This is a genomic window from Candidatus Atelocyanobacterium thalassa isolate ALOHA (assembly GCF_000025125.1).
Classification (GTDB): Bacteria; Cyanobacteriota; Cyanobacteriia; order Cyanobacteriales; family Microcystaceae; genus Atelocyanobacterium; species Atelocyanobacterium thalassae.
Genome location: NC_013771.1, coordinates 1,038,086 through 1,095,756 on the forward strand (window position 1 = coordinate 1,038,086; position 57,671 = coordinate 1,095,756).

The 57,671-nt window shown below is 31.4% G+C and carries 48 protein-coding genes, 1 tRNA gene and 1 pseudogene (2 of these 50 running past the window's edge); 22 read left to right on the forward strand and 28 right to left on the reverse strand.

Going from position 1 to position 57,671, the window contains the following annotated elements; all coding sequences use genetic code 11:
- From UCYN_RS04260 to UCYN_RS04295, 8 genes are all read right to left on the reverse strand, one after another.
- A protein-coding gene (locus UCYN_RS04260) for an adenosine deaminase (RefSeq protein ID WP_012954276.1) crosses the window boundary here: on the reverse strand, window positions 1–35 show its start. The gene continues 997 nt to the left of window position 1, outside the view; the window shows 35 of its 1,032 coding nt (coding positions 1–35); it begins with the start codon at window positions 33–35; its stop codon lies beyond the left edge, outside the window.
- A gap of 276 nt (window positions 36–311) precedes the next feature.
- A complete protein-coding gene (locus UCYN_RS04265) occupies window positions 312–2,789 on the reverse strand; it encodes an ATP-dependent Clp protease ATP-binding subunit (RefSeq protein ID WP_012954277.1) in 2,478 nt (825 codons plus the stop codon).
- A 230-nt stretch (window positions 2,790–3,019) separates the two neighbouring features.
- Window positions 3,020–3,937 carry a homoserine kinase gene (gene thrB / locus UCYN_RS04270; RefSeq protein WP_012954278.1) on the reverse strand — a complete coding sequence of 306 codons (918 nt, stop codon included), beginning with the start codon at window positions 3,935–3,937 and terminating at the stop codon, window positions 3,020–3,022.
- A gap of 130 nt (window positions 3,938–4,067) precedes the next feature.
- A protein-coding gene (prfB, locus tag UCYN_RS04275; RefSeq protein WP_148207769.1) for a peptide chain release factor 2 occupies window positions 4,068–5,178 on the reverse strand; the annotation gives its coding sequence in 2 pieces (ribosomal slippage) (window positions 4,068–5,105 and window positions 5,107–5,178; 1,110 coding nt in all).
- A gap of 379 nt (window positions 5,179–5,557) precedes the next feature.
- Window positions 5,558–6,961 carry an alanine/glycine:cation symporter family protein gene (locus tag UCYN_RS04280; protein ID WP_012954281.1) on the reverse strand — a complete coding sequence of 468 codons (1,404 nt, stop codon included), beginning with the start codon at window positions 6,959–6,961 and terminating at the stop codon, window positions 5,558–5,560.
- Between the two features lie 118 nt (window positions 6,962–7,079).
- Window positions 7,080–7,700 (reverse strand): CPP1-like family protein, encoded by a 621-nt coding sequence (locus UCYN_RS04285; RefSeq protein WP_012954282.1) that lies wholly within the window; start codon window positions 7,698–7,700, stop codon window positions 7,080–7,082.
- Between the two features lie 226 nt (window positions 7,701–7,926).
- The gene (locus UCYN_RS04290) at window positions 7,927–8,199 is read right to left on the reverse strand and encodes a TatA/E family twin arginine-targeting protein translocase (RefSeq protein WP_012954283.1); all 273 of its coding nucleotides are present in this window, start codon (window positions 8,197–8,199) and stop codon (window positions 7,927–7,929) included.
- Between the two features lie 507 nt (window positions 8,200–8,706).
- Window positions 8,707–10,482 carry an aspartate kinase gene (locus tag UCYN_RS04295; protein WP_012954284.1) on the reverse strand — a complete coding sequence of 592 codons (1,776 nt, stop codon included), beginning with the start codon at window positions 10,480–10,482 and terminating at the stop codon, window positions 8,707–8,709.
- A gap of 443 nt (window positions 10,483–10,925) precedes the next feature.
- Here UCYN_RS04295 and shc point away from each other — a divergent pair, with 443 nt between their 5' ends.
- Window positions 10,926–12,851 (forward strand): squalene--hopene cyclase, encoded by a 1,926-nt coding sequence (shc, locus tag UCYN_RS04300; RefSeq protein ID WP_012954285.1) that lies wholly within the window; start codon window positions 10,926–10,928, stop codon window positions 12,849–12,851.
- Between the two features lie 101 nt (window positions 12,852–12,952).
- Here the strand turns inward: shc and UCYN_RS04305 are convergent, their stop codons facing one another.
- From UCYN_RS04305 to UCYN_RS04315, 3 genes are all read right to left on the reverse strand, one after another.
- Window positions 12,953–13,402, reverse strand: coding sequence for an SRPBCC family protein (locus UCYN_RS04305; RefSeq protein ID WP_041487871.1), 450 nt, complete (start codon window positions 13,400–13,402; stop codon window positions 12,953–12,955).
- Between the two features lie 307 nt (window positions 13,403–13,709).
- Window positions 13,710–14,900, reverse strand: a complete 1,191-nt coding sequence (locus UCYN_RS04310; RefSeq protein ID WP_012954287.1) for an SGNH/GDSL hydrolase family protein — start codon at window positions 14,898–14,900, stop codon at window positions 13,710–13,712.
- Between the two features lie 29 nt (window positions 14,901–14,929).
- Window positions 14,930–16,120: an ABC transporter ATP-binding protein gene (locus tag UCYN_RS04315; RefSeq protein WP_012954288.1), complete on the reverse strand. Its 1,191-nt coding sequence runs from the start codon at window positions 16,118–16,120 to the stop codon at window positions 14,930–14,932.
- Window positions 16,121–16,871: 751 nt separating this feature from the next.
- Between UCYN_RS04315 and UCYN_RS04320 the strand changes: the two genes are divergently transcribed.
- Window positions 16,872–17,747 carry an energy-coupling factor transporter transmembrane component T family protein gene (locus UCYN_RS04320; RefSeq protein ID WP_012954289.1) on the forward strand — a complete coding sequence of 292 codons (876 nt, stop codon included), beginning with the start codon at window positions 16,872–16,874 and terminating at the stop codon, window positions 17,745–17,747.
- A gap of 17 nt (window positions 17,748–17,764) precedes the next feature.
- Here UCYN_RS04320 and UCYN_RS04325 read toward each other — a convergent pair whose 3' ends face one another.
- Entirely contained in the window at window positions 17,765–18,670 is a 906-nt protein-coding gene (locus tag UCYN_RS04325) for an undecaprenyl-diphosphate phosphatase (RefSeq protein ID WP_012954290.1), read from the reverse strand.
- Between the two features lie 496 nt (window positions 18,671–19,166).
- On the opposite strand from UCYN_RS04325, the gene gltX reads away from it, so the two are divergent.
- Window positions 19,167–20,618, forward strand: coding sequence for a glutamate--tRNA ligase (gene gltX, locus UCYN_RS04330; RefSeq protein ID WP_012954291.1), 1,452 nt, complete (start codon window positions 19,167–19,169; stop codon window positions 20,616–20,618).
- A 134-nt stretch (window positions 20,619–20,752) separates the two neighbouring features.
- On the opposite strand, the gene UCYN_RS04335 is transcribed toward gltX, so the two are convergent.
- On the reverse strand, window positions 20,753–21,415 hold the full coding sequence (locus UCYN_RS04335) for an ABC transporter ATP-binding protein (RefSeq protein ID WP_012954292.1): 663 nt from the start codon (window positions 21,413–21,415) through the stop codon (window positions 20,753–20,755).
- 461 nt (window positions 21,416–21,876) lie between these two features.
- Here UCYN_RS04335 and UCYN_RS04340 point away from each other — a divergent pair, with 461 nt between their 5' ends.
- Both UCYN_RS04340 and UCYN_RS04345 read left to right on the forward strand, forming a co-directional pair.
- The gene (locus UCYN_RS04340; protein WP_012954293.1) at window positions 21,877–23,469 is read left to right on the forward strand and encodes an NAD(P)H-quinone oxidoreductase subunit 4; all 1,593 of its coding nucleotides are present in this window, start codon (window positions 21,877–21,879) and stop codon (window positions 23,467–23,469) included.
- Window positions 23,470–23,790: 321 nt separating this feature from the next.
- Entirely contained in the window at window positions 23,791–24,267 is a 477-nt protein-coding gene (locus tag UCYN_RS04345) for a CRR6 family NdhI maturation factor (protein ID WP_012954294.1), read from the forward strand.
- Window positions 24,268–24,277: 10 nt separating this feature from the next.
- Here the strand turns inward: UCYN_RS04345 and folK are convergent, their stop codons facing one another.
- The 3 genes from folK to UCYN_RS04360 form a co-directional block, all read right to left on the reverse strand.
- Window positions 24,278–24,748, reverse strand: a complete 471-nt coding sequence (gene folK / locus UCYN_RS04350; RefSeq protein ID WP_012954295.1) for a 2-amino-4-hydroxy-6-hydroxymethyldihydropteridine diphosphokinase — start codon at window positions 24,746–24,748, stop codon at window positions 24,278–24,280.
- 23 nt (window positions 24,749–24,771) lie between these two features.
- Complete coding sequence (locus UCYN_RS04355; RefSeq protein ID WP_012954296.1) at window positions 24,772–27,429, reverse strand: efflux RND transporter permease subunit; 2,658 nt, start codon at window positions 27,427–27,429, stop codon at window positions 24,772–24,774.
- Between the two features lie 149 nt (window positions 27,430–27,578).
- Window positions 27,579–27,917 (reverse strand): hypothetical protein, encoded by a 339-nt coding sequence (locus tag UCYN_RS04360; protein ID WP_041487765.1) that lies wholly within the window; start codon window positions 27,915–27,917, stop codon window positions 27,579–27,581.
- A gap of 215 nt (window positions 27,918–28,132) precedes the next feature.
- Here UCYN_RS04360 and UCYN_RS04365 point away from each other — a divergent pair.
- Window positions 28,133–28,203, forward strand: a tRNA-Cys gene (locus UCYN_RS04365).
- A 112-nt stretch (window positions 28,204–28,315) separates the two neighbouring features.
- Here UCYN_RS04365 and UCYN_RS04370 read toward each other — a convergent pair.
- Together UCYN_RS04370 and rpaB are read right to left on the reverse strand one after the other, a co-directional pair.
- On the reverse strand, window positions 28,316–29,059 hold the full coding sequence (locus tag UCYN_RS04370) for a phosphoadenylyl-sulfate reductase (protein WP_236608152.1): 744 nt from the start codon (window positions 29,057–29,059) through the stop codon (window positions 28,316–28,318).
- 793 nt (window positions 29,060–29,852) lie between these two features.
- A complete protein-coding gene (gene rpaB, locus UCYN_RS04375) occupies window positions 29,853–30,584 on the reverse strand; it encodes a response regulator transcription factor RpaB (RefSeq protein ID WP_012954299.1) in 732 nt (243 codons plus the stop codon).
- A gap of 262 nt (window positions 30,585–30,846) precedes the next feature.
- On the opposite strand from rpaB, the gene radA reads away from it, so the two are divergent.
- The 6 genes from radA to UCYN_RS04405 all read left to right on the forward strand — a co-directional run bounded on the left by radA (window position 30,847) and on the right by UCYN_RS04405 (window position 37,556).
- Window positions 30,847–32,301: a DNA repair protein RadA gene (radA, locus tag UCYN_RS04380; protein WP_012954300.1), complete on the forward strand. Its 1,455-nt coding sequence runs from the start codon at window positions 30,847–30,849 to the stop codon at window positions 32,299–32,301.
- A 493-nt stretch (window positions 32,302–32,794) separates the two neighbouring features.
- Window positions 32,795–33,292, forward strand: coding sequence for an LptA/OstA family protein (locus UCYN_RS04385; RefSeq protein ID WP_012954301.1), 498 nt, complete (start codon window positions 32,795–32,797; stop codon window positions 33,290–33,292).
- 16 nt (window positions 33,293–33,308) lie between these two features.
- Window positions 33,309–34,037: an LPS export ABC transporter ATP-binding protein gene (gene lptB / locus UCYN_RS04390; RefSeq protein ID WP_012954302.1), complete on the forward strand. Its 729-nt coding sequence runs from the start codon at window positions 33,309–33,311 to the stop codon at window positions 34,035–34,037.
- A 52-nt stretch (window positions 34,038–34,089) separates the two neighbouring features.
- Window positions 34,090–35,238, forward strand: a complete 1,149-nt coding sequence (locus UCYN_RS04395; RefSeq protein WP_012954303.1) for an LptF/LptG family permease — start codon at window positions 34,090–34,092, stop codon at window positions 35,236–35,238.
- A gap of 5 nt (window positions 35,239–35,243) precedes the next feature.
- Window positions 35,244–36,041: a type 1 glutamine amidotransferase gene (locus UCYN_RS04400; protein WP_012954304.1), complete on the forward strand. Its 798-nt coding sequence runs from the start codon at window positions 35,244–35,246 to the stop codon at window positions 36,039–36,041.
- Window positions 36,042–36,263: 222 nt separating this feature from the next.
- Window positions 36,264–37,556 carry a glutamyl-tRNA reductase gene (locus UCYN_RS04405; protein ID WP_012954305.1) on the forward strand — a complete coding sequence of 431 codons (1,293 nt, stop codon included), beginning with the start codon at window positions 36,264–36,266 and terminating at the stop codon, window positions 37,554–37,556.
- A 193-nt stretch (window positions 37,557–37,749) separates the two neighbouring features.
- On the opposite strand, the pseudogene UCYN_RS04410 reads toward UCYN_RS04405, so the two are convergent.
- Window positions 37,750–38,737: pseudogene (locus UCYN_RS04410) on the reverse strand (GntR family transcriptional regulator).
- 139 nt (window positions 38,738–38,876) lie between these two features.
- The gene (gene hemJ / locus UCYN_RS04415; protein WP_012954307.1) at window positions 38,877–39,428 is read right to left on the reverse strand and encodes a protoporphyrinogen oxidase HemJ; all 552 of its coding nucleotides are present in this window, start codon (window positions 39,426–39,428) and stop codon (window positions 38,877–38,879) included.
- 337 nt (window positions 39,429–39,765) lie between these two features.
- Here hemJ and UCYN_RS04420 point away from each other — a divergent pair, with 337 nt between their 5' ends.
- The 5 genes from UCYN_RS04420 to UCYN_RS04440 all read left to right on the forward strand — a co-directional run bounded on the left by UCYN_RS04420 (window position 39,766) and on the right by UCYN_RS04440 (window position 44,384).
- Window positions 39,766–40,416 (forward strand): lysophospholipid acyltransferase family protein, encoded by a 651-nt coding sequence (locus UCYN_RS04420; RefSeq protein ID WP_012954308.1) that lies wholly within the window; start codon window positions 39,766–39,768, stop codon window positions 40,414–40,416.
- A 333-nt stretch (window positions 40,417–40,749) separates the two neighbouring features.
- The gene (locus UCYN_RS04425) at window positions 40,750–42,336 is read left to right on the forward strand and encodes a S8 family serine peptidase (RefSeq protein ID WP_012954309.1); all 1,587 of its coding nucleotides are present in this window, start codon (window positions 40,750–40,752) and stop codon (window positions 42,334–42,336) included.
- A gap of 110 nt (window positions 42,337–42,446) precedes the next feature.
- Entirely contained in the window at window positions 42,447–43,094 is a 648-nt protein-coding gene (gene trmB, locus UCYN_RS04430) for a tRNA (guanosine(46)-N7)-methyltransferase TrmB (RefSeq protein ID WP_041487768.1), read from the forward strand.
- Between the two features lie 182 nt (window positions 43,095–43,276).
- Window positions 43,277–43,594: a hypothetical protein gene (locus UCYN_RS04435; protein WP_012954311.1), complete on the forward strand. Its 318-nt coding sequence runs from the start codon at window positions 43,277–43,279 to the stop codon at window positions 43,592–43,594.
- 244 nt (window positions 43,595–43,838) lie between these two features.
- Window positions 43,839–44,384 carry a L,D-transpeptidase gene (locus tag UCYN_RS04440; RefSeq protein ID WP_012954312.1) on the forward strand — a complete coding sequence of 182 codons (546 nt, stop codon included), beginning with the start codon at window positions 43,839–43,841 and terminating at the stop codon, window positions 44,382–44,384.
- 405 nt (window positions 44,385–44,789) lie between these two features.
- Here the strand turns inward: UCYN_RS04440 and UCYN_RS04450 are convergent, their stop codons facing one another.
- From UCYN_RS04450 to UCYN_RS04460, 3 genes are read right to left on the reverse strand one after another with little or no spacing between them, the layout of a single operon-like run.
- Window positions 44,790–45,722, reverse strand: a complete 933-nt coding sequence (locus UCYN_RS04450) for an NAD-dependent epimerase/dehydratase family protein (RefSeq protein WP_012954314.1) — start codon at window positions 45,720–45,722, stop codon at window positions 44,790–44,792.
- Between the two features lie 28 nt (window positions 45,723–45,750).
- Complete coding sequence (locus UCYN_RS04455; protein WP_012954315.1) at window positions 45,751–46,485, reverse strand: ABC transporter ATP-binding protein; 735 nt, start codon at window positions 46,483–46,485, stop codon at window positions 45,751–45,753.
- A gap of 8 nt (window positions 46,486–46,493) precedes the next feature.
- On the reverse strand, window positions 46,494–47,348 hold the full coding sequence (locus UCYN_RS04460) for an ABC transporter permease (protein ID WP_012954316.1): 855 nt from the start codon (window positions 47,346–47,348) through the stop codon (window positions 46,494–46,496).
- A gap of 167 nt (window positions 47,349–47,515) precedes the next feature.
- On the opposite strand from UCYN_RS04460, the gene petP reads away from it, so the two are divergent.
- Window positions 47,516–47,710: a cytochrome b6f subunit PetP gene (gene petP, locus UCYN_RS04465; protein WP_012954317.1), complete on the forward strand. Its 195-nt coding sequence runs from the start codon at window positions 47,516–47,518 to the stop codon at window positions 47,708–47,710.
- Between the two features lie 21 nt (window positions 47,711–47,731).
- Window positions 47,732–48,817 carry a Get3/ArsA fold putative tail anchor-mediating ATPase NosAFP gene (locus UCYN_RS04470; RefSeq protein ID WP_012954318.1) on the forward strand — a complete coding sequence of 362 codons (1,086 nt, stop codon included), beginning with the start codon at window positions 47,732–47,734 and terminating at the stop codon, window positions 48,815–48,817.
- An 85-nt stretch (window positions 48,818–48,902) separates the two neighbouring features.
- On the opposite strand, the gene UCYN_RS04475 is transcribed toward UCYN_RS04470, so the two are convergent.
- Together UCYN_RS04475 and UCYN_RS04480 are read right to left on the reverse strand one after the other, a co-directional pair.
- Window positions 48,903–49,553: a hypothetical protein gene (locus tag UCYN_RS04475; protein WP_012954319.1), complete on the reverse strand. Its 651-nt coding sequence runs from the start codon at window positions 49,551–49,553 to the stop codon at window positions 48,903–48,905.
- A 112-nt stretch (window positions 49,554–49,665) separates the two neighbouring features.
- Complete coding sequence (locus tag UCYN_RS04480; protein ID WP_012954320.1) at window positions 49,666–51,288, reverse strand: peptide chain release factor 3; 1,623 nt, start codon at window positions 51,286–51,288, stop codon at window positions 49,666–49,668.
- A gap of 691 nt (window positions 51,289–51,979) precedes the next feature.
- Between UCYN_RS04480 and UCYN_RS06130 the strand changes: the two genes are divergently transcribed.
- Window positions 51,980–52,135 (forward strand): helix-turn-helix domain-containing protein, encoded by a 156-nt coding sequence (locus tag UCYN_RS06130; protein ID WP_012954321.1) that lies wholly within the window; start codon window positions 51,980–51,982, stop codon window positions 52,133–52,135.
- Window positions 52,136–52,177: 42 nt separating this feature from the next.
- On the opposite strand, the gene UCYN_RS04485 is transcribed toward UCYN_RS06130, so the two are convergent.
- From UCYN_RS04485 to chlP, 3 genes are all read right to left on the reverse strand, one after another.
- Complete coding sequence (locus UCYN_RS04485) at window positions 52,178–53,128, reverse strand: tyrosine-type recombinase/integrase (RefSeq protein WP_012954322.1); 951 nt, start codon at window positions 53,126–53,128, stop codon at window positions 52,178–52,180.
- A gap of 130 nt (window positions 53,129–53,258) precedes the next feature.
- Window positions 53,259–53,708 (reverse strand): double zinc ribbon domain-containing protein, encoded by a 450-nt coding sequence (locus UCYN_RS04490; RefSeq protein ID WP_012954323.1) that lies wholly within the window; start codon window positions 53,706–53,708, stop codon window positions 53,259–53,261.
- A 324-nt stretch (window positions 53,709–54,032) separates the two neighbouring features.
- Window positions 54,033–55,253, reverse strand: coding sequence for a geranylgeranyl reductase (gene chlP / locus UCYN_RS04495; protein ID WP_012954324.1), 1,221 nt, complete (start codon window positions 55,251–55,253; stop codon window positions 54,033–54,035).
- A gap of 154 nt (window positions 55,254–55,407) precedes the next feature.
- Between chlP and obgE the strand changes: the two genes are divergently transcribed.
- Entirely contained in the window at window positions 55,408–56,433 is a 1,026-nt protein-coding gene (obgE, locus tag UCYN_RS04500; protein WP_012954325.1) for a GTPase ObgE, read from the forward strand.
- A 249-nt stretch (window positions 56,434–56,682) separates the two neighbouring features.
- Window positions 56,683–57,671: the start of a translocation/assembly module TamB domain-containing protein gene (locus UCYN_RS04505; protein WP_012954326.1), read on the forward strand. 4,960 nt of this gene lie beyond the right edge of the window; only the first 989 of its 5,949 coding nucleotides appear in the window; the start codon lies at window positions 56,683–56,685; its stop codon lies off the right edge, out of view.

The following is a 57,671-nucleotide window of genomic DNA, read 5'->3' on the forward strand; positions in this document are numbered from 1 at the left end:
CCTAAATGGCGATGTAAATCTGCATATAGTGCCATAAAAATCTCCAAAGAATATATATTATGTTTTCCTTAAAACTATTAAGATAAAGAATATTTCAGAATAATTCCACTAAAGAATAATCTTTGATCTTAATAATGGTTTAAATAATAGAAAGTTCTATTTAGAATAGTCCTGTAGTTATCAAAATTTAACTAAAGTATATAAGATTTTCAATAATTAATTTAATTGATAGCTAATAGAAATAATTAATCTTAACAGAAAGCGGTAGAAGTAAATACTTCTACCGCTTTAAAAATGTCCAATTTTTGATTTTAAGAATCAGATGTTGAAGTTGAAATTGAATGAGGTTGTTTATCCTCTGCGACAATAATTTTAACCTGTCCTTGTTCATCAATATCTACTTCTGCAATATCTCCCTCCCTAACCTTACCTGAAAGAATTTCTTCGGCCAAGATGTCTTCAAGGAGACGCATAATAGCACGACGTAGTGGTCTTGCCCCATAAGAAGGATTGTAACCTTCTTCAACTAAGCGTTCTTTGAATTTATCAGTAACCTGAAGTGTAATTTCTTTTTCTGTCAACCGAGCAAATACTTCCTTCAAAAGAATTTCAGAAATTTCTTTAACTTCTTCTTTGTTTAGTTGACGGAAAACAATAATTTCGTCAAGTCTATTCAGAAACTCAGGACGGAAATATTCTTTTAGCTCTTCATTAACTAAAGAACGAATCCTGTTATACTGTGCATCTGCTTGATTATTTTCAAATTCAAAACCTAGTCCGCCGCCACCTTTCTCAATTACTTTAGACCCTATATTAGAAGTCATGATTAATAAAGTATTTTTGAAGTCTACTGTACGTCCTTTTGCATCAGTTAAACGACCATCTTCCAATATTTGTAATAACATATTGAAAATGTCTGGATGCGCTTTTTCAATTTCATCGAACAGAATTACAGTGTAAGGACGGCGGCGCACTGCTTCTGTTAATTGACCTCCTTCATTGTAACCAACATATCCAGGTGGAGATCCAATTAACTTAGATACAGTATGACGCTCCATATATTCAGACATGTCTAGACGGACCATTGCATCTTCCGAGCCGAAGAAATAAGCTGCTAACGCTTTAGTAAGCTCCGTTTTCCCTACACCTGTAGGGCCAGAAAAGATAAAACTAGCAATAGGACGATTAGGGTTTTTAAGTCCTACTCTCGCACGACGTATAGCTCTTGAAACAGCCTTCACAGCATCTTCTTGACCAATAAGTCTTTGATGCAAGGTTGTTTCCATGTTTAAAAGTTTTTCAGACTCGGTTTCTGTAAGTTTGTTTACAGGCACTCCTGTCCAGGAAGCAACAATATGAGCTATTTCTTCTGAATCTACAAAAGGTTCATCGTTTTCTCCTTCTCCTTTTTTAGTGGAAGAAATTGAACGAATCTTCGATTTGATCTCCATTTCTTGATCTCGTAGCTGTCCTGCATGATTAAAATCTTGCGAGCGAACCGCATCGTCTTTCTGTTTTAAAATTGTGCGTAATTCTTTGTCTAATTCTTTAGCCTCAGGAGGAAGCTGAGAGTTTATTAAGCGTACTCTAGAACCTGCTTCATCTATGAGATCAATAGCTTTATCCGGAAGAAAACGATCAGAAATATAACGATCTGATAGTTTAGCAGCGGCTTCTAGAGCCTCATCTAAGATTTTAAGCTTATGATGTTGTTCATAACGTTCTCTTAAGCCATAGAGAATTTGAACAGTTTCTTCTACAGTTGGCTCTCCAACCATCACTGGCTGAAAACGTCTTTCTAAAGCAGCATCTTTTTCAATATGTTTACGATATTCGTCAAGAGTAGTCGCTCCGATACATTGGAGTTCTCCTCTTGCCAAAGCTGGTTTTAAGATATTAGCCGCATCAATTGCCCCTTCGGCAGCACCAGCGCCAATAAGAGTATGAACTTCATCAATAACTAAGATTATATTCTCTGTTTGACGAATCTCTTCCATGATTTTTTTAAGACGTTCTTCAAACTCTCCACGATACTTGGTTCCTGCTACTAATAAACCTATATCAAGAGTTACAACTTTCTTATCTTCAAGGATGTCAGGAATATCTTGGTCAGCAATACGTTGAGCAAGTCCCTCGGCAATTGCTGTTTTACCGACACCTGGTTCTCCTATAAGAACTGGATTGTTTTTAGTACGACGCCCAAGAATTTGAATTACTCGCTCAATTTCTTTTTGTCTACCTACAACTGGATCAAGTTGCCCATCTGTAGCTAACTGAGTCAAATTAGAACCGAATTCATCAAGAGTAGGAGTTTTAGTTCTACCTGGTGCTACACCTCCTGCAGCAACTTCTGCAGTCTCTCCCAGTTGACGAATAACTTGGGTTCTTACTTTAGAGAGATCTACACCGAGATTTTCAAGGACTCGTGCTGCGACTCCCTCTCCTTCTCTGATTAATCCTAATAAAAGATGCTCTGTTCCAATGTAGTTGTGTCCCAATTGCCTGGCTTCCTCTAAGGAAAGTTCCAGAACTCTTTTTGCTCTTGGGGTAAAAGGAATTTCAACAGCGACGAAACCTGAACCACGTCCAATAATTTTCTCAACTTCAATACGAGCATCTTTAAGATTAACTCCCATAGATTTAAGAACTTTGGCTGCGACTCCAGTTCCTTCGCCGATTAACCCTAGAAGAATTTGTTCTGTCCCGACAAAGTTATGCCCAAGACGACGAGCCTCTTCCTGGGCAAGCATAATTACCTTAATAGCTTTCTCTGTAAAGCGTTCAAACATATTATTTGTCCATCATCTGCTGCTTTCCCTTGTAAGCTAATCTTAACACAGCTTCTTATCTCTACTACCTATATGAGAACCTAGAGTATCATTATTGTATAAAGTTTTTATTTTCTCCTCATGCTATTAGCCCTTGTATGATTACAGTGTAGGGTTTAATCATATTTTGCCTAAATCTTATATTTTAAGTTTATTTATTTAAAATATTAAAAATATCTAAATTTATTCTTTTAAAGATAATGAATCTTGACTCCATAATTATCTATAGAAAGTATTTGCGTTTCTGAATTAACTTCTTCTTTCAACCATGCTTCTTTTATCACATATTTAATATTATCAGCATTTTTAAAATTGCTTAGAATCAATAGAGTAGGACCAGCACCACTAATTACCACGCCATATGCTCCTGCTTTAATAGCGGCTTGCCTCACATTCTCATAACCTTTAATAAAATGCTGACGATAAGGTTGATGAAGCTTATCATGTAATGCCTCGGACAACCATTTTGCATTACCCGTTTCTAGGGACTTAATCAATAATCCAATATGAGAAATGTTAAAAACTGCATCACTCATAAGTACTGTTTTTGGTGTAACAGATCTAGCTTTTTCCGTTAATAATTCAAAGTTAGGGATAGCAACAATAGGTACAATCGAAGAATGCCAGTTTAATGGACATATTTCCCAGTCAGTATTTTTTTTAACAGCAAGTTGGCATTTTCCAAATAAAGCAGGTACAACATTGTCAGGATGACCTTCTATTTGTATAGCTAAATTCATTAAATCAATTTTTGACAAAGGCTGACCGGCCAATTCATTAGCCCCGATCAAACCGCCTACAATTGCTGTAGCTGAGCTTCCTAAGCCTTTGGATAATGGTATTCCTAATTTGATTTTAATTGAGATTATTGGTAATGGTTCTCCAATATGACGGTATAGATAGGTAAACGCCTTGTATACTAAATTATTGTGATCACATTTAACCTTATCAGCTTCTTTTCCTATTACATAAATATCTAATTGAGATTTACTTTTTTCTTCTTTGGTAAAGTAAAATTGATTATACATAGTCAAGGCAGAGCCTATACAATCAAATCCTGGACCTATATTTGCCGTCGTTGCAGGAACAATAACACTGATAGTAGACATAGTAAACTTATTGAATAAAAGCCTCTCTACATACAATACTAAATATTTTATATAAAGATTACAAAATATAAAAAATAACTAATACATAATTCTTATCTAGAATTAAAGTTTTTTCAAAAGATTACTTTATTTATTGAGGCTTATTTGTATTATGTAAATAAGCCTCAATGAATAAACCCAAGTCGCCATCCATCACGTCATTAATATTTGTAGTTTCTACATTTGTTCTTAAATCCTTGACCATTTGATATGGATGAAATACATAACTACGAATTTGATTTCCCCAAGCAGCTTCAACTATATCACCTCTAATTTCAGCAATTTTTTTAGCTCTTTGTTCTTGAGCAATAATTAGTAATTTTGCTTTTAATAAAATAAGAGCTTTTTCTTTATTTTGTAGCTGTGAACGTTCTTGAGTACATCGAACTGAGATACCTGTTGGTAAATGAACAATACGGACAGCCGTCTCGACTTTATTAACGTTTTGTCCGCCTTTACCGCCAGAACGTGTAGTTGTAATTTCTAAATCTTTATCAGGAATCTCTACTTTAATATCATTTCCTTCTAATTTAGGCATTACTTCAATTCCAGTAAAACTTGTTTGGCGTTTTCCATTAGCGTTAAAAGGAGAAATCCTTACTAATCTGTGTGTTCCTTTTTCTCCTTTCAAATATCCAAAAGCATAACAACCTTCAAATTCTAATGTGGCAGATTTAATCCCAGCTTCATCTCCTTCAGAAATCTCAACTAAATTAACTTTATAACCTTGACTTTCTCCCCATCTTCTATACATTCTTAGTAACATTTCTGACCAATCTTGAGCATCTGTTCCACCAACTCCTGTATTAATATTTAGAATGGCCCCTTTTATATCGTATGTTCCTGATAAAAGCTGTTGTAAATCCCAGTTATCTAAATTTTTCTTTAACTGTGTAATATTGTTTTGGGCTTCTTCTAGTAAAGATTTATCATTATCTAGGATTAGTAAATCCATGATAATTTTAGTATCTTCTAGCTTGTTATACCATTGATGATACTGATCTAATTGTGACTTGAAATTACTAAGTTCTTGTGAAATTTTTTGTGCTGTTTCAGGATTATCCCAAAAATTAGGCTGTATTGTAGTATTCTCTAAATCTTTAATACTAGCCTGCAGTGCTGGCAAGTCAAAGATATTCCTGGGTTTTGCCCAGGCGTGTATCCAAAAGCTCAATATCTTTTTTTAATCCTGTAATTTCCATATACTCAACTTTTTTAAAATCTAATTTGTAATACATATTTGTTATATGACCAATACATTAACATCTAAATATGTGTTCTAGTAAATTTCAATATTTTCAACTTACCTAGTTTAAATATAGTTTTTACCATAATACCAATGGTCTATATTGTCCTCTAACAGTAATAAAATTTTGATATAGTCAATAATACATAAACACTTTAATGCAACTACTCAATTAATTTATTGTATAAAAATTAAAAAGTAAATTAGTTTTGTTTAAGAAATATTCATATAAATATTTGCAAATCTCAAGACGTTTTTGTATTTAGATCAATAATAGAATTTATGCTTTAATAAAACATAAAAACTATCTACATAGTTGGTTTTTATGTTTTACCTTAGATAGTAATTGTTTTTTGCCAATATTTTTTCAATTCTTTTGCTACTTTATTCGATAGAAGAATACATCCTAAGATATTGGGTATAGCTAATGTTAAGAGCATCATATCACTAAAATCTAATACAGCTCCTAAATTCACTACTGAGCCAATAAAAATACAGAATAGGAAAACTATTTTAAAAATAATAGAATTCGATTTACCAAATATATAGACCCAGCATTGTTCACCGTAATAACACCAAGTAATCATTGTTGAAAATCCAAACATACACATAATACTTGCTAATACTACAGGAGACCATTGAATAACTTGGGCAAAAGCTGTCATAACCAATATGGAACCATTGATGCCATTTCCGACTGTAGTCCAATAAACTTGAGTTGTAGCAATAACCAAAGCTGTTAAATTACAAATAACTACTGTATCGAGAAAAGGTTCAAGAATTGAAACAATACCTTCTTGTATCGGCTCTTTTGTTTTTGCAACAGCATGAGCAATTGCAGCAGATCCTAAGCCAGCACCATTTGAAAAAACACTACGTCGAATCCCTTGAATTATAATGCCTACCAAGCCTCCTTCTATTCCTCTTGGAGAAAAAGCCTCTGTAAAAATAGTAGTAAATGCATGAGGTATCGCAGTAAAGTTAGTTTTTAGAATCCATAAACATCCTAGTATGTATATAACTGACATCAAGGGAACTAATCTACTAGTGATAACTCCTATACGACTAACACCGCCTATGATGACCAAACCTACTAGAAAAGCAAGAACTAAACCAACTGCCCAATCATAAGATTGTAAAGCAGGAAAGACAACAGCTAAAGCCATAAATGATTGATTGACTTGGAACATGTTTCCTCCTCCTATCGCTGCACCTATGCCAGCAAAACAATAAGCTACAGCTAATATTTTACCTAGCTTTTCTTTACCTATTTCTTTCAATCCTTTAGATAGATAATACATTGGGCCTCCAACAGTAGTTCCATCTAGACCTATGGTCCGATATTGAGACCCTAAAGTACATTCTACAAATTTGCTAGACATCCCAAATATTCCAGCTAGTGTCATCCAAAATACTGTACCTGTACCTCCTAGCTGAATAGCGATGGCTACACCTGAGATATTACCTAGTCCGATACTAGCTGATAAAGCTGTTGTTAAAGCTTGAAAAGAAGATATCTCTCCCTGAATTTCGTTTTCAGGATCAATTTTGTCAGGATAGTCTAGGTCTTCTACTAGTTGGGATTTTGATTTTTGGTTTTTATAGAAACTAATATTTTTTTTAGAAGATGTAGGTTTTTTATGATGACTTTTATGTTGACTATAAACTATTTTTAAAGCGTGTTTAAAGCCAACAATATTAATAAATCCCATTCTTAGGGTAAAAAAAATACCTCCCATTAATATCCAAAATATTATTACGGGAAAATGGGCAATCTCAAAAAAGAGTATTTGTTTAATAAAAGTAACTAGGTTCGAAAAAAAATAATCAATATTATAAAGGAAATGATTCACAGATCTAATGTAAAAAGCTACTACTTAGCCAAAAAATAAAAAATACAACAATACTAACAAAAGATTGACTAAATTCTTCTGTAATGTTGGAATCGTAAAATAGTTGAATAATGCTTCCTCCAGCAATCATTCCTAAGCTCAACATAATTAAAGTGATTAGTAAAGCACGATTAAGTTTATTTTCTTTTTTATTTAGAAAATAAATATTAACAAAAACTCCTAACGCTAGGAAAAGTGGAGTTAGAGAAGATTGAGGACGCAAAAATCCTACTAAAAGTGATAGAGCAAGAAATATTCCTGTCTTCAATAAGATATCATTAAAAGACGGAATATCAATAAATTGTTGAACCCAATCAAATATACTATTGAAATTAGAGGCTGAAAAATAAGAGCTAACTTTTTTTTCATGCTCAGCAAATCGAATATTATCAGGTACATTTACTTTACCTTCTTGACGTAGCTTTAGCCGTTCCATAACAATAGCATCATAAGCAGATTCAATACTTTCTATAGTTTCAAAATTATCACTATGCTTGTGGCTTAAGTGATCTTTTGCTTTTTGAATCTCTTCAAAAGGAGCTGTTTCGGAAACACCTAACTTTTCGTAGGGAGTTTTTTCACTCATCTAATATCTTCTTCCATATCTTGATTACTCATATTACCTAAATAAATAGGTTTCCTATTTTACTTTTTTAGTAAATCAAACCTGTTCAAGAATTTTTAATCGTTAAATCGATCAATATAGAAACAGTTTTTCTTTTGAAGGTTTCGAGTTGAAAATTTTATAAGTATCTCTAAAATAATTTTTTGAGTTAGAGTAAATATCATAAAATTTAAATAATATTTACATATTAAGAGTTGTGAATACTTGATTTATCAGTATTTGACTTGGGAGAGTTATCTACCTTATCATCTTCAAGTTCAGCATTCATACTAAGAGAATCTTGAAGATGTTGAGTTTCACGTTTAAATTCATCTTCAAATTCTTTTGAAGCGTCTTGAAATCCCTTGACAGCCTTGCCTAAACTCTTCCCTATTTCAGGTAACTTTTTAGGGCCAAATACTAATAGGCTGATGATTAAAATTACCGCCATTTCTGGCAATCCGATACCAAATATATTCATAAAATACTCCTTAAAATCAAAATTTACTTTCTATTCTATACGTACATTCAACCAAAATTGATACTTAGAAAATAAAAAATTCAGGTTTTCTCAAAAAGAAATAACTTTTCTACTAATGTACATATATCTATTGATTTACTGTCCTAACAAGTACTAAACATTATTATTTTCACAAAAAGCTTGATTTGCTTTGTTTTTAGAATATTTCACAAGATTAGTCTCCTTACTAATCTTATATTTTAAATAAAATTTTCTTTATTTACTCTATAAAAGATATTAATAATCATTATAGTTAATACATCTACAGTAATAATCAATGTAGGTCTACATAGAAATATAACAAGATATCTGAGCTAATTACAAGAAATTTCATTGTAGTCTTTATATTGCCATGTTTATTTAATTTTTTATAATTTCGTAATTCATTCTTTTTGTTTACTTAATAGTAGATATAATGGTTTAAACAGATAAATCATGAATATTTTTAATAAACCAATATATAAAAGTTTATTTATCTAGTTCAAAAGCATGATGAACTGCACTTAACGCTTCTATCGCTTTGTCTTTTGGAACTACACAACTAATTTTTATTTCTGAAGTTGCAATCATTTTAATATTTATATTTTCTGCTGCTAAGGCTTCAAAAAATTGAGCTGCTATTCCATGTTTTTCAGCCATCCCTGCACCAACAATACTCACTTTCGCAATATTTTCGTCTATTAAAATTTCATCAAAACCATCCGATAATTCTTTGAGCACTAAGTAAGCAAGCTTAGAATTTTCTTGAGCCACAGTAAATGCCATGTCGCGTGTAGGTTCTCCAGAAAAAATACGACAACGTTGAGATTGAATAATAGTATCCACGCTGATATTATTTCTTGCCAACACTCCAAAGATATTAGCTGCCATTCCAGGTTTATCTTTTACACGCCGAATTGCAATTTGGACTAACTGTGTATCTAAAGCGACTCCTCTAACAGGTGGTATAGGTAAAAAATCAGGTAATACATCGATTTTAGGAGAAAATTCTATTTCAAATTCTTTTTGTAAGGCTTGTACCGCACGGAAGCTATCATGTTGCCCAATAACACAACTAATCTTAATTTCTGAAGTTGCAATCATTTCAATATTGATATTTTCTTTAGCAAGAGTTTTAAACATTTTTGCAGCAATACCAGGACGACCAATCATTCCTGCTCCAGTAATAGCAATTTTAGCTACTCGTTTTTCTATAATAACTTCAACTTCTTGATAATGATTAGAATTAGTACGAAAAGTTGATGCGATCGCATCAACTACTGATTCTGCTTTTTGTAAAGAATTTTCCACTACAGTGAATGCTATATCGTTACTATTTTTTTCATGAATTGATTGAATAATAAGATCTACATTTACTTTCTGAGAAGCAATTTCTCTCAATAAGTGAGCTGCGATACCAGGGCGATCCGGAACTTTTAGAAGTGCAACTTTTGCTTGATTTTCATCTAACTCTATCCCATCTACTGCTTTTGTGATTTCCAGATCAACTAATGATCTAGATTGTGAGGTTGTTGATGTGACTAATGTTCCAGGATTATCGCTCCAACTAGAGCGTACGATCAGAGGAAGTCCAAAGTTTCGAGCAATTTCTACAGCCCTCGGATGTAAAACCTGTGCTCCTAAACTTGCTAATTCAAGCATTTCATCGGAAGTAATTTCTCTAATAAGCTGAGCACTCTTGACTAGACGAGGATCAGTTGTAAGTATACCTGGAACATCAGTATAAATTTCACAATAACTGGCTTTTAAAGAAGCAGCTAAAGCTACAGCTGAAGTATCAGAACCACCGCGTCCAAGGGTTGTTATTTCTAAACTATCAACACAGCTAACTCCTTGAAATCCTGCTACAACTACAATTTCATTTTGACGTATATGACGCTGAATTCTATCAGTTCTAATAGATAAAATTCTTGCATGACTATGTTCTGCTTCTGTAACAATTCCTACTTGAGAACCAGTTAAAGAAATAGCCCTTTTTCCTAGCTTTTGTAACGCCATAGTTACTAAAGCAATGGTTACTTGTTCTCCTGTAGATAACAACATATCCATTTCTCTTCGTGAAGGATTGGAAGTTATTTCTTGCGATAGCCCTACTAAAGTATCAGTGGTTTTGCCCATTGCAGAAACTACTACAACTATCTTTTTATCATTATTAGAAATCTTGCAGATACGTTGAGCAACGCTTTTAATGCGCTCCACTGACCCTACAGAAGTTCCTCCATATTTCTGAACAATTAGAGTCATAATTCAAATAAAAACAATATATTAATTGTTAAATCTAACAAAATCTCATAAACAACAAGGTTTATCAACTATATTTCCTAATAATCTAAGAAATATAAATAACCAGAAAATTAAAAATAATAATAAATAAAGATAATTATTAAAAAATACTTTAATAATTGTTGTCTAATATTTACAATTTTCTACGAACTTATTTAATTGCATTATTATCTAATATTGACATACAAAGCTAAAAAACTTAAATTATTTTTTTGTTTACTATAAGTAATTAAGTAATAAAATCTAAGTAGATTCATATAACATTAAGAACTTAAATAACAATATCAATAAATTTTAAATAATTTTTGAAAGCTCGCTGTACATTCTGCGAAAATTGTTACAATTTTCAAGTTAATTGTTTAGTTAATTCAAGAATACAAAATAAATCGTTTTAATTATTATTTATGGAAACGCAAAATCAAATTAATCAAGAATCTAATTCATCACTTGATAACGCTATTAACATTAGTCAAGACTATATACTTTCTTTACAGCATCCTGAAGGTTATTGGGTAGGGGAATTAGAATCTAATGTAACTCTTACAGCAGAGACTGTCTTGCTTTATAAGATCTGGGGGATCTCTGAAAGTCTTCCAAATTGTAAAATTAAAGCCTATTTATGTAATCAACAAAATAAATATGGTGGTTGGGAACTTTTTTATGGTGATGGTGGAGAGATTAGCACATCTATTGAAGCATATATGGCCCTGAGGCTTTTGGGAATGTCCAAAGAAGATTCTATTTTAGTAAATGCCAAAAAGTTTATCCTCAGTAAAGGAGGTATTTCTAAAGCTAGAATCTTTACTAAGTTTCATTTAGCATTAATCGGCTGTTATTCGTGGAAAGGCCTACCATCTATTCCGCCATGGATTATGGCCTTAAATAATAACTTACCTTTTACAATTTATGAAATGGCAAGTTGGGCACGGGAAAGTACCGTACCATTAATAATTGTTTTTGATAAACAACCAACTTTCCTTATTGATTCATCTTTTAATCTTAATGAGCTATATGTAGAAGAAATAGGAAAAATTCAATATGGACTCTCTTATAAAAATGATTGGACTGATATTTTTCTATGGTTAGACAAAATATTTCAAGTATTAGGAAAATTCAATCTAGTTCCTTTTAGAGAAAGAGGCTTACGTGAGGCAGAAAAATGGATGTTAAATCATCAACAAGAAAGCGGAGATTGGGGAGGAATTATGCCTCCTATGCTAAACTCTCTAATCGCATTTCGAACTTTAGGATATGATTTAGAAGATCCCTCTGTTAGAAGAGGTCTTGAAGCTATTCAACGTTTTTCTATAGAAAAAGATGAAGATTATTATGTTCAAGCTTGTGTTTCCCCTGTATGGGATACAGCTTGGATGATTAGAGCCTTAACTGAATCAGGACTGTCTAGAAATCATCTTTCTCTTCAACTAGCCGGAGATTGGCTGCTAAGCAAACAATGTTTGGACTATGGAGACTGGGCTGTTAAAAATAAGCTTGGAAAGCCCGGAGGATGGGCTTTTGAATTCACTAATCGTTTTTATCCTGATATTGATGATTCAGCAGCCGTAGTAATGGCTCTTGAAGGAATTAATTTGGTAAACGAACAACAAAAAGAAGCAGCTATCAGCCGTTGTCTTCAGTGGATAGAAACAATGCAGTCTAAAACTGGAGGATGGGCAGCTTTCGACATAGATAATAACCAGTCTTGGTTGAATGAAGTTCCTTATGGAGATCTCAAAGCAATGATTGATCCAAATAGTGCTGATATAACTGCAAGAGTATTAGAAATGTTAGGTTCATGTAATTTGAAAATTTCTGATAAACGTATTACAAAAGCCCTCAATTATTTGTATAGTGAACAAGAAAAAGATGGAAGTTGGTTTGGCAGATGGGGTGTTAATTATATCTATGGAACTAGTGGAGTATTGTCTGCATTAGCAGTTCTTAATTCTGATGAAAATCATTCACAGTTAAGTAAAGGAGTAAATTGGCTATTAAGCTGCCAAAATGAAGATGGTGGATGGGGAGAAACTTGTTTCAGTTATGATAATCCTAATTTAAAAGGAAAAGGTATAAGTACTGCTTCTCAGACTGCTTGGTCTTTAATTGGTCTATTAGATGCTGGGAAAGCTTTAAATAGTTTTGCTACTAATCATATTGATCGAGGTATAGAATATTTGTTAAATACCCAGACTAATTCAGGAACATGGGAAGAAGAAGAATTTACTGGAACTGGATTTCCTTCTCATTTCTATATACGATATCGTTTATACTGCATTTATTTCCCTTTAATCGCTTTAGGACGTTATAAACAGTTCAAGCATTTATTTTAAGTATTGTTTAAGAGACTTTTTAATAATTTTAATTTTGACAAGAGAGCAACTTAATTTATTAATCAAAATATATGAGAGAAGTCTAATAAAACATTACATAGTTATATTCTATTTTTGTTTTTCTTTAATGCATAATTTTTAAATCTTTTTAAATCTTCCAAAATGGTAGATTCAACTATTTGACCTAAAAATAAGTTATCCATTAATTTACCTAACCATCCTGGAATACTATAAGCAATAGTAAGTCTAACAATGCTACTACCTTGTCTATCATAAAATCTAATAGCTCCTCGGTTAGGTAATCCATTTACTGATTCCCATTGTATAATTTGGTTAGGTACTACTTTTAAAATTTTTGATATCCAGGTAAACTGAAATCCCCCACTAACCAACTTCCAACGTGACAAGTTAGGGTCGTCATCCAAAATTTCAACAGAATCAATCCATTTCATCCATTTAGGCATTTCCTTTAAGTCTGACCATAATTCCCATACTTGTTCGATAGGAATTTCTACTTCAATTTGTACGCTATGTTCTAACCAATTAGACATATTTAAATTATTAATTGTTGATGTATTACCCTGTCTTAAATTTATACATAAAAGATTCTTATATTTTAACATTTTTAAAATTTAACCCTTAGTATCTACCAAAAAGACGATATTTTATAGCCTAATATTATAGTTGTCTTATTACTTAATAAATATTTTTACTAATTTTATATTGACAACTAAAGCTTTGATATTAGATCTTTACTCACTTATTTTTAAATAGTTTAGAAAAAGGATTGGTTGTTAATAGCAACAACTTTTTTTTAAAAATTATATGTCCTAAGCCACAAAAATAGTTATTTCTAGGCTATTTTTGTAGTGAACAAATTTTATTACTAATTATTTCTCCAGCAATTTGATGTCCGAAATGATTCCAATGTCCATTCCCTAATTTAGTATTATTAAAACCATGCAAAAAAACTTTATTTTTATCAGCATAAGTCTGTAAAAGTGGGGCCAAGGCTAAAACTTTAAAATCTTTTATTCGTGACAATTTATAAATACGTTGATCAGGATAAAACTGATCATATATTGTGTAATCTTTAAAATATTTCTTTCTAACTAAAAAGTTGGGATAAACTTGAATAGGATTACTTAATGTCACTACCAAATAGTCGCTATTAAGCATATAACTTTCTTGCTGTATTAGCTTAATTGATTCATCTGTTAAATTCCATTCTTTTTGCCATATTGCAGAAGATTTTTTATATAAATCTGATATAAATTCAAGATTATGTAACTTATCCTCATCTTTCATCATTTCACTAGATATAGTCTCAGAATGCTGCTTATTTATAAGAACTCTAGTTTGATTGATTAACTGTAAAACATGAGATTTATTTACTAAAGCAAATAATTTTTTTCTGACAAAACTATTACGCCATTGATAAGTTTTAGTTTTTCTAAACGACATATCAAAATTATACTTATTATCTTTTAAACTCAAAAATGGACTAAATCTATCCTCGGGACTTAAAACCTTTGAATTATTAATAACATCATTATCAGTAAAAACCGTTAACAAAACCAGGTCAGGATGAAACTGACTAGCATAATATTTTAGTGTTGTATACTCTTGTGCAGTACCATAATCACCAACACCAAAATTTACTACCTCAATATTTTTGTTATCTAATTTTTGGCATTTAGATAATTTTTGTTCTACTAGCGACCAAAAAGTTTTATCTTTATCAAGCTGTATAGCTTCAGCAAATGAATCACCAATGACTACAACTCTAAAAGTATCTTTAATTTTCTTTTTTGTATAATTTTTATCTCTTAGTCCGATTTTATTGATTGATATTGATGCACTTCCTTCATGTTTCCATATTCCGAACATATGTTGTATGAGAGAATGTCCTCGATGAGAATCAACTTTATAAAAACTGGGATAAGAAATATTTAATATTTTTAAGCCAATCTCTCCAATAAATAAAGTGAAGGTTAAGCTACTAAAAATCAATATAAGATTATTTATAATTTTACTTCGTTTTGACATGTTTAGTTATTTCCTATTAAGAACCACTTTTATCTCAGCAAGGATTCTTCTGTTTCGGAATCGAATATATGAATCGCTTTTTCATTTATTGATAGCCATAGTGTGTCTCCTGTCTTAATTAAATTATTCCCTATATATTTAATTATGATTTTAATAGGAATATCACTTAATGTTTCAGTAAACAAGTGCATTTCGTTCCCCATATTTTCCACCAGAGTAACTTTTACTTGTAAATTATTTATGCTGGGAACGCTTAAAGTAATATGTTCAGGTCTAAATCCTAATATAGCTAATTTTTTGTTATGTCCTTTTAAATATATTCTCCGTACAGCAGGAATGGATAAACTAAATTTATCGTAAAAAATTGTTGAGCAATCTTCTATTGTTACTGGTAAAAAATTCATTGGTAGAGATCCAATAAAGCTTCCAACAAAACAATTAATAGGATTATTATATAGTTCCAGAGGAGATGCAACCTGTTGAATCTTTCCTTGATTCATAACAGCAATGCGATCACCCATTGTCATTGCTTCAGTTTGATCATGAGTAACATATATGGTTGTAATCTTTAATTGATTTTGTAGTTTAACAATTTGAGAACGAGTCTCTGTTCTTAAAATTACATCTAAGTTCGACATTGGCTCGTCCATTAAAAAAACTTTGGGATTTCTGGCGATTGCTCTTCCTAGAGCTACTCTTTGTCTTTGTCCTCCTGAAAGCTGCTTTGGTAACCTATGCAAAAGATTATCTAACTGTAATAGCTTACTAACTTGTTTTATCTTTTGATTGATATCTACTTCTAGAGCTGAATTATATCTGAATCTTTTAGGTAATAACTGGATTATATTATTTACAATTTTATCTATTTTTTTCTCCACCTTATTGATGCGACGTAATCCGAAAGCGATATTATCGTAAACATTAAGATGAGGATATAAAGCATAATTTTGAAAAACCATAGCTATATCACGCTGTTTAGGAAGAAGAGAGCCCACATTTTTTTCTCCTATTAAAACTTCTCCTGATGTAATAGTCTCTAAACCTGCTATGAGTCTAAGTAAAGTGCTTTTTCCACATCCTGATGGCCCTACTAGAACCATAAACTCCCCATCGTTAACATTTAAATTAATGTTTTGTAAAATTTTAACTTCAAAATCTTTTGATTTGTTTCTTTGACGGAAGAAACTTTTATTAATGTCTTTGAGGATAACCTTAGCCACTGTAATAAATTAGAAATAATAAATACTATATAAATAAAGCAGTCAAAACAAAATATATTAGATTATGTATAAAAATATTTTATGAAGTTAATCAATAAATATAATAATTGTGCATAAAAGACGAAAGCTAATAAATTTTTACATAACTATACGATGCATTGTAATATCACTTTAACAGTAATACTTTAAATATTGATAAATAGCAAGAAAATGATATTTTAATGAAAAAATATTAAATATGGAAGCATAATAAGTCTTTAGTACTATGTATTGACTTCCCATGTAGGATTTTAAATATAGCAAAGTACTTATTTTTTATATTTAGAATATTAGAGGATTATCCTTCAAAGTATATTTGATAATTTAGTTTTGAAAAAGTTTAATTATTTGTTCATTATAAGCCTATAATACGGATTAATATATTATTCTTGATTATTAGAAGTTAAAGGTTTTAACCTATTTCTAGGAAGATTTAATGTAAATTGATTTTATAAAGCTTATTTTTACCAATACCTAAAAAGTTCTTGATTTAATATATTGATTCTTTTTTTTTAATTATATAAGTGTCTTATTTATTGAATAATTTAAATATTATTCTGAATCTTAAGCATTTAAAATTAGAACGTTTCCCACATAAACTTCTTTTATATATTGAATAAAACTTTATAATTTATTTGATAAGATAATTTTTGTCTTATTTTTTAAATCAGAAAATTGATATCACAGATAATAAGTAAAATTTACAGTAATTATGGATCTATTGCGATCATTACCTATTGGACTTTATCTTGAAAAGCCCCTCACATGGCTACATTTACTTGATTCTAGAGTTAAGTTGATTTGGTTAATGTCTTTATTGCTTGCGAATAGATCATCTAGCCCAGAATGGCTGTTAGTTCTTGTAGGTTTTCTTGTAGTCTTGACTGTAGTTGTTAATATTCCTCTAAGAGTTTGGAAACAACAAATGGGATGGCTTTTAATTATTAGTTTTTTAGTATTTTTAATCATAGCTTTATCACCTGATGGATTAGCAATTTCTTCTCAACCTAGACTTCCAATAAATAATATATTAATACCAGGATCAAATTCTTATAATTATGTATTGCTCGATAAAGGAATTTTTCTCGTTACTCGTAGATCTTTAGAATTAGGAATAAGAATAGGTACTCATATTTTTGTAGCAGTTTATAGTGCCAATTTATATTTAGCGACTACTACTCCTGAGGCTATAACTGAAGGATTAGATTATTTATTGTCACCTTTAAGATTCTTTAAAGTTCCAATAACTGAAATTTTATTAATTTTCACTTTATCTTTACGTTTTATTTCCTTAGTCTTGGAAGAAATACAAAATCTTACTCGTTCTATTAAAACTAGAGCTATTAATTGGAAAAAATTAGGAATTAAAAAAAGCTTTCAAGTATGGATAGTAGTAATAGAAAAAATACTAGAAAATTTATTAACTAGAGCTAATGAAATTGCGACTACAATGGAAATTAGAGGTTTCATTAGTCCAAATAAACATAGAGTAAAATGGCATAAACTTTACTTAGTTAAAGGAGATTGGATCGCATTGTTTTTATTATTTCCTTTCTGGTACTTACGTTTTGTTTGGGGAGGAGTATAAGATAAATATTTACGCAATTAAGAGAGAAACATATCTATAAGGATAAATGAACCAAACCCTAAACGGTACCATACAAATATCCAAGTACTTTGTTTTTGCAGATAATTTATTAGCCAAGCAATGGATAAGTAAGAAAAAAAAATAGAAGAGAGTATTGCTGTAAATAGAGGTAGTATCGTTTCCTGAGAAAATCCGGTATTAAAAATCTCAATTAATTCATACAACCCTACTATCGTTATCGCAGGAATACCTAGCAAAAAAGAAAATCGTGCTGCTGTTTCTCGATTCAAATTTAGAAATAATCCTAAAGTAATTGTTGAGCCTGACCGAGAAACTCCAGGAATTATAGCCAAAGATTGAATAGTACCCATCAGAAATGCATCTTGCCATTTTAATTTATCAAAGGTACGCTCATATTTACCAACTTTTTCCGCCAATGCTAGCAATAAAGACATAATAATAGAAGAAGCTGCAACCATTTCACTACTACGTAAAATAGAGTTATCCATATCAGTCATAAAAGTTTTTGTTAAATATCCAATTAAAAGGAAAGGTAATGTACCCATAAAAATACCAAATCCCATGCGAAGATCATGAGATTCTAAATCATGATCCTTAATTGCTATAAATGTACCCATAATAATCTTTTTCAAATCTGACCAAAAATACCATACAACTGAAATAATACTTCCTAACTGAATTACGGCAGAAAAATTTACTCCTGGATCTCCCCAACCTAAATAAGAAGGGATAATTTGTAAGTGAGCTGTGCTACTAATAGGTAAAAATTCTGTCAATCCTTGTATCATGCCCAAAATAATAATTTGAAAATAGTTAAAACTCTCAATTGTTGAAGATGGATTTTCTAATGTTATGTTTTGATTTGTTGATACCTGAGAAAATATTAGAGCGAGAAAAAACATAATTTATTGAACCAAAAATAAAAGATTTAAGCTATTTAAAGTTAGCTTATAGGCTAGCATTTTTAGTATATACTTCCAAGCATTTTATGTTTTGACAAACTGAAAAAATTTAAGCCATAGCAGAATACAGAAATATGCATAGTTAAAACTTAAAAGTAGAAATTTTCAAGATATAAGTTTTAACACTAATAGTATTATGATTTAGTAAGTACTTATGATATGAGTATGTATGAAATGTCAATGAGATAGAATTAATGATTAGGTATTTTGTAGTCAAAAAGCTACAATTCTAATGGTTAGATATCAAAAAGACTGCTATGGGACAATTATTTAATTAATTGTATTAAAGAATTATTACTAAGATTATTTTTAGGTTTTACTTCAGTAAAAGAAAATAGTATTAACATATAAAAGATGAAAATTAATAGTTAAATTTTTTCTGTCTTTAACTCCATTAGAATATATTAGAGCCAATCTTGACTTTGAGGAAATTTTTGTGACAGTAAGAGTTCGTATCGCTCCTAGTCCTACCGGAACTTTACATATTGGTACTGCTAGGACAGCTATTTTTAATTGGTTATTTGCAAGTCGATACAAAGGTAAATTTATTTTACGTATCGAGGATACAGATGAGCAACGTTCTAAGCCTGAATTTGTTGAAGATATAAAATCAGGTTTGGCTTGGTTAGGTTTGATTTGGGATGAAGGACCTTTTTTCCAAACTCAACGATTAAGTTCTTATCATAAAGCTATTCAACAGTTACTTGACCAAGGTCTTGCATACCGATGCTACTGTACTTCGGAAGAGTTGGAGAATATGAAAGAAATACAAAAATCTAACAATCAAGCACCTAAATATGATAATCGTCATCGTTATCTAACAGCGGAACAAAGAGAAGCCTTTGAAGCAGAAGGAAGAAAGGCCGTCATTAGATTCATAATAAATGAAGAACAAGAAATTCGTTGGAATGATTTGATTAGGGGGCATATGATATGGAAAGGTACTGATCTTGGTGGAGATATGGTAATTGCCCGCGTTAAAGAAAGTTCAGATCAGCTGTTTGGACAACCTCTTTATAATCTTGCTGTAGTGGTAGATGATATTGATATGAATATCAGCCATGTAATTCGTGGAGAAGATCACATAGCAAACACAGCCAAACAAATTTTATTGTATGAAGCATTAGGCAAAACAATTCCTTATTTTGCACATACACCTTTAATCTTAAATAAAGAAGGCCGTAAACTTTCAAAAAGAGATGGAGTTACTTCTATTAATGACTTCCAAAAAATGGGATTTTTATCAGAGGCCCTTGTTAATTACATGAGTCTTTTAGGATGGACTTTATCTGATAGCACCCAAGAGATTTTTTCATTAAAGGAAATTGCAGAAAGTTTTGACTTAGAACGTGTTAACAAAGCAGGTGCTAAATTTGATTGGGACAAACTAGATTGGGTTAATAGTCAATACCTTCACAAGATGCCAGTACAACAATTATTAGATTTACTAATACCATATTGGAAAGAAGCTAATTATCCTATTGATATAAATCTTGATCTTCAATGGCTGGAACGTATAACTATTTTAATTCAACCTAGCTTAGTTCGTTTGAATGATGTTATAAGAGAGAGCTCTTTTTTCTTTGGTGAAAATATAAATTATAGCAATGAAGCTCTACTACATATGGAGCAAGATAATGCTATGGATATTATTCAATTAGCTCTAGCGAAAATTGAAAAATATCCTATATTAAATGAAGATGAAATTAAAGAAATAATTAGTGAAATTGTTAAAACACTTAAAGTTAAAAAAGGATTAGTAATGCGCTCTCTTAGGGCAGGATTGTCTGGAAAATTGAATGGTCCAGACTTAATTGAATCTTGGAGTATATTAAACATAAAAGGATGGGATAAAAGTCGTTTGAAGAATTTATTGAGTATGTTATGAGGCTGAAAGACATAAGTATATTTAATATACTTATGTCTTTCAGCATGCTACTAGTATTCTCTAAAGTAAAAATAACTAGGCTACATACACATAGTGAATTAAAAGTTTTTTAGCTTTATTGACTTAGATGATTATTACTTAATTTTCCCTTGCTCTAATTTCAAAATATATTTGGAAAAACTTTTCACAACTTCTAAATCATGACTAACTATGACGATAGCAGTTTGTGTGTATTGTGTAATATTAGTAAGTAATTTTATTATCTGATTAGCTTTAAGACTATCCAGTGAAGAAGTAGGTTCATCTAAAAGTAGTATTTTAGGTTCAATAATTAAACCTCTAGTAATTCCAATTATTTGCCGTTGTCCTAAAGAAAGTTCTGACTCATAACGTTCTAACCATTGATTTGGAATAGATAATCTAGACTTCCATTTTTGAAGTCTTTGATTTATCTCAGCTTTTGAAATATTTTGAAGCTTTAGTGCATAAGATAAAGCTTCATTAACGCTCATTCCCAGTAGCTTAGGTTCTTGCGGTACTAAAACTATTTGCTGCCGCAAATCAATAATAGGAATTTTTTCTAATGGTTGAGAACAAAAAAGAATTTTTCCAGTACTTGGTTCCTGTAAACGATTAATTAAACGTAATAATGTCGTTTTTCCGGATCCAGATGGGCCTATTAATACTAAACGTTCCCCAGTAATAAGGTTAAATGAAATTTCTTTTAAAAGTTGACTTTTTGAAAGAGGATCAGTTAACCCAACATTAGATAATTGTAATAAAAATTGTTTGGACATTTATGACTGTATTTTAAATATCTTAAACTACATATAATTTTTTATATGACACAGATTATGTACTATTCAACCGCCCCAACACTGTCTATGATGTTAGATTTTTATATTAAAACTTTTAGCATACCAGTCATATGAATTTTAATAGTAAGTTCCTATTTTTAACAGCTAATGAATATATTAGACATAAAATAAAAATTTAACATTGACCTCTCGGCTTGATCTAATAATAAGATATCTTAAAACGACATTTATCAAGATTTTCAAAATATTAACTCTAATTAAAAGTAAAAATAACTTTTCCAAAAAACTATGTTATGAAATTTTGATAAAAAACAACACTGATAAAAAGCGCAAACCCATATATGAGAAGCATATAAGTTTTTACTCAATAATATTTGTTTTTAATTCTGTAATATAACTTTATATAATATAAGTGAACAAACGTCACACTTAACAAAGCCATGTTTACCAACAATATTCCCTGGCTAACTGCTCTTATTCTTGTACCGCTAATTGCTGCTTTCGCTATTCCTTTTATCCCAGATAAAGAAGGAAAAACCCTTCGTTCATACTCACTAGGTGTAAGTCTATTAAACTTTGGTTTAACTATTCTTGCTATATCTAGAGATTATGACTTCAGCAGCAGTAATCTTCAACTTTCAGAAAGCTACAACTGGATTCCAACAATGGGTCTTGGATGGTCGCTAGGTATTGATGGTTTATCAATGCCTTTAATCGTTTTATCAGGACTTATAACAACTGTTGCATTACTTGCATCTTGGAATGTAAAGAAAAAACCACAACTTTTCTATTTCTTGATGTTAGTGCTATATAGCGCTCAGATCGGCGTTTTTGCTGCACAAGATGTCTTGTTATTTTTCTTTATGTGGGAACTAGAACTTGTTCCTGTCTACTTATTAATCTCCATTTGGGGTGGTGAAAAAAGATTATATGCAGCCACAAAATTTATTTTGTATACTGCCCTTGCTTCTATAGGAATTTTAGTCTCTGCTCTTCTTCTTGCTTTTTATGGCGATAATATCACCTTTAACATGGCAGAATTAAGTCTGAAAGAAATACCTACTTCTTTGCAAGTTCTAATATATATAGGTTTTCTAATAGCTTATGCTGTTAAACTACCAATATTTCCTTTACACACCTGGTTGCCTGACGCCCATAGTCAAGCTTCTACACCAGTATCTATGATATTAGCTGGTGTTCTTTTAAAAATGGGGGGATATGGACTTATTAGATTCAATATGGAAATGTTGCCAAATGCTCACATTATATTTGCTCCCCTACTATTGATCTTAGGGGTTGTAAATGTTGTCTATGGTGCATTTGCAGCGTTTGGCCAAACGAATCTCAAACGTCGCCTTGCTTGTTCCTCTTTATCTCACATGGGCTTTGTCCTTATTGGCATATCCTCATTTACCGAAGTAGGAATTAATGGAGCAGTATTTCAAATGGTTTCACATGGTTTGATTGCTGCATCCCTATTTTTCTTATGTGGTACTACCTACGAGCGCACCCATACTTTAATGATGGACGAGATGGGTGGACTAGCTCTAAAAATGCCTAAAACTTTTGCATTATTTACAACTTCAGCAATGGCTTCTTTAGCTTTGCCTGGTATGAGTGGATTTGTAGCAGAGCTTACTATCTTCCTAGGAGTTGCTGAAAGTGATGCTTACACTGCGTCATTTAAAGCTATAGCTATATTTCTAACAGCAGTAGGCTTGGTCCTAACTCCTATCTATTTATTGTCAATGCTAAGAGTTGTATTTTATGGACAGAGTAATGAAAAATTGGAGTTGAGTCAATTTAATTTAGACGCTAAACCGCGGGAAATCTTCATATCTGCTTGTTTGATTGCCCCTATTATTATTATGGGTCTATATCCTAAAATAGCTACAGAAACTTTTGATGCAAAAACCGTAGAAGTTAATTCAAAAGTTCGTTCTGCTTTGCCAATGGTCATACAAGAAGCTAATTCATACCATTTTCAGAGTGATAAGGTAAAAGAACTATTACCTGCAGTATTAATCAATTAATAAGCTTAATTAATCAATAAGCTTAATTAATCAATAAGCTTAATTAATCAATAAGCTTAATTAATCAATAAGCTTAATTAATCAATAAGAGCTTCTTTGAAGCTAACACCCAAAAGTAAGTGTTAGCTTTAAAGAAGCTTTTATTAATTAAAAGTTAAAACATGATCTGTATAAAATCAATCAAAATAATTAAACTTATAAGCAAAATTATAGTTTCAATTAGATATATAATTTAAGTTGAGATTTTCTTATGCAGTTAATGTTATTTTTTACTTGATAAGCTATCTCTTATAAATATAACTAAAGCGTTATACAACCATAATGACAAAAATAATTTTAATAAAACACGATGATATAATCAATTTAGATATTAGTGTTATCACTGACTTTGTCGAACCAAAATTAAAAAAAGAAGAAATCATATCATTTGAACAAGATTTAACTTTTGATATTCAGTATCCTCAACCTCCTGACGATCCTAGAGAATTATCTGAAATCTCTGAAATTCGTTTATGGTTTATCCGTATAGATGGAATTTATCCATGGATACCTTTTCTTTTGAATTCTAAAAAAGGAGAATTAGCAAGATATACAGCGATGTTAGTCCCTCATCAATTTAATAGAGTGAATGGAATCCAGTATAATTCTGAAGCACTAGAGATTTTCGTAATGCATAAACTGTTTATAATATCTGATTGGCTAAAAAAACAAAAAATTTACTCTACATTTCGTTTGAAAAATATGGCTCAATTATTAGGTTATGATGTTGACGACAATTTTCTAAAAAAATTCAATTAGAAAAATGACATTACATTATATTTTCATAGGATATTGCTTGTAGATGCTCTTTTACTGTTTTTTTAGTTATTGGATGTTTCCAAGTAGAAGCTATAGTACAGAGAGGTAATAAAACAAATTTACGTTTTATCATTTGAGGGTGCGGTATCTGCAAAGAAGAAGTATTTATAATTAATTCATTACATAATAAAATATCTAAATCTAGGGTTCTTGCATCCCATCTTTTATTTCTTATCCTACCGAACTTTTTTTCAATATTGAATAAAATTTCTAATAATTTTTTAGGATTAATTGATGAATTTATTGTTATGCAACAATTATAATAGCTAGGTTGTTTTGGTCCTATAGGAAACGTTTGATAGAAAGGAGAAGATGAGGCTAAACCTATATCAGGATACCGAGATAAGAAAAATATTACTTTATTTAAGATAGTATATGAATTTCCTAGATTACTTCCTAAGGCAATTGCGTACTGAGCCATATTTATAATATTCGAAATTTTATCTAAAATTCAGTTTTATTCCTTAATTTTGTAAATTTTTCCGAAATATCTTCTAATAAGGTATATAGAACTGGAACTACAATTAAACTTAATGCAGAAGATGTAAATAATCCTCCAAGAATAGCAACTGCCATCGGTTGTCTTAATTCAGCTCCAGCTCCTAAGCCAATTGCAATTGGCAACATCCCCAAAATACTTGAAGCAGTAGTCATTATTATTGGACGTAATCGTACTTCTCCTGTTTTTAAAATAGCGTCATGACGACTCATGCCTTGCTCTCTAAGTTGATTGGTGTAGTCCATCAATAAAATAGCATTTTTATCTAATAATCCTAGTAAAAATATCAACCCGATTAATGAAATCATCCCAAAATCATTTTGAGTAATTAGCAAAGCAAACATCGCTCCAACTATCGATAAAGGTAAAGATAAAAATACTACAAAAGATTCTAAAAAGCGTCCAAAAGTTAAGTATAGGATGACCATCATACATGCAATAGCAAAAAACAAGGTAATAGCAAATTCTTTAAAAATACTAAGAACTTGAGCAGAGGCTCCTTGAATTTCAAAATCAACGTCGTCAGGTAAAAGTTCTTTAGTTATTTCTTTAACTTTTTTAGTAGTATCTCCTAAACCTACACCTTCAAATAAATTAGCAGTTAAATATACAACTCTAGTTTTCTGAAAATGCTCGATCAAAGAATCATGACCATTAATTGACGATAACTTAATATCTGCCAAACCTGGAACATCATCTAGACGGCTTTTTAGATCTTGAGACGTTTTTTCAATACTTGTTAAGTTATCACTTAATAATGCTATTTTTAAAGGACTATCATCACCAGTTTCAATAAATAGAATGTCTTCTACACTTATACTTCCTCCCCTTAGAGTTGGAAATTTCTTCCTAATTTGATTTTGAACTTGACTAGTACTTAACAACCTATCTTCTTTAAGCCTAACGTATATCTTTCCCTTGAGAGGATTACCTTGATAACCAGCAATACTATAGACTGATAAAACATTAGGATTTTCTAAAATAACGCTTTCTAGTTTGCTAGCAACACGGTAATTTTTACGTAGTAGGAAACGCTCAGGAGACTGGGAAAAATCTTGAAACAGAGAGGGTTCACTGTTGTTCAAAGCACTATCATGAGCTACCTGTAAACGTTTAGGAATTTTAGGAGATGGTAAATTATAAATTACATTAAACTCTCCACGATCTAGTTTTGGAATAAAACCTTGGGGAATAAATGGAATCAATGCAATTCCTACTAGAAAACTAATGAGAGCAACACTAATAACTATTTTCCTATGACATAAGGACCAATTTAGAATTCGACGATATTTTTGAGCAAGAAAAAATGGTTTTTTATTAACAGCTGATGATTTTTTAACTGGTTTGATCCAATATATTGCTAGTACAGGAGATAAGGTACGAGCTACTAACAAAGAAATTAGAACAGCTGCAGAAATAGTGATACCAAAAGGTTTAAAAAATTGTCCTAGACTTCCTCCAATAAATGCAATTGGAAGAAAAACAGCAGCTAAAGTTAGTGTTGAAGATATAACTGTTAACCCAATTTCATCTGTGCCTTTTATTGCTGCTTCACGTGGACTCAATCCGTTATCAATATGACGCATTATATTTTCTACGTCTACGATAGCGTCATCAACAATGATACCTATAACAAGAGCTAAACCTAATAAAGTAATTGTTTCTAAATTAAATTTAGCTATAGCTATAACAATAAAAGTCCCTAGTAGTGACATAGGAATAGCTAAAGCAGTAATTAAAGTTGCTGGAATATTACGTAAACAAAAAAATATAACTAAAACTGCCAGGAAAACTGCTCCCATCAATGCTTCTAGTGTTGCTTGGCTAGCCTCTTCAATATAATTAGCTTGGTTCTCAGCAATAGTTAATCGAATATCAGGTAAAGTTTCACTTAGGTTAGTTACTTCTTTATGAACAGCTGAAGCAACATCTAATATATTGCTATCCGCAGTTTTGATAACTTGGACTGCTAATATATCTTCTTGGTTAAATCTAGTTAAAGTTGATGGTTCTGAATTCAAATCATTACTTTTTTCGTTTTGAATAAAACCATCTCCTAACAGAGAAACTCTTTTAACTCCTGATAAAGATTCAAGAGAAGGAACAATGTTCTCTCTCGCAATAGATATCAAATTATCAACTTCTATAGTTTTACTAGATATTGCATAAGTAACTGCTACAGATTCATTTAAATTAATTGCTTTAATTTCTTCTAAACTTGCATTAGGCGATAAATCTACTTTTTCTAATGATTCTTTGACTACTGCAGCTGAATCTTCTAAATTTGATCCTGCAGGAAAGCTAATATTGATTACAGCTTTACCAGGATAAGTGGAAGACATTAGCTCTACTTCCGGAATAGAGCTCAAAGCATTTTCTAAAGGGTTAGTAAGCTGTTTCTCTGTTTCTAAAGTAGTTTCTAATGGTATATTTCCGTTAACAATAATTACTGGAAAAGAAATCTCAGGGAATAAGGCATATTTTAGAGAACTAAAGACGAATATACCTGAAATAGCAATGGTAATCGCTACAAATAAGGTAACTTTTGTATATTTAATTGCTATACGGGAAATGTTCAGGTATTCTCGCCAAGATTTTTTCATAAAAATTCGTACCTTTTTACACCATTTACATAATTAAAATTAAATAATAAGCCTACTTCTGAAACTAGGCTTTAATAGAATTTTGAAATTGTTATTTCTACTAGCAATATCTTTTCACAACATTAGTATCTTGTGTATTACATAGAATTTCAACGTCCAAAAAGAATATTATCAAAAACAGCTTCAAAACAAGTCTCTCCAAATCTAGTTAAAGTTTGTCTAGCTTTACTATCTTTAGCGCGATATTTATTATAAAGTGCAGAAAAAGCTTGGCTAGAATACTTTTTTCTTAGTGAGCGAACAGTGCAATTGCATCCTTTCCTCGCTTCTTTGTCATTTAGTCCAGCTTTCTTTGCTTCAGGAACACATGCCTGGTTATAAAATTTTGTAAATGGATCAGCAGCATTCACATCAAGAGAGACAAATATTGTACTTAATCCTAAAAAGTAGCACATCACATTAGTCAATAATTTCTGATTTATATTCATGTTGTATCTAAAGGCATTACAAAACGATAGATTGATACGTTGCATCTTTGCTTTGCAGTCTGTTAATAACAATAATATTATACTGGCTATTTCTATTGTATAACTTGTTTTGACAAAGAAAATGTAGTTTAAGGCTCTTAAGAAAAATTTGAGATTTATATATTATTAATTTCTATCTTTATTTAATAATTTTTGCTATAGTGTAAATATTGTCTGGCGGCATGGCCAAGTGGTAAGGCAGAGGTCTGCAAAATCTTTATCCCCAGTTCGAATCTGGGTGCCGCCTTATAAATTAGATACTAAACAATAATTAATATTTAATAAGATTAACTAAAAATTAAATATCTCGAAAATATGAATTTGTTCGAACGTTTTTAAATAATATTTATTTTTCGTACTCAAAGATTACTAGAATCTAAGCTTTTGGAAACTTCTGGAGAAAGAGGTAAGTGTAAGCCACATTCTTGTTTTAATCCATGAAACCTGGTATCCCGTTCATTGTTATCATCCGCTTTCATCGGACGGCTTGAATGCCAATCTCCCACGCTAACATATCCTTTTTCAAAATAAGGATGATATGGAAGGTCATGAGTAGTTAAATAATTATAAATATCACGGGAATTCCAATGTAAAATAGGGTGTATCTTATACTGCTGTTCCTGTAAAACAATTCTTTCTAAAGATTTACGATGTTCTGTTTGTTGACGGCGCAATCCAGCTAACCAAGCCGTAGAACTAAGCTCTTTCAGAGCTCTTTGCATTGGTTCAACTTTACGCATAAAGTCGTATCGATTAAGAGCATTAATATCTTGATATTCCCATAATTTACCGTAGAGAGCTTCCATCCTTGCTGGGGTAAGAAAAGATTGATAAACTTTCAAGTTTAGATTGAGACGTTCAGTTAATTCTTGGGCAAACTGATAGGTTTCTGCAGGAAGATAACCAGTATCAACCCAAATAACTGAAATATTTGGAACTATTTTTGTAGCTAAATGTAACATTACCGCAGATTGAATGCCGAAACTTGTACTAATAACTAATCCATTACCAAAAGTTTCTGCTGCCCACTCTATAACTTGCTGAGCGCTAGCATCCTTGAGTTTATCCCTCACTTCTTCTAAAGATAAATCAGGTTTAGCAATTTCTTGAAAGTCTCTAACGGAAGGACTTTTAGAAAGTTGTTGACTATTTAAATGAGTATTTATAGAGCGGAAATCTGATTTGACTATTTAAATGAGTATTTATAGAGCGGAAATCTGATTTGGACATATTATATTTTTTGATACATTCAATAATTATGTTTTAGGAAAAGTAACTACAAAATGATACCGAACAAAAAAGAAACATTTAATCTCATCTGATTATATCTTGATTGATTTAGAGTAGATATCTTAATTACAATAATAAATCAGAATTTAATAATTTATTATTATAAATCTATATAGGCTGTATGAAATTATTAAAAAATAGAATTATTTCATAAATATTAAGCATGGAAACTCAAAAAATATTTACCATAACCGTGCCAACAAAGAATTTTAGTAACAAGCACTCTTATGCTCTAGATTACTATAAAAATGATAGTTATTTTGTATATTTCTATACGTGCTCAAAAAGCAATTCCATACTTATTTGATAATAACTATGAAATATATTATTTACGATATTTTTTCGTGCAACAAGACTTATCTTTGCTTTTTTTGCATTCAACCTTTGTAGTTTGTGAAACTTCTTGAATGGCACAGTTCTTCCTTAATTTATAAACGAGTTTGGCTGATATCTATAAAAGACATAGATACTTAGACTACTAAAGTTATAAAATAATTTTAAAACGTAATAACCTGTACTTTTTCAGTGGAAATAGTATGGGATATTCATAGACATATAGAAATAAAAAACTTAATTTAGTAGTTTAATTCGTCATTTGTGTGATTCTTACAATTCTTCTCCAGGTTCTAAAATACGTTGGAAGAGATATCCAGTACCCCTTGCTGTTAATATTAGTTCAGGATTACTGGGATCATCTTCTAACTTTGCTCTCAAGCGAGAAATATGAACATCTACTACTCTGGTATCTACGTGACGCTCTGGAGTATATCCCCACACTTCTTGTAAAATTTCTGAGCGAGAAAAAGGTTCTCCAGAACAACCTACTAGTAATTCTAATAAACTAAATTCCATTCCTGTTAAACGTATGCGCTCATCGCCTTTATAAACTTGACGTTTATTTGTATCAATTTTTACTGAAGCAATAGAGATTACTCCGGAATTAGGAATTCCTGGGTTACTGCCTTTCTCCACTCTTCTTAAGACAGAACGAATTCTTGCTTCTAGCTCTTTTGGTGAAAAAGGTTTAACCACATAGTCATCGGCTCCTAGCTCTAATCCTGTAATACGATCAGCAACATCTCCCAGAGCTGTCAGCATTATGATAGGAATATCTGATTCTTTTCGCAATTCTTGACATACTCCATATCCATCTAGCTTCGGCATCATAACGTCTAAAACTACCAAATCAGGTACTGAATCATAAAAAATTTCTAAAGCTTCTTCTCCATCAGCAGCTGTTACAACATCATATCCAATCATGGAAAGACGAGTTTCTAAAATACGACGTATACTTGCCTCATCGTCAACTACTAAAATTTTCTCTTTATGTGTTTCCAATTTTAATTACACTCCTTAGTTATTAAGTAATTTTTCAGCTTTTATTAAATTAAATAGCGAACTGTTTAGTAAATAGCTAACCATTAGTTTGAAAAAGATTTAAAATATCATCTTTTTGTTGTCCTTGTGCTTAAGTTATTGATTTAGAATATAAGTATAATATAAGTATAAAAGTAAATATTCTCATAACACCTCTTATTGTTTTCTTTTTTTAACTATATTCAATTTTTTAATTTTTTTTAATGATTTTACAAATTTAATTATGGCTAAGAAAAGAAACGTATATGTATGCAATATCTGTGGAACAGAATCTGTTCAATGGTTCGGCAAGTGTGAATCTTGTCAAACTTATGGAAGCTTAGAAGAAAAAATTGTTGTAACACCAAGTTCTTCTGACAATATTTTAAGAAGAGAAAGATCGTTATATTCGAATAAAGAAAATAATTCTAGAGCTACTCCAAAACCAAATATTTCAAATTATTTCGATGAAATTGTAGATAATGAGAAAATGCAGTTTCAATCTGGGTATGATGAATTAGACAGAGTCTTAGGTGGAGGAGTTGTTCCAGGTTCTTTAGTTTTAATTGGCGGCGATCCTGGTATTGGAAAATCAACTCTTTTATTACAAGTGGCTAATAAATTAGCTCAAAAGTTACCTCGCATCTTATACATTTCTGCAGAAGAATCGGCACAACAAATCAAATTACGTGCTTCCCGCCTAATGATGCTAGGCACTGAAGAAAAACACATAGAGAGAAAAGAACTAGAACGATGTAATCGTAAAAATCTTTTCATTTTATCAGAAACCAATCTAGAAGAGATTCTTAGGGAACTAGAATCTTTACAGCCTCAAGTAGCTATTATCGATAGTATTCAAACTTTATACCTTTCAACGTTAAATTCAGCCCCTGGCTCCGTTTCTCAAGTGAAGGAATGTACCTCAGTATTAATGAGATTGGCAAAAAGAGATAATATTACTTTGCTCATTGTTGGTCATGTAACAAAAGAAGGAGCTATAGCTGGTCCTAGAGTATTAGAGCATTTAGTAGACACAGTATTGTATTTTGAAGGAGATAGATATGCTTCTCATCGTGTCTTAAGATCAGTTAAAAATCGTTTTGGTGCTACTCATGAGATTGGTATTTTTGAAATGATTGAAAGTGGCTTGGTAGAAGTCAAAAATCCTTCAGAATTATTTATGGGAAATCAAAATGAACTTGTACCGGGAACAGCTATTGTTGTTGCCTGTGAAGGTACTCGTCCTCTAGTCGTAGAATTACAAGCTCTAGTTAGCCCAACTAGCTATCCTTCTCCCCGTCGTTCTACAACAGGCATAGCATATAGTCGATTACAGCAAATATTGGCAGTGTTAGAAAAAAGGGTAGGAATTCCTTTATCTAAGTTAGATGTATATGTTTCTTCTACAGGAGGTTTAGGTGTTGAAGAACCTGCAGCAGACTTAGGGATAGCAATTGCTATTACTGCTAGCGTTAAAGATAAAGTAATTATTCCAAATACTATATTAATTGGTGAAGTGGGATTAGGAGGCCAAGTTCGTTCAGTACCACAATTAGAATTACGTTTAAAAGAAGCTGTTAAATTAGGATTTACAAGAGCGATTGTTCCGAATAGTAAGAATTATACTTTTAATGTTAATTTAAAAGTTATCCCTGTAGGAAAAGTAACTGATGCTATTAATGCTGCTTTTTCATCTTAAAAATAAAACATAAAAGCTAGTACCTTTAAACAGAGTGAATATTTTATAACTACGAAAGGTTAGATATCTATAATTTTCAATATTAAGTATCTGAGTAAAAACTACATCGTATAATTTAGTCAAACATCATTTATTTTTTTATATTAATAAGATCTTATTTATTTGTACGCTTAATTAATTAACTCAAACAAACGATATAAAATAATATAAAAAAAGAGCAGATTTTTTCTTAAAACATGCTGATTATGATTAAAGTCTTTAAAATAGTGAGAATCTTGTTTTTTACTGCTAGTATAAAGAACGATTTTATTTTTTTTCAAAGTTGGGATAAAATTACGAGTGGCTCTTTATAGTTGAATTTTATACAAATAATAAGATTTAAAAATAAACTATTATTTTAATAACAATAGAAACCACATGATTTTCAACTCTCTTTGAAAAGATTGGTAAACTAAAGAGAATAAAATTAAAATGGTTATCTAACATATATCTTATGTTTTCTACACCTACTACATTCACTAAATATGTATCAAAAGCACTAAGGCTTACCTTTCCTATTATTATTGGTATACTTACGATAGAAATCAGTTCATATAAGACTTTTGCTCAAACATCTGCGTTGAATAATCCTTTGACTGTCCGTTCTGATATTCAAGAAGCAAACTCTGAAACTGGTGTTGTAACAGCTAGAGGAAATGTTCAATTTTTTTATCCTGCTCGTAAAATTCAGGGGACATCTGCCCAAGCTCAATACTTTAGCCGAGAGCGGCGTTTAGTCTTGACAGGTAACGTTTATGTTCTCCAGGAAGGAAATAGCATGAGATCTGAAACCATGACATATCTAATTGATGAAGGACGATTTATTGCAACTCCAGAATCAGCTCAACAAGTAGAATCAATATATTTAGTTACTGAAACTGAAAATAACATTCCACAAAAGACTCCAATTAGTCCATCTTCTCAGATGGAAAAAAATTTCCCCAATTTCTGATTTTTAAAATTTTCTTATGACATTGATTTTAGAGAATATACATAAAACCTATGGAAAGCGCAATATTGTCAACCGGGTTAACATTAGAGTAGCGCCTGGCGAAATTGTTGGATTACTTGGTCCTAATGGTGCAGGTAAAACTACTACTTTTTACATAGCAACAGGTTTGATTAAACCTGACAAAGGAAAAGTATGGTTATACCAACAAGAGGTTACTTCTTTACCTTTGCATAAAAGAGCACGTTTAGGTATTGGTTACATGACTCAACAGCCTAGTATTTTTAGGTATCTTACTGTTCAAGAAAATATTCAAGTTGCTCTTGAACAAACAAATATTACTTTTAAACAAAGAACACAACGTCTTCATGGTTTACTTAAAGAGTTTCGCTTAGAAAAAATTGCTCATACGAAAGGATCTCAAATATCAGGAGGAGAGAGGCGGAGAACAGAATTGGCACGTTCCTTAGCTATGGGAAAGAAAGGCCCAGATTTTCTACTATTAGATGAACCCTTCGCCGGGGTTGATCCCATTGCTGTTTCGGAAATTCAAGCTATGATTGCTCAGTTACAAGAACGTCAAATGGGGATTCTAATTACTGATCATAATGTACGTGAAACTCTTGCTATAACTAATCGAGCTTATATTATGCGTGATGGCGAAATCCTAGCAGCTGGAAGTGCTGAAGAATTATACAGTAATTCCTTAGTACGACAATATTACTTGGGAGAAAACTTCCAAATCTAAAAATAAAATAGGCATTATAGATATTGGTCAAGTAAATTACCTTAAAATCAGAATGAAAATAAAGATTCCTAGCTTATCAGTTGTAGATCGTTATTTATTTTTAGAGCTATTATCACCGTTTCTCTTTGGAATGGGAATTTTCACTTCCTTAGGCTTGTCTATTGGAACTTTGTTTGATTTAGTACGCCGAGTAACAGAATCAGGATTAGTTTTAACAGTTGCTTTTCAGATTTTACTATTAAAAATCCCAGGTTTCCTGAGCTTAGCTTTTCCTATGGCTATATTACTTGCAGCTCTAATGGCCTATAGTCGATTATCTAGTGATAGTGAAATTATTGCTTTGCGTAGTCTAGGAGTAGGAATATATCGCTTAGTTATTCCCGTAGTTATTTTTGGTTTTATAGTAACAGGATGTGCATTCGTAGTTAATGACTGGATAGCTCCTGCTGCAACTCATAAAGCAGCTATAATCCTAGAAGAAGCTGTTAGTCAAAAACGTCCTGATTTTAAAAGACACAATATTGTTTATCCAGAATATAAAACTGTTAAGGGTAAAAATGGTCAGGAGTCAACCATGTTAACTCGACTATTTCACGCTGAAGAATATAATGGTGAAGAGATGAAAGGTTTGACTATCTTAGATAGAACGCAAGAAGGTGTTAATCAAATTGTTACTTCTGAATCTGCAACTTGGAACATTTCGAGTAATACTTGGGACTTCTTTAATGGCACCATTTATCTTATTGCTCCAGACGGCTCATACCGCAATATTGTACGTTTTCAACACCAACAGTTAGCACTACCTAGAGCTCCTTTAGATCTGGCGGATCGCAGACAAAATTTCACTGAAATGACCATATCAGAGACAAGAGAATATCTTAAAGCGGTTCAATTTAGTGGTAATGAAAAACGTATTAGAAAAGTAAAAGTACGATTACAAGAGAAATATGCTATGCCTTTCGTTTGCTTGATTTTTGGCTTAGTTGGTGCCTCTATTGGAGTTAAACCTCAAAATACCAATAGAGCAACTAGTTTTGGAGTATGCGTAGGACTAATTTTTGGATACTATATCCTTGCTTTTATGAGCACTTCGTTAGGTATTTGGGGTATTCTTACTCCTTTTTTAGGAGCTTGGCTACCTAATATTGTTGGATTAGGTGCAGGTGGTTTATTGTTAGTTCAATCAGCAAGTTTAAAATAATTAATATGTCCCAGGCACTAACACTAAATATCGGTTGGCTATATCCTAATTTAATGAGTACGTACGGTGATCGAGGTAATGTCATCTGTTTACAGCGACGTTGCCAGTGGAGAAATATACTAGTTAATATTGTTCCTCTTGATCAAAAAGTTAATGCATCTTGTTTTTCTCAAATGGATATAATTGTTGGCGGAGGAGCTCAAGATCGTCAACAAGAAATTGTCATGAGAGACCTCAGAGGAGCCAAAGCAGAAATGCTTAAGTTTAAATTAGACCAAGGTACCCCTGGAGTTTTTACCTGTGCTTCTCCTCAGCTTTTAGGTCATTATTATGAGTCTTCTTCTGGTCAACGAATTAATGGATTAGGATTACTAGATATAGTTACCAAACATTCTGGCTCAAAAATATCTCGTTGTGTTGGTAATATGGTATTTCAGATTACAGCATCTCCTTTGGTAGAAGATATTAAAGAAATTTCAGGTAAAAATCCTGTTATTATAGGCTTTGAAAACCATGGTGGACGCACTTATCTAGGTAATGTTCAACCTTTAGGAAAAATAATATTAGGATACGGAAATAATGGAGAAGATGGATATGAAGGGGTATTTTATCGTAATGCGATTGCAACTTACTCACATGGTCCACTACTAGCTAAAAATTCATTTATTGCTGATTGGCTAATAAAAACAGCATTAAAAGAAAAGTATCAAAAAGATATAAAATTAGCAAATATTGATGATGACTTAGAAAAACAAGCAAGAAAAGTTATTCTTAAAAAACTAAAATTATCTTCTAGTATGTAAAAATAAATTTTACTAGCTATTATGGATTTGAGTCACAAATAAAAAAATGAATAATAAATGAAGGTCAAGCTTTCAGTTTATTCTTAATTACGGGGTTTTATAAAGATTCTTTTCGAAGTATTTGTTGCTAGGACAATTTAGATATAAATTGCAAGAATCAGAAATAGTAAAATTTACCCTATTTTTAGTTAATATAAGCTTATTCCCTTATTAGGAGAACATATGAATATCGCAGTAGTAGGCTTAAGTCATAAAACTGCTCCAGTCGAAGTTCGAGAAAAATTAAGTATTCAAGAAACTAAAGTTGAAGAAGCAATAATTCATTTACGAAGCTATCCACATATAGAAGAAGTAGCCGTTATTAGTACTTGTAATCGTTTAGAAGTTTATGCAGTATTAACTGATACAGAAAAAGGGGTTATAGAGATTATTCAATTTCTTTCTGAGACTAGTCATATACCTTTAGGATATCTTAGACGTCACCTTTTTATATTACTTTATCAAGACGCAGTACGTCACTTGTTCAGAGTAGCTGCAGGACTTGAGAGTTTGGTTTTAGGGGAAGGACAAATTTTAGCTCAAGTAAAAACTACTTATAAATTAGCTCAAAAATATAAAGGAATTGGTAGATTATTAGATCGTTTGTTTAAACAAGCAATAACCTCTGGCAAGAGGGTTCGTAGCCAAACCAACATAGGTACTGGAGCTGTATCAATAAGTTCTGCTGCAGTTGAACTATCAATTACTAAAATAGATAACTTAACAAATCGGCAAGTTACAGTTATCGGTGCAGGAAAAATGGCACGCTTATTAGTTAAACACCTTTTAGCAAAAGGTGCAGCTTCTATTAATGTTGTTAATCGCTCTAAACTTAGAGCAGAAGAGTTAGCTCAAAAGTTTCCCACAGCTCAGTTAACATTAGTTCCTTTTGAAGAGATGATGACAGCCGTAAAAAACTCACACATTATTTTTACTAGTACTGCAGCTAGTCAGCCAATTTTGCATCGCGAAAATCTACAAGAGGTTGTATCTACGCAAGAAAAATTAATGTTATTTGACATTTCTGTTCCTCGAAATGTAGCAACAAATGTACAAGAGATGGATTTTGTAGAAGTTTATAATGTAGATGACTTAAAGGCAGTAGTGGCGAAAAATCACTCTAGCCGTCAACGGATGGCATTAGAAGCAGAAAAGCTATTAGAAGAAGAATTAGAAACTTTTGAGTTATGGTGCCATTCTTTAGAAGCAGTTCCAACTATCAGCTGCTTGAGAACTAAAATTGAGGGTATTAGAGAACAGGAACTTGAAAAAGCTCTATCTCGCTTAGGAGTTGAGTTTGCAGAAAAACACCAAGAAGTAGTTGAAGCTTTAACGAGGGGAATAGTAAATAAAATTTTACATGAACCTATGGTTCAGCTACGCGCTCAACAAGATATTGAAGCTCGACAAAGATGCTTACAATCTTTGCAAATGTTATTCGATCTAGAAATTGAAATCGAAAAACAATTTAGCTAAGCATTAAATATAGTCTGTTTCTAGTAAAAAAATATTGAATCTAGTAAATCTTATAAATTTTTTATTTTTTGTCTCTATGTATAGTATTCAAAATCATTGAACATCATTTTTGATTGTTTTATCAATAATTTCTTTTTCAGATTTTTCTATAAAAGCTTGAAAAATTAGCTATTATAATATGTCAACTTCTATATTACTTTAATCCTAATTCTCGCTTCAAAAAATTAATCGAATCTTTTCTTAAGATAACATTCAGAACATATTAAATTAGGTGGACAAATCAAATCATCTCTTACAAATGAGATAGCTTGTTTGACAACAGAATAACTGGTTACATCACTAATAATTGTTTGTGCTGATTTTACCAAATTTAATAATTTATTTTGATTGTTAGCTTGGCTTGAAATCAATAACAGATCGTTACCTCTTAGACTGTGAATTAGAATTTCTGCTACTTTTATGATTCCAGTACTTAAACTAACAATTCCTAGGCGAGTGTCTTTTGGTAATACTTTAATAATTTCAATTTCTTTATTGTAATCATAGACATCAACAGGAAGTAAACGAGTTCCATATGTTGAAGTAATTGTCTCTACTTCCAAAACAAAATAACGACTAGTTACTACAGTTACTGAACTCTTCTTAGATAAGGTTTGAGACAACTTCTTTAAAGGTACTAATTGAATAGGAATATCAAGAGCATTCTTCAATTCTTGTAATATTAATTTTCCTGCGCCTATATCTTGATCTGGTACTGTAACTATAATTTGAGTACTGCAGAGTGAACGCCAGTTAAAAATTTCTAAAAATAATTTTTGAATTTCCGAGAAAGTTAATCCTTGCCATAGCATTCCATCTACATTTTTATTAATTGACGCAATCGCGCTAGAATACTGAATAAACTGAGGGTGATTAGATAAAAATAGATTATGTTCTACAGGTCTTGATTTTACGTATATCCCAGAACCTACTATTGATTCTACTAGACCAATTTCTTCAAGTTGCTGATAAATTTTATTAATAGTATTACGATGTAATCCTGTAGTTTTTGCTAACTGACGAATACTAGGAAGCCTCTCTCCAGGCAAATATTGATTAGATGCAATTACAAAACGAATTTGATTAAATAATTGTGTAGAAGGTGGAACAATACTATCAAATCTCACTTTAAACTGAATCATAGCTATTAAATCAAGTAACAACTAGTTTATTTAAAAGTTGTAATATTAAATACTTTCCATATTACAAAAATTAATTTCTATTAGCATTGCTAAGTTTCTATAATTCTCGTTAAAAAGAAAAGTATTTTTAGCTAATGTACTATACTTTACTTTCTTTAGAAAGCCGTCTTTTCTTTGCATATAATTGAATAGATACTACCATTAAGATTGTTACCATTATTAGTAGTAAAGTAACGTAATCAAGTGGCAAATTATCTTTAAATATAACTAATAAAACTATAGAGACTAACAAAATAGTAGGAGCTTCATTTAGCATCCTAAATTGTTTTCCTGTCCACAAACAGGTATCTTGCTCTAATTGTTTGATTATTCTCCCACAGTAATAATGATAAATTACAAGTAGTCCAACGAATAGCAACTTAATATGTAGCCACCAGGATTGTAAGACAGTTTTGTCTGTAGAAACTATTCCCATTGCCATTATTACTGTCAAGAACATACCTGGAGTTGTAATAATATTGTAAAGACGCTTCTCCATCAACATATATTGATTTTTAAGAATAGTCCTTTTCGGCTCTTGTTCTTCATTAGCTTCAGCATGGTATACAAACAAACGTACTAAATAAAATAACCCGGCAAACCAAACTACAACACCAATTATATGAAAAGCTTTAAACCAATAATATTCCATAATTTTTTTTTAAATAATCGTCTGAAAAAGTATTATTTGTTTTTTAACTACTTGTTCAAGATTTTCAATAAGAATTAAAAATTTTTGTTTTGTTAATATGATAAGTTATAAACTACTATAGAAAAGCTAAGTACAAATAATAAGGTTTTTATTATACTTATTTTTAAAACTTAGATATAGACTTTCAATCAAGGATAAGAGTTGAATCTATAGTAGATTTTGTACTATGTTATTAGCTCTTTCAAAGTTCTAATACCAATAAAATTTATATAATCTTAATTTAGTAAATCACAAATTAAACAGTAAACAATATACATAAGATCATAAGACAACTTAAATGGAAAATAATAGTTTTAAAAAAAGAGAATCCATTCTAAGCTTTATACTATATCATCTTTTAAAAATTTTAATAGTCCATCCTCTTTTTCTAACTTATTTCCGCGGGAAAGTATATGGACAGGAGAATATTCCTAAAGGAAAACCAGTTATTGTAATAAGCAATCATTCTAGTTATTTGGATCCCCCTCTTATTTCTTCATGTATGAATAGGCCTGTAGCCTTTATGGCTAAAGAAGAATTGTTTAAAATTCCTTTGTTAGCACAAGCAATCCGTTTATGTGGGGCTTATCCTGTTAAGAGAGAAACTGGCGACCGTGGTGCAATTAAATCAGCGATAAATGCATTAAAAAACGGTTGGCTGGTGGGTATTTTTTTACAAGGAACTCGTACTAAGGACGGAAGTATTGACAAACCAAAGCTTGGAGCTGCAATGATTGCAAATAGAACTCAAGCTCTTTTGCTACCCATATCTTTGTGGGGAACTCATGAAATTTTAAAAAAAGGTTCTTTCTTTCCTATTTCTGTACCTTTAACTATTCGTATTGGAAAACCTGTTGAACCTCCACAATCAAATAAACGCAAAGAGCTGGAAGAAGTTACCCAGAAATGTGCTGATCGAATTAATCAGTTAAATAGTCTAGGACGCTAATGTTAAACTATTAATAATAATTTAATTTTTTAATAATATTAATAGCTTATTATAAAAAAATTATACGAGTAAAAAATTGAGAAAAAGTATTTCAACTATTATTTCAACAATATAAACAATATATGAGTTGTATTCCAATATCTGCATCGCTATATCTGATGTGCTTTCAAGATGTTTTTGAAAATTAAAACTATTATGTTTCCATAAACTATTTTGTAGTATTTAAACTTATAAGGCGTATAGCTTTATAAATCTTTGAATAGTGTTAAATATATATAACTTGATCACTCTTAGATACAATAAACATATCAAAAATTCAAGTAGCATACTCAAATGAGGCAAACTTTTACATGGTTTATCAGTAGCCTAACAACAATTACTATAGTTGCAGCGCCTTGCTGGAGTCTAGATAAATCAGTAAGAAACTTAGGAATTGACGCTGATTATTTGCATAAGAAACCATATAATTTGACTGGGCAAAAAATTGCTATTGGCCAGGTAGAAATTGGACGGCCAGGAAAATTTGGCTTCGACAAAATTGTAAACTGGAATCCTAACTTTCAGTTAGCAGGTATTTATTATCAAAATAAAATTGCTAAAGCAAATAGTAATTTAGATAACCATGCCGCAATGGTCGCAGCTGTCATGATAAGTAAAGATAAAAAATTACGTGGAGTCGCCCCTAACGCTAAATTGTATTCGTCAGCTGTAGGAGCTCTAAAAGGTAGTGGACAGCCTCAGGAATGTCTTACTAGTCAACATATAGCGCAACAAAATGGGGGAGATTTACGAGCGATTAATTTTAGTTTTGGTGAATCTTTAGAGCAAGATCATCAAAAAGATTACAAATTAGATGGTAGCTCTCTCTTAACACAATGTATTGATTGGTCATCACGAGTACATAATACACTATACGTTATTGCTGGTAATCAAGGACAGGGAGGAATACCAATTCCTACAGATCACTACAATGGTATTACTACTGCTTATACAACTAAACAAGAAGGTATTTATAAGAAAGTCGATTTTACTAATCTAAGTGCTCTTCCTATAGGTGTTGGACGTAGCTTAATTAAAAGAGAAATTAACTTCGGTAAAAGAAGAGCAATTAATTTAGTTGCCCCAGGGGGGAAAGTCTCAATTTATGATCTTTCTGGTACTATACAAAACGTTAGTGGAACTAGCTTTGCCGCACCTCATATAACGGCATCTGTTGCTTTATTGCAAGAGTTTGGTGATCGTCAATTAAAGTATAAAAAACCTAATTGGAGTCTAGATTCTCGTCGTCATGAAGTTAGTAAAGCTGTATTATTAAATTCTGCAGATAAATTACAAGATAATGGTGATGGCTATTTGCTGAATATGACGAGAACAATATTCAGCAAATCACACTATAATTGGTTGCAGTCTGAAGCTTATCATAATCCTGAAATTCCTGTTGATATACAAATGGGTATAGGACAACTCAATGTTTTAAGAGCTTATCAACAATTTAGTGCTGGACAATGGAAGCCGAATAATCTTGTATCATCTATAGGGTGGGATTACGGCAGTGTTACAAAGAACAATAGTCGAGATTATAGTATTTCAAAGCCTTTACACAAAAATACCTATATTTCCATTACTTTGGTGTGGGATCGTTTGACAGAATTAAATGATAAAAATGCAAATCAAAAATATGACTTAGGAGAAAGTTTTAACAATAAAGGATTAAATAATCTTGATATTTTTTTAATGCCTACAAAAGCCAATAATATATCTCAGAGTATTTGTTCTTCTGTAAGCCGAGTTGATAATTTGGAACATATTTTTTGTACTATTCCAAAAACAGACTACTACAAAATACGAGTACAATATACAAAACAAATTAATAGACCATATCAGCCATATGCCCTTGCTTGGTGGGGCGTATCAGATTAAAAATACGCTATCTATATCAGTTGTGAAAAATCACAAAGATAGTACCGTAGTTGTTAGTAATTAATTATGATAAATTAGTTACTACTGACTGTAGTTAAGAGAAATAAGTTTTGGCAAGAACACGCATTCGTCAACACGTCAACCCATTAAGCATAAAATATACAAAACCTATATCCCTACCTGATTGGAATAGAATATATATTAATGCAAACAATCCTTTACACTTAGACATAGGGTGTGCGAGAGGAAAGTTTTTGATAAAAATGGCTCTTCTTTATCCGGATATTAATTTTTTAGGTATAGAAATCAGAGAAGCTTTAGTTGTAGAGGCTAATGAAAATTGCAATCACCTTCAATTACCTAATTTATATTTTTTATTTTGTAATATCAATACACATATTGAAGAGTTGCTAAAATCTTTTCATCTAGGAATATTAAATTGTGTTAGTATTCAATTTCCAGATCCTTGGTTTAAACGCAGTCATCAAAAAAGACGAGTAACGCAAGCTGATTTAGTATGTACAATTAGTAGTAATTTAAGTAGTAATGGACATATTTTTTTACAATCAGATATTCAATCAATAACTAACGAAATGAAAGAAGAATTTATGAAAAATTCATCTGTATATGAACATGGCGAAAATGCTGATTTAACGAGTAATTACTTTACTGTTTTGACAGAGAGAGAAGCTTCAACACTAAATAAAAACAAATTAGTTTATAGAGCTTTATTACAATCAGCACATGATCACAATTAAAAAAGAAAAATTTTTCAATATTATTTATTATGATAATGAAAGTAATATTTATATTTTAAAATTCTTACATCTTCCTTCTTGATTATTCAGTTGGTTAATTATAGTAAATTTAGTTTATAGTATCTAAGAATATTAATACTTAGACTTAGTAGTATCTAATCGTAAAGACTAAAACAGTACAAGTGGATAAAGATAAATACATTTCGAAACTTTCAAAAGCTGAACAATTAGAAATAGAACAGAAGAAGAATGTTATTCTTCTAGTAGAAAACTTAATGGAACGAGAAGAAATAACAATTAAGATGATAATTGATTGTCTCTATGATTCTGGTTCTGAAAATTTTGTTGATAAAAAATTTCAACTACGTTCTGTAAATAAAACATTAAAAATTATAGCTAGACTTTCTAAGCCAAGCTTTAGGAGGATAGCCTTTTATTGGGGTAAAAAAATAGCACCTGAATTAATTACTGATTGGCTATTACAAAAAATAAGATTTTAATATTAATTTGTATCTATTTCATATTGGCCTATTTTGTTTGGACAGTATATGCAACATATATATAAATGTTAGAGTAATAATTCTCAGAAAAGATAAAAATAATTATGATAAGGTAAGGAACTATTAAAACACCTCTAACTTATTCAGTCTTTTTATAAATATCTTATAAGATATAAATAGGATACTTGAAATCTGTTAACCACAAGACATCTAGTCACAGTATTGTACTAGAACTCTAAAAAAAATGAATTCTACTTTTTCTTTATTTGCATTCACTTTCATACTGACTAGCCAAAATTTAACACTGCTAGGTGAAGATACTACAATCTCAAAACAGTCTGAAATAATTATTTCTAGAATTAAAAATCCAATTAGCATAATTGCTTTAACAGAAGATAAGGCAATGGCTAGTCATATTAGTATTAATTTAAAAGAACGCCGCGTTTATGTTTATCAAAATAGTGAAGTTATAAAAAGTTATAAAGTAGCTATTGGTAAAAAAGGATGGGAAACTCCAAAAGGAAATTTTGCTGTAATGGAGATGGTAGAGAATCCTCAATGGAAAAATCCTTGGAATGGTAGGATTAGTGCTGCTGGACCTAATAGTCCTTTAGGAGAGCGGTGGATAGCTTTTAGCCAGCAAGACGGTAAATACGTTGGGTTTCATGGAACTGCAGGAGAACATTCTATGGGTAAAGCTGTTTCTCACGGATGTGTAAGAATGAGAAATCAGGATGTCAAAGAATTATATGAACTTGTAAGCCTAGGAATACCTGTCGTTGTTCAATAATTTTAACTTAGTATCCCAAAACCTTTTTTAGAAACAGCCCTAGTTTTTTAGGTAATTTTAGTAGAACTTCAGGCTTCAAAATTGATACCTTAAATCGCGTTATAAAATCTAACTTTTTGAAATCTGTTAATGATTTATCGAATAAATTTAATTTTGAAGCTTCTAGGGCATAACATTTTATTTGCAAAATAATTACTTCTTAATGTTATTTTACAAAAACGTTAAACCATATACATATCTTATATAAATAACTAGCAAACTAAGATTCTTCGATTTAGTGAATGAATATGAAGAGGTTATTTTAGGCTACTTTATTTACTATTCGTATAAGCTTTTTGTACAAATAGTATTGGGGAAAGAAAATATCTTCTTTCCCCAATATAATAGAAAATTTTATATTAACGCTTAGACATTAGAATAAACACTATTACGTAGAATTGTATAACCTTTAATCAATTCTTGGATTCCTCTTCCTAAAGACCAGTCAGGGCTAAAACCTGTATCTAATATACGTTGATTAGATACAATATAGTCTCTCTTGTCTGGGTCTTCGCCAATTGGAGCTTCCAAGTAAGTAAAGTTTGGTAAATATTTCTTAATTTCAAAACATAATTCTAATTTTGATAAATTGGCATCTTCTAAACCTACGTTATAAGGCTTACCTTTCATTCGTTCAAAATTTTCAATCCCATGAATAAAAACTTTAGCTACATCTCTAATATGAATATAGTTACGTTTAAAGTGTCCTTCAAAAATAACAACTGCACGATCATAAAAAGCACGATAAACAAAATCGTTAACTAATAAATCTACGCGCATTCTTGGAGACATACCAAAAACAGTTGCCAAACGAAATGTAATGCTATTTTCTCTTTCTAAAACTGCTCTTTCTGCATCAACTTTAGTAGTTCCATAAAGAGAAATAGGTCGTAAAGGAGACTCTTCAGTACAAAATTTACCTGCTTCACCAATGCCATAGCCGCTGTTAGTTACAGGCATTAAAATTCTTTGTTGTTTACTAGCTAAATCACAAATTAATTGGACTGCTTCATAGTTAATAGTACGTGTACCAATATTATCTCTACTACAAAGTGGTGCTCCAACAAGAGCAGCTAGAGGAATTATTACGTCAGAGTCTTTAAGTAATTTTTTAATTAAGGATTCATCGCGACAATCACCACGGACAACATGAAATTTATCATATTGACAACAATCAGCTAGGCTATTTTGCCCAAACATAAAGCTGTCCAAAACTGTAACTTCATACCCTTTAGCTAATAATATCGGAGTTAGAACTGAGCCAATATATCCAGCTCCACCAGTAATTAAAATCTTCATAAATAACTTATAATCCTATATCTTATTTTTAAACAGAAGCTAAATATTGATGAATAGTTTCATCTGCTTTTCCTACATATTCAATTTTTCCTCGATTGATCCATATGGCTCTATCACAAGATTGTTGAATAAAATCTAAACTATGAGAAACAACTAAGATAGTTGTATTATGTCCCCATAATTTATCCATTCTTTTTTTACATTTGTGCTTAAAATTTTCATCACCTACAGACAAAACTTCATCTAAAATTAAAATATCTGGTTCAACATCTGTGGCGATCGCAAAACCAAGGCGAGCTGCCATTCCAGAGGAAAGAGATTTAACAGGTGCCAATCTATAATCATTTAAGTCAGCAAAGTCTAAAATCGCATTAACACGATTTTTCATATTCTGACGAGAGAAACCTAGCATCACACCATACAGAACAATATTATCAGCCACAGAAAGCTCTCCATCGAGCCCTGCTCCCAGCTCAATCAAAGGAGCAATTTTACCTTTTACACGAACTTGTCCTGATGTGGGATCTAAAATACCAGTAATAACTTTAAGTAAAGTAGATTTACCAGAACCGTTTGCTCCTATAATACCAATCTTTTCTCCAACACTAACTGTCAAGTTAATATTATTAAGAATTAACTTTCTTGACGGTTGACGATATTTTCCTTCTAGAAAAGAGAAAATAGTTCTTTTCAAATCATAAGAAAACTCCTCTTGAGTTCTGCGCCATAGAGAGACTTGATCGAGTCTAATTGCTTCTATCATTTAATTTTCTAAAGCAAATCCATAAAGTTTTTTTGCCAGGAACGAAAATAAATCCAGCCTAGCATCAATAAAATAATACCGTTCAAAAATGAATGTAAGACCAGTATCATATCAGGCAAAGATCCTGATAGAGATATTTGACGAATACTTTCAATAATTGGAATTAATGGATTAAAAAATAAAAAAGGTTTTACAGCAGACGGAACAATCTCTGCTGGATAAAAAACTGGAGAACTAATCCAAAGTACAAAACAAACCAATTCATAAAAGTAGGGTAAATCTCGGAAAAATACGTATAGTGCACTAACTAGAAATCCTATACCAGTACACACGAGACCCAGGGCTATAAGTGGAAGCAGAAGAGCTAATACATTTATAGGGTTTCTAGACATTATCAAAGTAACAATAGCTAATAATGGCAATGAACCTACGATAAATTGAAATATATTAGCTACAATCATTGAAACTGGAAAAACTGTTACTGGAAGACGAACTTTGTTTAAAAGAGCTCCATTGCCTACTACACTAGTTAATGCTTGGCTAGTAGATGACGAGAAAAAATTAATAACAATTAAACCCGTAAAAGCAGCCAAAACATATCTAAGGGTGGAATCTTGATAGTATTCACTAAAAGCTGTTCCAAAGATCGCTGCATATAATCCTGTCATAATTAAAGGGTTCAGCAATGACCAGTAAACTCCTAAAAATGAGCCCCGATAACGCCCTTTTAAATTTCGTTCTACCAATATTTGTACTAGCTCTAGGTATCGTTTTGTTGACGATACATCTTTACCAAGCTTATTAATAATCTTACTAGAGATACTATCTCTGATATGGATTAGACCGGCTTTTAGCGATGTCATAATTAGGTATAAGTACCTACAAATCTAGGAATTAATAGCATAATGTACTAAATGTCAGGTACTCTTCTTAAATTGTTCCCAACTATGTTAACAAAATTTTATCCACGAAGATGGGTCAAATTCAGCTAAACTTATGAGTGATTAACTAATACAATCAGTATATTTATATGGAAATTGGTCAAAAAGTCAAAGTAATTCATCTTAGAGACCGTGTCTCTGGAAACGTTGCCGACAAGTTAGGGAAAGAAGGCATCATCAAAAGCTTCAAAATGACTGACGGAAGTGGAATTGGTGCGATCGTAGAATTTGCCGATAAAACCACTACTTGGTTTTTTGGTGAAGAACTTAAACCCGTTGAATAATAACTAAAACAACTTCTATTTATGGCTTTAATTTTAACTTTTTTAGGGAAAAGTGCTAGTGGCAGTTCTACTGTAGCTATAGCTACAGCAAAAAAATTAGCAGCTTCTGGATCACGTGTCTTATTAGTATCACAAGATTCAACCCCATCTTTTGATACTTTATTAAATATTCCTGCACAATCTTCCCCGACAGAGATAGAGCCTAATTTTGAATTGGTAAATCTAAAGTCAAGTCAACTTTTATCAGAAATTTGGACTGAATTTAAAGATTTAGAAGCTAAATACTTAAAGCTACCAACTTTTAAAAGTATCTATGAACAAGAATTAGGGATTTTACCAGGCATGGATGAGGCACTAGCACTCAATGCTCTAAGGAAATATTACCAAAGTGGTATTTATGACGTTGTCATTTATGACGGTGGTAATACTTTTCGTACATTACGAATGTTTAGTATTCCGAGTGTCTTGAATTGGTATTTAGAAAGATTTCGTCAAATATTTGCTGAATCTGATCTAGGAAAAACTTTGGTCCCATTTATCCAACCATTGATTAGTACTATTCTAAATACTTCGTGGACTTTGGATGATATCGACAAGGCCTCTAATAACAATATCCTACATGAAGGTAATGCAACCCTAAAGGATAGCAGTCGCATTGCTGCTTATTTAATAACAACTGAAGACAAGGCGGCAGTTGCCGCAGCTAAATATTTTTGGGGTGGAGCATATCAAGTAGGCTTATCTGTTAAAGGTGTAATTGTTAACCAAAGTTCAGGACTACCTATAGACAAACATTTTGATCAGTTAAAATTATTTTCCTTACCTAAAAAGGTTGAAGATAACTGGCAGCCTTTAATAGAAGCTTTACCAGACTTTTTAGATAAATCTCACACTCCTTTATCTATTGATATTGATGTTGCTACTGGTCAAATTAAAATATTTCTACCTGGTTTTGAAAAAAACCAAGTAAAATTAACCCAATCCGTTTCAGAACTTACTGTTGAAGCTGGAGACCAAAGACGTAAGATTTACTTACCTGATCCTTTGGTGGGTAAGGCCGTAAAGTCTGCAAAATTTCAAGATAATTATTTGGTTGTTTCTTTATGATATTTATTTATTAAAGCCATATTTTATGAGGATTTGCTATGCCAATCCTCATAAAATCTAAATATAAAAAATATTAACTTTTTAATTACTTATGTAACGGACAGCCAGTAGTTAAATTATTAAGAAAAGAATCATTATCAAAGTAGTGCTCTACGGAAATAATTTTCAAATCTTCTGTAACTTTAGCAATACTCATGCCTACAACTTCTATTATTTTCCCTGTTGGTTGATAATCTTTATAAGCTCCATTGAACTCACCCCAATGCCTCCATTTAAAAGCAATACTTGGAGGACCAGATAAAACTTCTGTTACTTCCCAAAGAAAACCATTTTTAAAAGCTTTGTGAAATAATTCAACTGATGAATTTAAATCACTAGGATCATATCTCTCACTTTTATCAATGAAAAGGTTATAGGTACCTTGCTCTGCAACATCTTGTGCAGTGTATGCAGGACCTCCATTACTACTCATTTGAAATTTATCAATGACAATTGATAGCCATTGATTAACATCCTCTTTATGAGAAGCCTCCATTTCGAATGTTCTCACTAAATTTTGTGTAATTGCTTCTAATGATTCTGGAGAATGATTATACTGACTTTCTTTTTTTAAAAACTGATCCGTATAAGAATAATCAGGCTTTTCACCACTTCTCCAGCTCACTCCTTCACTATCATTTATAACCGTGTTACGGTCTTGAACCCAGAGGGGCAGTTCAGCTTTATGTACGTTCATAATAAGACTACCTATTCCTTAGAAAATTAAAGCATCTAAATTTATTATAAATATTTACATTCATAATATCCAAAACAAAAAAAGAAAATACCCCTAAAAATCTTTTTTATAATTAACTAGGTTGAAAGCCTGAACCAACAGGAGCAACACTATCTAATTTTAGTTCTGGATGGTCTGTTATTACTTGCTGTAAGGCCCATTTGTTCTTAAATAATAAAACTGGTCTATCCCAACTATCTTTAACTGTAATAGCATTAAAGACTCTATCTATTTTCTCTAAGGCTTTCCATCCATCCTTAACCCAGCGAGCCACCTCAAAAGGTATAGATTCTAGAGTTGTATCTACCCCATATTCACTTAAGATTCTAAACTGTACTACTTCAAATTGTAGTCTTCCTACTGCTGCCAATATAGGGTCACGTTTAAAACCATCAGTAGAATGCATAATTTGAATTGCGCCTTCTTCTTTTAATTCATGAATTCCTTTTTGAAATTGCTTAAATTTAGAAGGGTTTAAATTTTTTAAATAAGAAAAAAATTCTGGAGAAAAGCAGGGAATCCCTTCATATTCTAATTTCTGTCCACTATAAATCGTATCTCCAATTGCGAACATCCCTGGATTATTTAAACCAATAACATCTCCACCAAAAGCTTCTTCAACAGAAGATCTATCTTGAGCAAACAATTTTTGAGGACGAGATAGGCGAATAGTTTTACCAGTTCTTGCATGGTTTACAATCATATCTTTTTGAAACTTTCCCGTACAGACTCTAATGAAAGCTACGCGATCACGATGTTTGGGATCCATATTAGCTTGCAGTTTAAAGATAAAACCACTGAATTCTGGATAAGTTGGATCAACTATTCCAATAGATGAGTTGCGTCCATCAGGCTTTAAAGCATACTTTAAAAAAGCTTCTAGAAATGGTTGTACTCCAAAATTTGTCATGGCTGATCCAAAGAAAACAGGAGTCATGCCTCCTGAGTGAATCTTCTCTAGATCAAAATCATTTCCTAATTCTTCAAGTATCTCTAAACTATCCCTGAACTCTGAGTAAATTTCTGGTTCTATAGAACTTTTTAATTCTTCACTTTCTATTTCAAGATTTTTTACTTCTGCTTGTTGACTTCCATGAGCAGAACGTTTGAATAAGTTTATTACTTTTTGAGAGCGATTATAAACTCCTTTAAAGCTATCACCAGTACCTATTGGCCAATTTACAACGTATGGCTTTAATCCTAATTCTTGTTCAATCTCATCCAATAGCTCTAAAGGATCACGTCCTGGACGATCCATTTTGTTTATAAAAGTAAAAATAGGAAGTTTTCGAAGACGACACACTTCAAAAAGCTTTTTTGTTTGAGTTTCTAATCCTTTTGCGGCATCAATAAGCATTACAGCATTATCAGCAGCTGCAAGAGTACGATAAGTATCTTCGCTAAAATCTTGGTGTCCTGGAGTATCTAGCAAATTAATCTGAAAGCCTTGGTATTTAAACTGTAAAACAGTAGAAGTAATCGAAATACCACGCTGCTTTTCCATCTCCATCCAATCAGAAGTTACTTTACGTTGATCACGTCTTGCTTTTACTGCACCTGCCTGATGTATGGCACCTCCATATAGTAATAACTTTTCAGTAAGTGTGGTTTTGCCTGCATCAGGATGAGAAATAATAGCAAAATTTCTTCTTACTTGAACAGCCTCTTGAATTTCTTGTTGTTTTTCATTAGTCATAGAAAACTTTTCGTACATTGATAATTACTTCTATAAGTTATATCTAATTCTTCATTTATAAAACAGTTTTTATAAATACTGTAGTCTTTCTTATTTTAATACAATCAAAATATTCTTAAAATCTAAAAAATCTTTATAAAGTTTGTAAAGATTTTGCTAAAAATATAATTATCAAGAGTTTGTACCCCACTTTTAATATCGACTTTTTTGTATACTTTGCGCAGGTTTTTATATAGTATTTTAAAATTAGTTTGTTATTGTATTAACTATTTTTCTATCCTCTACAAGATTTATCTATCAAAAAAATATGCTTTTAGTATAACTTTTTTATTAACGTTTTTTCTTCTTTTTTCAGAGTCCACGTAATTAGCTTTAAGACATTATCGGGAGCCTTAGAATTAGGCGTAAAGTATCCTAAGCATTAGCTTTCTTTGATATACAAGTGCAATATATTGATTGTCTATATATTTTTAGTTATTTAAGTACCACAATAAGCCAATTAAGATTGATACATAAATATATTTTTAGATAGACTATTTTTCTTTATATATATTATTTTGAGGTTATATTTTTAAAATTTAGACTGTATTGCTAGGTAATAACACAGTCTAATAACTAGATTTAAATATAGTTATTAGACTATACTTTAATATATATATTAATATTTATAAAAGTAGGTATTTTGAAAAATATGTACCCCAAAGATGGCGAAACCCTAGATGTTTATGTAAAGAGATGTCGCCTTGCTTTAAAACTAACACAATCTGCAATGGCTAGAAAAATTAACATTAATACTCAGAGCTTAGGTAAAATTGAATTTGGATGTAAGGGTAACAATAGTATTTAGCTTTTGTTCTAATGATTTATTTTTTATATTTATACGATATTCTTATAAATCTTGTTCTAGTAGATTACTAAGTTTTAATTGATCCTGGTTGCGATTATCATCGTAAATCATTAAGGTATTTAAATTCTTATGTCGCGATAATTTTTGCACTTTTCTGACATTTCCATTACTTTTATCTAAGGCAGTGGTAATTGATGAATGTCGAATTCTATGTGGTGAAATGCGTTTTTCAATTCCTGCCTTTTCACAATAACGGCGAACAATTTTGTATATCCCGTCTCCGCTAAGACGATTTCCTATGGATTTCGAGTCTAAAGAAGTAAATAGAGGTGTATATTTTTTGACTTCGTTACCCCGGTATACTAGCCAATACTTAATAGCTTCTACGCATTTAACAGATAAATCTATGGCATGCTTTTCGTTATATCCTTTTCCTTTTATCCATAGTTTACTGTTTGAATAATCGATATCATCTATATCTAATGCACTAATTTCGTTTCTTCGCAGTGCATTAGACCATAACAGCATCAATAAAGCTTTATCTCTTGTTCCTTTTATGGTTTTCAAATCACATACCATTAAAACCTTTTTAAACTCTTCTAAAGTGATTCCAGAAGTATCCCGAAAAGGCTTCGATCTTTCACTACCGACAACATCCTTAAGTGAATATTGGCATAGTCCTAAACGATGTGCTGCACAAACGAAAGATTTGATAACACTGATCTTTCGGTTAATAGTAGATGGAGCTAATTGTTTCTTCCTTAAGTAACCTTTATAAGCTATAAGAGCAGCATTTGCTTGAAAAGGCTTGATACTTAAAAATTCTTTTATCAATTCTTCTGTTACCGTTTTTTGCGACATAGATTCAAAGAAATAACATAAATCTTTCTCATATTCATAACGAGTCATAGGAGATGATTTATCCAGTAGCCAAAGAGTAATTAATCTCTTAATAGATGATGTTTCTTGCTCTATATTTATAAGTTTTAGCATTATCAAGGGTTTTAGTATCAAGTTACTTAAAAGTGGTATCGAAAATTTTTATTTTCGATACCACTTTTTCCAAAATAACACAATTTTAGAAGATAGAACTTCACAGAGCAAAAATGTTAGGCAGAAAAGATCAATATGTTTTTTCTTGCTGCTGATTGTAAGGATGACCACAATAACCGCAAAAACGAAATTTTAGAGACGGTATAGGTTGTTCGCATTGCATACAACGATCTATCAGCGCAGAACCACATAAAAAACAATAGTTTGCGCGTTTGTCTAACCACATAGCTTCTAGACTATGTCCAGGAGACCAGCATTTAGGACAAATCTTGGGAGATTCTTCTGATGTGATTGCAACTCCTCTGCAAATAGAATCAATACAAGTTTCAGAAACATTGAGAATTTCAGCGAGCCCTAGTCTCGTTTTATGATTTAGCTTCTGTGTTTTTCCTGACTCAATTTTACCTAAGCTCTGAGTATTAATGTTAATTTTTCTAGCCATTGCAGATTGTGTTAGTTTTAAAGCAAGGCGACATCTCTTTACATAAACATCTAGGGTTTCGCCATCTTTGGGGTACATATTTTTCAAAATACCTACTTTTATAAATATTAATATATATATTAAAGTATAGTCTAAATAAAAACCTGCGCAAAGTATATAAAAAAGTCGATGTTAAAAGTGGGGTACAAACTTTTGATAATTATATTTTTAACAAAATCTTTACAAACTTTATAAAGATTTTTTAGATTTTAAGAATATTTTGATTGTATTAAAATAAGAAAGACTACAGTATTCGAATACATTAATTACTATCTTTAAAATATAAGTTTTAATATTTCTTGATTTTCAAAGAAATATAATAAATATGAGGATGAAAGTCCTCATATTTATTATTATTATTAATTAAGGAGCTAAAGCATGACCTCGCAGTAAACTGCCAATAGTTTTAGCAGTTAGCTTCATCTGTACTAAAGGATTCATTGGAACAACAGTTTTATACAAATAACTATCAAAAGTCATTCGTTGAGCATTTTTATCAGCACACATCTCGACAAAAGCTTCACGAGATGCATCAGAACGATAAAAAATATGCTGTAATATATCTAAAACTAAATAGGTAGTACCATACTGCTTATCCCAGCGTTTTAAATAAAGCTTTAAATCATCTTCAGTAGGAATGGTTCTACCTGAATTACTGGTTTCAACAATTATTTCAGCACACATACGTGCCGACTTGGCCGCAAAATAAATTCCCTCCCCAGAAGATTTAGTAACAGTTCCTGCTGCATCACCAACTAGAGCGACGCGATTAACAACACGACGTGGTCGAGGATGTTCAGGGATCGGATGTGCTTCAACCTTTATCACTTCACCGCCTTCTAGCCTAGAAAATGCGCGACTGCGAATACCTGCCTGCAGCTTTTTGATCATAGCCTGGTTGTTTTTCATGGTTCCTGTTCCCACAGCCACATGATCATACTTTGGAAATATCCAAGCATAAAAATCAGGGGAAACGTCTTTTCCTACATACATTTCTGCTAAATCTTCATAGCGATTCATCTTATCTTTTGGTAGACGAATACGTTCTTGAAATGCAATAGCGTAATTATAATCTCCTGCATCTATAAATTTGGCGATACGGGAATTTGCACCATCTGCTCCGATAATTACATCAACTTGAAGAGTTTTTTTCTCTCCTAAAGCTTGACCATTTGAGTGATCAGCATAGTAGATAGTATAAGGATCTTGAGAATTTTGAGGAGTATCTAATTGATAAACTGTACCATTTATTAAATTAGCACCTAATTCAACAGCTCTATCGCGCAAAAAACCATCAAGAATTTCTCTACGACACATCCCTATATATTCGTCTTTATTGTCCAAATTTAAGTCGACTTCAATATTTGATGGAGATATCATTTTCATCTTCCGGACTCGCCTATCAATAATTGTAGGTGGAAGCTCAAATTCATCAACCATACATAAAGGAATAGCTCCTCCACAAGGTTTGACGTAGCTCAGATTGCGCTCAAATAAATAAGTTTCGATACCGGCTTTTACCAATGTCTCAGCAGCAGAAGATCCGGCTGGACCTGATCCAACGACAGCAACGCGTAAAACCAAGATTATTCTCCTCACTATCAAATATGGTTACGGCTTGAATCGTATCATAAAAAGAATGATAATAGAGGACAGATAATAATCTTTACAGTGTTAATAAATGTTACCTTATATTAAGTTTATTATTACGTTGAACCATATCTAATAAAAAAACAATATGCAATTTATCGATCGAGCCGAGATTGAAGTAGAAGGAGGAAAAGGTGGTGATGGGATAGTAGCGTTTCGAAGAGAAAAATATGTTCCAGCAGGAGGACCTTCTGGAGGAAATGGAGGTAAAGGTGGCTCAGTTTACTTACAAGCTGCGCAAAATTTACAAACTCTTCTTGATTTCCGATATTCTCATTATTTTAAAGCTGATGGTGGAAGAAGAGGAGGAACAAATAATTGTACAGGAGCTGCAGGAAAAGATAATATTATCCAAGTTCCTTGCGGGAGTGTGATCTATGATCTTGAAACGGAAGAAATACTAGGCGATTTAACTATAGATAAACAAATTATATGTATTGCCCGAGGAGGAAAAGGAGGTTTTGGAAATAAGCACTTTCTTAGCAATCAAAATAGATCTCCTGAACATGCTTTACCTGGATTGGAAGGAGAACATAGATTTTTAAGGTTAGAACTAAAATTACTTGCTGAAGTAGGTATTATAGGATTGCCAAATGCTGGTAAATCAACTCTTATTTCTTCTTTATCTGCTGCTCGTCCAAAAATTGCTGATTATCCTTTTACTACTTTAACTCCTAACTTAGGAGTAGTGAGAAAAACCACAGGAGACGGAACAGTTTTTGCTGATATTCCAGGACTAATTGAAGGAGCTCATGAAGGTATTGGGCTAGGTTATGAATTTTTAAGACATATTGAAAGAACCAGCTTATTACTTCATTTGATAGACATTACTGCTGATGATCCTCTGAAAAACTATCAAATCATTCAAGATGAATTAAAAGCTTATGGAAAAGGAATTAGTGATCGTTTTCAGATAATAGCTTTAAATAAAGCTGATGCATGTGATCAAAACAATATTGATGCAATAACAAAAAAAATGAACAAACTAACTAATGCGCCAATTTTCAATATTTCAGCAGTTACAAAAGCAGGAACCAAAGAGTTATTACACACTATTTGGAATTATTTAGAGTTGGAAAATAGTAAAGAAAAATCTTCTACTTCGTTTTTATAATATTACTATTAATAATTAAATGTAATTAGTGAACTATATCTGTGCTATTTTCAGTTAATGATATTGAGATTTATTATTTTTATAAAAAGTATTGAAATAATTAATTGTTGATTTAAATTATTATATTAAAAATATCTAATACAATAAGATACAAAGATCTACATAAAGCAAACTATTTATCTAAAAGGAATTTAACACAATTTGTGTTAAATTAGTCGTTGTGTTTCTTGCACCTCTGATGAACTGACCATGGCTAAAAGCTCCCTTGAGCCGCTTTCAAAAGTATCTAAATATCAAGCATTAAAATCAAAGTGGGCAGGACTAGTTGGCTTTGTTAGAAAACCTTTTGTTCTATTTTCCACAGGAGTGGTTGTGTCATTAGGGATTTTACTCTATGGAGGAGCCAACTATTTTGTGTATCATAAATTATCATTTATTCTTTCATCTAGATTAAGCAAAATTCTGGAAAGAGATGTCAAGGTTGGATTAATCGAAAATCTTTCTATTAATTCTATTCGAATTGGAAATTTATCTATTTCTGCAACTAAAAATAGTGGAGACTATATTGATATTCAAAACGCTACTATTACTGTAGATTTTTTTACATTTCTTATAAAACAAACTTTAGACGTTAACATTTTTGTCAATAATCCAAATTTTTATGTCAGTCAAGATAAGAAAGAAAAATGGATAGCATTACCAGAATTAAAGTTACAAGAAGAGTTAAATATACCCATTAAGATTAAAACCAATTTTTATTTAAATAATGCTAATGTTTTTATACTTCCTAATAATTTTAAGAAGATAGCAAAATTAAATGTTAACGGAAAATTTTCATACACATATAAATCAAATAATAATCAAAAAATAAACTATTTTGTAAATGTTGGCTTGTTAGGAAGTGAAATTGATATTAAAGGTCTTACGGATATAAAATCTTGGAAAACCAGAACGAAAATCGTAGTTAATAGACTTGAATTAGATAAATTATTTAGTTCAAGTAATAATTTATTTACTCAGCTAAGCAAAGGATTCTTAAACACTGATCTGAATATTTCTCTACCTTCATTAAAAGAGATAGAAAAAATCAAAGGAGCAGGAAAACTAAAAGTTACTAATCTTACATCAACAGTTAAAGAGTTAGAATCCCCAATAAATATATATTTAGGTCTTGAGTTTATTGGGCAAACCCTTAAATTCAACAGAACTAAAATGATATTTGGAAATACCATAACAAA

Coding starts and splice junctions, on each gene's coding strand:
- UCYN_RS04265 (WP_012954277.1), bottom strand. CDS start 2,789: ATGTTTGAACGCTTTACAGAGAAAGCTATTAAGGTAATTATGCTTGCC.
- thrB (WP_012954278.1), bottom strand. CDS start 3,937: ATGTCTACTATCAGTGTTATTGTTCCTGCAACGACGGCAAATATAGGT.
- UCYN_RS04280 (WP_012954281.1), bottom strand. CDS start 6,961: ATGGGAGGTATTTTTTTTACCCTAAGAATGGGATTTATTAATATTGTT.
- UCYN_RS04285 (WP_012954282.1), bottom strand. CDS start 7,700: ATGAGTGAAAAAACTCCCTACGAAAAGTTAGGTGTTTCCGAAACAGCT.
- UCYN_RS04290 (WP_012954283.1), bottom strand. CDS start 8,199: ATGAATATATTTGGTATCGGATTGCCAGAAATGGCGGTAATTTTAATC.
- UCYN_RS04295 (WP_012954284.1), bottom strand. CDS start 10,482: ATGACTCTAATTGTTCAGAAATATGGAGGAACTTCTGTAGGGTCAGTG.
- shc (WP_012954285.1), top strand. CDS start 10,926: ATGGAAACGCAAAATCAAATTAATCAAGAATCTAATTCATCACTTGAT.
- UCYN_RS04305 (WP_041487871.1), bottom strand. CDS start 13,402: ATGTCTAATTGGTTAGAACATAGCGTACAAATTGAAGTAGAAATTCCT.
- UCYN_RS04310 (WP_012954287.1), bottom strand. CDS start 14,900: ATGTCAAAACGAAGTAAAATTATAAATAATCTTATATTGATTTTTAGT.
- UCYN_RS04320 (WP_012954289.1), top strand. CDS start 16,872: ATGGATCTATTGCGATCATTACCTATTGGACTTTATCTTGAAAAGCCC.
- UCYN_RS04325 (WP_012954290.1), bottom strand. CDS start 18,670: ATGTTTTTTCTCGCTCTAATATTTTCTCAGGTATCAACAAATCAAAAC.
- UCYN_RS04335 (WP_012954292.1), bottom strand. CDS start 21,415: ATGTCCAAACAATTTTTATTACAATTATCTAATGTTGGGTTAACTGAT.
- UCYN_RS04340 (WP_012954293.1), top strand. CDS start 21,877: ATGTTTACCAACAATATTCCCTGGCTAACTGCTCTTATTCTTGTACCG.
- UCYN_RS04345 (WP_012954294.1), top strand. CDS start 23,791: ATGACAAAAATAATTTTAATAAAACACGATGATATAATCAATTTAGAT.
- folK (WP_012954295.1), bottom strand. CDS start 24,748: ATGGCTCAGTACGCAATTGCCTTAGGAAGTAATCTAGGAAATTCATAT.
- UCYN_RS04355 (WP_012954296.1), bottom strand. CDS start 27,429: ATGAAAAAATCTTGGCGAGAATACCTGAACATTTCCCGTATAGCAATT.
- UCYN_RS04360 (WP_041487765.1), bottom strand. CDS start 27,917: ATGAATATAAATCAGAAATTATTGACTAATGTGATGTGCTACTTTTTA.
- radA (WP_012954300.1), top strand. CDS start 30,847: ATGGCTAAGAAAAGAAACGTATATGTATGCAATATCTGTGGAACAGAA.
- UCYN_RS04385 (WP_012954301.1), top strand. CDS start 32,795: ATGTTTTCTACACCTACTACATTCACTAAATATGTATCAAAAGCACTA.
- lptB (WP_012954302.1), top strand. CDS start 33,309: ATGACATTGATTTTAGAGAATATACATAAAACCTATGGAAAGCGCAAT.
- UCYN_RS04395 (WP_012954303.1), top strand. CDS start 34,090: ATGAAAATAAAGATTCCTAGCTTATCAGTTGTAGATCGTTATTTATTT.
- UCYN_RS04400 (WP_012954304.1), top strand. CDS start 35,244: ATGTCCCAGGCACTAACACTAAATATCGGTTGGCTATATCCTAATTTA.
- UCYN_RS04405 (WP_012954305.1), top strand. CDS start 36,264: ATGAATATCGCAGTAGTAGGCTTAAGTCATAAAACTGCTCCAGTCGAA.
- hemJ (WP_012954307.1), bottom strand. CDS start 39,428: ATGGAATATTATTGGTTTAAAGCTTTTCATATAATTGGTGTTGTAGTT.
- UCYN_RS04420 (WP_012954308.1), top strand. CDS start 39,766: ATGGAAAATAATAGTTTTAAAAAAAGAGAATCCATTCTAAGCTTTATA.
- UCYN_RS04425 (WP_012954309.1), top strand. CDS start 40,750: ATGAGGCAAACTTTTACATGGTTTATCAGTAGCCTAACAACAATTACT.
- UCYN_RS04440 (WP_012954312.1), top strand. CDS start 43,839: ATGAATTCTACTTTTTCTTTATTTGCATTCACTTTCATACTGACTAGC.
- UCYN_RS04450 (WP_012954314.1), bottom strand. CDS start 45,722: ATGAAGATTTTAATTACTGGTGGAGCTGGATATATTGGCTCAGTTCTA.
- UCYN_RS04455 (WP_012954315.1), bottom strand. CDS start 46,485: ATGATAGAAGCAATTAGACTCGATCAAGTCTCTCTATGGCGCAGAACT.
- UCYN_RS04460 (WP_012954316.1), bottom strand. CDS start 47,348: ATGACATCGCTAAAAGCCGGTCTAATCCATATCAGAGATAGTATCTCT.
- petP (WP_012954317.1), top strand. CDS start 47,516: ATGGAAATTGGTCAAAAAGTCAAAGTAATTCATCTTAGAGACCGTGTC.
- UCYN_RS04470 (WP_012954318.1), top strand. CDS start 47,732: ATGGCTTTAATTTTAACTTTTTTAGGGAAAAGTGCTAGTGGCAGTTCT.
- UCYN_RS04475 (WP_012954319.1), bottom strand. CDS start 49,553: ATGAACGTACATAAAGCTGAACTGCCCCTCTGGGTTCAAGACCGTAAC.
- UCYN_RS04480 (WP_012954320.1), bottom strand. CDS start 51,288: ATGACTAATGAAAAACAACAAGAAATTCAAGAGGCTGTTCAAGTAAGA.
- UCYN_RS06130 (WP_012954321.1), top strand. CDS start 51,980: ATGTACCCCAAAGATGGCGAAACCCTAGATGTTTATGTAAAGAGATGT.
- UCYN_RS04485 (WP_012954322.1), bottom strand. CDS start 53,128: ATGCTAAAACTTATAAATATAGAGCAAGAAACATCATCTATTAAGAGA.
- UCYN_RS04490 (WP_012954323.1), bottom strand. CDS start 53,708: ATGTACCCCAAAGATGGCGAAACCCTAGATGTTTATGTAAAGAGATGT.
- obgE (WP_012954325.1), top strand. CDS start 55,408: ATGCAATTTATCGATCGAGCCGAGATTGAAGTAGAAGGAGGAAAAGGT.